Source organism: Halorubrum sp. SD612 (assembly GCF_002135005.1).
Genome location: NZ_NEWI01000002.1, coordinates 1 through 56296, shown reverse-complemented (window position 1 = coordinate 56296; position 56296 = coordinate 1). Strand labels below are relative to the sequence as shown.

Below are 56296 nucleotides of genomic sequence, written 5' to 3'. Positions count from 1 at the left end.
GGCGGCCGCGCCGAAAGCCGTTCCGGGTCCCGGACGCTTTGTGGACGGGGCGCGAAAGACCGCCGATGACCGACGAGTCCGAGACGGTCCGGCTCACCGGCGCCGACGGGGACGAGCGCGTCGAACTCGACGTCGAGCGGGGCCGCAACCTCCGGCGGCTCCTGCTCGACGCCGGGCTGTCGCCGTACGCGCCCGCGACCCGCCGGCTCAACTGCGGCGGTCGCGGGCTCTGTGCCACCTGCGGCGTTCGGGTTCGCGAGGGTCCCTCCGCCGACCAGTGGCACGACCGCCTCGCCGACCGGTTCGGCTACCCGCGGCTCTCCTGTCAGATCGCGGTCGACCGCCCGATGACGGTCGCGCTCGTCGACAAGCGCGTGTGGGGCGGGCGGCGGTCGAGCGGCGACGGGTAGCGGCCGCGACCGCGCCGGGCCACACCGCGTTTCCGGTGAAACGGCGAACGGTAGCGCGTGGCACGCGACCGCGCGGGGAAAGCGTGACGACACCGCTCGCGGCACAAAAGCCAAGTCCGCGGGCCCGAACGGTCCGGTATGCAACCCTCCAAGGAGCGCGAGTCGTCCGACGACCCGATGGACGACCTCGACGACCTCCTCGACGACGACCTCGCGGGCGGCGAGGGAGAGTCAGAGGCCGACGCCGGCGGGGCCGCGAGCGCCGAGCCGACGGCGGGGAGCGAGGCCGGCTCCGGGGACGCCGGCCGCGTCGGCGTCTCGGGGCGGTGGTTCTCGGCGAAGGCGTTCGGTCTCGCGCTCGTCGCGGTCGCGGTCGGCGTGTTCGTCGGCGGCCTGATCCCGCTCATCGGCGGGACGGTCGGGACCGCGGGCGGCGTGTTCGTCGCCGCGTTCCTGCTCGGCCTTGTGCTATCGGCGCGCCGCTACGTCGAGACCGGGACCGCCGGCGCCGCCGCGGGCGCGGCGAGCGCGGTGACGAGCGTCCTCGGCGTCGGCTTCCTCCCGATCGGGATCGACTACCTCTCGCAGTGGGGGCTCCCGCTCGTCGCGGTCGGCGGGGGCGTCGGGCTGGTGCTCGCGCTGCTCGGCCACTACTTCGGCCGCGACCTCCGCGCGGGGCTGAGCCGAGACGTGGAGGGGTGAGTCGCCGAAATCCGCGAGGGGTGAACGACCGGAACCCGCGAGAGGCGTCTCCGTGAGCCGCTACTCTCGCAACCGGTCGACGCCGACGTAGTCGGCGATCTCGCGGCGCTCTAAGACGAGGAAGCCGGCGAGGATCGCGACGAACCCGATCAGCGCCTCGGCGTCGACGAGGTGACCGAGCAGGGCCCAGCTACCGACCGCGGCGACGACGGGCTCGGCGTAGCCGACGAGGTGGAGCTGCGACGGGCCGACCGCGTCGAGCAGCGCGAAGTACAGGAGGAACGCGACCACGCCGGAGAGCAGCGTCAGATACGCGAGCGAGGCGATCGCCGTCTGGTTCCAGGCGATCGCGGCGGGCGACTCGCCGATCGCGGCGGCCGCGACGAGCAGCTGCCCGGCTCCGATCACCATCGCCCAGCCCTGAAGCGCGGCGATCGGGAGGTCGGTGCGGAGCGGGCGCAGCAGGACGGCGCCCAGAGAGAAGGCGGCCGCGCCGGCGAACGCGAGCGCGACGCCGACGACCGCCGCGCTGCCCAGCCCGGCCGCGGCCGGGTCGGCGATCACGGCCACGCCGATGACGCCGAGCGCGAACCCGCCGATTTCGACGGGGCCGAGGCGTTCGTTCGGGAGGAGCGCGGCCGCGAAGACGGCAGTCAACACCGGCGAGAGGCTCACGACGACCGCGGCGACCGCGCCGGAGATCCGGATCTCGCCGAGGTAGAGGAACCCGTGATACGCCGCGATCACGAACGTGCCCGCGACGGCGACGCCGAGCCACTCGTCGCGGCCCCGCGGGATCCACCGGTCCGCGGCGACCGCGGCGTAGCCCAGCACGACCGCGCCGGCGACGACGTACCTGACGCCGGCGAACAACAGCGGCGGGAAGTAGTGGAGGCCGGCCTCGATCGCGACGAAGGACGTGCCCCAGAGCGTTGCGAGCAGCAGGAACGCGGCGACGACCGCTTCCGGAGTAGAGAGGAGGTTTCTGAGATTCACTGGTTATGAATTCGAAAGACGCAGACGTAGTTAAACTATTCTCTCGGATAGTGCGTTATTCGAAACGAAGAATCAGACATACGAATTAGATCCGATTCGAGCCCCGAACGGCGCCGACATCTTGGAGTATCCTCCAACCCTGTCGGTCGACATATACAACCGGTCGGGGGTCGATCCGGGGGTATGGACGAGCGCGACGTGCGGCTGTTGAAGGCGATATCCGATCTCGGTACCGGGAGCCCGGAGCGGCTCCACGAGGAGACCGGGATTCCGGTGTCGACGATCCACTACCGACTGAACAACCTCCGGGAGGACGGCGTCATCGAGAACGACCTGTACGACCTCGACCACGAGGCGCTCGGGCTCGGCGTCACCGTCATCGTCGAGGTGCTCGCGAGCTACGAGGGTCCGTACGAGGAGTTCGCGGACGAGCTGCTGGCGGTGGAGGGCGTCACGGAGGCGTTCTTCACGATGGGCGAGACTGACTTCGTCGTCCTCGCGCGACTCTCCTCGTCGGACACCGTCGAGCGGCTCATCAGCGACTTCGAGGCGATCCCCGAGGTCGAGCGCACGAACTCGACGTTCACCATCGCGGCGCTGCGCGACGAGCCGCGCGCGCCGGCGACGTACGACCTCGACACGTTGATCGAGGAGCTGACCGAGTGACGGCGGCTCACTCGGGCGTCAGCGAGGCGCCGACAGAGCGCTCGACGTACAACAGCAGCACGAGCCCGAGCATTACGGTCCCGTAGGAGACGGCGGCGAACAGCGCGTCCTGCGTCGAGGGGTACTCGGTGGTGCGGAAGATGATCACCTTCCGGACCATCGCGATGACGCCGGTGTAGATCACCAGCCTGACGATCCGCCTGGTGTCGCTCTGTTCGATGTACGCGACGACCGTCTGGTACACCTCGACGATGATGAGCAGCAGGAGGCCCGTCTCGATGAAGCCGATGACCACTTCCGGGTTCGTGATCTCTCCCGTCGGGACGGACTCAACGATCTGGATCGCGAGGTCGACGACGCCGATACCGAACAGGAGCGCGAACAGCGCCGCGGCGGCGAGTTCGACGGCGTGAACGAAGCGGTTCGTCACCTCCGAGACGCGGCCGCTGACCGTCTGCGTCTCGGCCGGGTCGGGCGCGCGGTCCGACGCGGACGAATCGTCCGACTGGTCGACCACAGGCGAGTCTGCCATCAGATGACCCTCAATTCCGATAACGGACTCGCGCCACGTAAAGAGGGGGCCTAACCGGTGTGGGACGCGCGGAACGCGTTACGAGCGCTTGCCGATCTCCTCGCGAAGCACGTCGGAGACGACCTCCCCGTCGGCCTTCCCGCGGAGCGCGCCCATCGCCTCGCCCATCAGCCCGGAGAACGCCCCCATCCCCTCGGCCTCGATCTGGTCCGCATTGCGCTCGACGACCTCGACGACCGCCTCGCGGACCTCCGCCTCGCTCACGCCCGAGAGGCCCGCCGCCTCGACGGCCTCGCTCGCCGTCAGATCGGGGTCCTCGGCGAGCGTCGTCAGCACCTCGGGGACGCCCTCCTTCGCGAGGTCGCCCGACTCGACGAGGTCGAACAGCGCGAGGAAGTGGTCGTCGGTGAGGTGCTCGACGGGCGCGCCGTCGCGCCGGATCTCCGTCGTCGTCGACTCCAGCGTCGTCGCAGCGAAGGTGGGGTCGACGCCGCGGTCGACCGCCGCCTCGAACAGCGGGAACCGCTGGCCGAACGCGACCTGCTCGGCGAGCCCGGCGTCGAGGCCGAACTCGTCGGCGTACCGTTCGGCCTTCTCGTCGAGGAGTTCCGGCGTCTCCACGTCCGAGGGGTCCGGTTCCACCGGCGGCACGTCCGTCTCGGGGTACATCCGCGCGGCGCCCGGGAGCGGGCGGAGGTAGCGGGTCGTGCCGTCGTCGTTCGCGCCGCGGGTCTCCTCGGGGACGCCCTCCATCGCGGCCTCGGCGCGCTCCGCGGCCGCCTCGATCGCGAGGTCGGCGGTCTCCGGGTCGGCCGCGACGATGGCGACCGCGTCCGCCTCGCCCGCGCCGACCGCATCGCGTAGCGCGTCGACCTCCGCCTCGGTGACGCCGTACGCCGGCAGTTCGTCGGTGTGGAAGATGCCGCCCGCGCCGTGGCGCTTCGCGTGGTCCGACAGCTCCGTGCCGAGCCGGCGGTCGGGCTGGAGTTCCCGGCCAACGAGGCCGTCGAACCCGAACAGCGGGACCGCGGTGACCTTCCCGCCAGAGTCGAGCGCGCCGCGGATGACGCCCGACTCGGTGTCGGCGAAGACGTCGGTCGCGTCCGTCACGTCGCCGACGCTCGCGTCGCGTTCGCGGAGTTCGTCGCGGATTTCGAGCAGCTCCGCCTGTCGGCCCACCTCGCCGCGGACGATGTCCTCGATCCCTTGGAGGTCCTGAACGCCCTTCACCTCGACGCGCGCGCCGTCGGCGATGGAGACGTTCACGTCCTGCCGGATGGTGCCGAGTCCGCGCTTGACCGCGCCCGTCGAGCGAAGCAGCATCCCGATGCGCTCGGCGGCCTGCCGCGCGCCCTCCGGGCTGCGGATGTCCGGGCCCGTCCCGATCTCGACGAGGGGGACGCCGAGCCGGTCGAGCGAGTAGACGACGCCGTCGTCCGTCTCTTCGACGCGCTTCGCGGACTCCTCTTCGAGCATGAGGTCGACGACCGACACCGACCCGGACTCCGTCTCGATCTCGCCGTCCTGCCCGAGGAGGATCGAGCGCTGGAAGCCGGAGGTGTTCGAGCCGTCGATGACGAGCTTCCGCATGACGTGCGCCTGGTCGACGACCGAGAGGTCGAGCAGGTCGGCGATCTGGAGCGCCACGGAGAGCGCCTCGCCGTCGACGCGGCGGGGCGGTTCGTCGTCCTCCTCGACGAGGCAGGTCGTGTCGTACGCGAGATAGGTGAACTCGCGGTCGACGCGGCTCTCTTCCATCGCGGCGTCGTCCAGCTCGCCCAGTTCGCTCTTCGTCGGGTGGAGCTGTCGGGTGATCGACCGGTCGGACTCGTCGGGGTCGCGCTCGACGGTCGGGGAGTCGCAGAACAGCTTGGTCTCGGTGTCGAGCTGCTGGTGGATCTCCAGCCCGGCGACGAGCCCCAGTTCCTCGTAGTCGTACTCGGGGGTCGCGTCCGTACTCATTACGCCACACTCCGACGGCGCGCGACTGAAAGGGTGGCAGTTCGCGCGGGCGAGGCGACAATCAGCAACAAACAGCCGATGCGGTGGCGCGTGCCTGCGATCGACCGCCCCCGGCGGCCGCGAAGCCAGCACGCGCGAGGGAGTCGGTGGTCCTCCGCTTCGCTCCGGACCACCGACAGGGCGAGAGCCCCGCTCTCGCTTACAACCAGAGGTCGTCCGGTGACGAGGCTGGGGAGGCGTGAGGCGCGGTGCTGTGCTGGGCGGGACTCGAAGGGGCAGTCGCGAGGGCGGCGCAGGCGACGTAAGCACCGTAGTGAGTGAGCGAAGCGAACGAACGAGGAGCGCAGCGAGCGTGCGCCGCCCTCGCGACTGGGGCTTTGGAGGTGGTCGCCGCCGGTCCACGAGTAACGATTTATAACCGAGCGGCCGGGGCTTTGGGGCAGTTCACCACCGTAGCATTCCGATCGTAGTCGTCACTTCTCACGTAGCATCGAAAGGAATTGTGCGTGGGTGCTGTCGTAGAGACAACACCGGCATCGGTGGGGGTGTGCCCCGAGCGATGCGTGGGACCGGATTTGAACCGGCGGACCTCTACAGGACAGCGCCCTCAACGCTGCGCCGTTGGCCTGGCTTGGCTACCCACGCTCGCGGTGTTCTGTCGCGTCTCCACGTACCCTGTCCCCAATTAAAAGCCCTTCCATTCGAGGGAGCCGTGCCGGGGTTTCGCAGACCGGCGGGCGGCGCGCCGCCGTCCCGATCCGGCGACCGCGACCGGAACGCGTCGACCGCAACCGGCACGCGTTTGGGGGTCGCGTCCCTCCGTCCTGGCATGTCCGACTGGGCCCGCGAGAACGTCTCCGTGTTGACCGCCGTCGCCTCCGGCGTCGCGCTCGCGCTCGTCTTCGGCGCGGTGGGCGGCGTGATCCCGAGTTCGCTGCTCCCGCGCGCGAGCGACGCCGTCCTCGCCGCGATCCCGCACTTCAACGCCGCCGTCTCCGCGACGGCGATCGCAACGATCCTGCTCGGCTGGCGGGCGATCTCCCGCGGGAACGTGACGCGTCATCGGAACTTCATGGTGACCTCGTTCGCGCTGTTCGCCGCGTTCCTCGGGGCGTACCTCTACCGACTGATCCACGTCGGCACCACCGAGTTCCCCGGGCCGGAGCTCGTCTACTCGTACGTGTACCTCCCCTTCCTCGCGATCCACATCCTGCTCGCGATCGTCTGCGTCCCCTTCGTCTTCCACGCGCTGTTCCTCGCGGCGACGCGCCCGTACGCGGACCTCTATCAGACGCGGCACTCGCAGGTCGGGTTCGTCGGCGCCGTCCTCTGGCTGATCTCCTTCACGATGGGGATCGGCGTGTACCTGCTGCTGTACCACATCTACTGAGGAAAGACGCGAGAAGAGGACTACGCGTTCCGCTCTGCCTTCTTGTGTGCCGCGTAGAACAGCGGGACGAGCAGCGCGCCGGCGAAGCCGAACCCGAGCGCCAGCGTTCCGATGTCGCTCGCGGAGAGACCGCCGTCGGACCCGCCCGAGTCGCCGCTCCCGGAGCCACCGTCGCCGCCGTCGCCGCCAGAGCCACCGCCGCTGCCGGAGCCGCCCTCGGCCTGCGGGTCGACGAGGTCGTCGTCGACGGACCCGACAGCCACGACGCCCTTCATTCCGACCGCCCGGTGGGGTTCACAGAGGTAATTGAACGTGTCACCGTCGCTCGCGTCCTCGAAGGTGTACTCGAAGGTCGTGCCCTCCTCCGAGACGGGCGAGCCGCTGTCGAACGCGCCATCGTCCGCGACGACGTTGTGACCGCCGCCCTGTCCGGTCCACTCCCAGACGACGGTCGCGCCCGGGTCGATGAGGATGGCGGCGGGGCCGAAGCGGAGCCCGTTCTCGCCCGCGCCGACCGAGACGGTGACCTCGTCCTGCCCGCGGTAGTCGTGAGTACCGTCGTAGTTGCTGACGCCCTCGAGCCACCCGTCGTACTGGGCGGCGGCGGTCCCGCTTCCGGCCGCGACCCCCGCCGCGACCGCCGCTCCGGCGGCCCCGGCGCGGAAGAATCCGCGGCGGCTCATCGACGCGGCGTCGCCCTCGGCGGCGTCGGTGTTCCCTGTCATGCTCGCACCTCTGACCGTGATCGTATTTAAGCCCCCGATACGTTCCGAACGGTCGGACCGGCGGCGAACGTGTGCGGGGTCGCGGCCGCGGCTACCGGCTCAGTCGTCCGCGGGCGTCGGGTCAGAGACCGGCGCGTCGACGTCGCGGTCGGTCGCCTCGCCCTCGACGTCGAACGGGTACTCGCCGGTGACGCAGCCGAGGCAGAGGTCGGCCCGGCTCTCGCCGAGCGCCTCCGCGACCGCGTCGATCGAGAGGTACGACAGCGAGTCCGCGCCGACCTCCTCGCGGATCTCCTCGGTCGAGGCGTCGGCCGCGATCAGCTCCTCGCGCGTGGCCATGTCGATGCCGAAGTAGCAGGGGGCGAGGATCGGCGGCGCGCCGATCCGGAGGTGGACCTCCTCCGCGCCCGCCTCGCGCACGAGCTCGACGAGCTGGGTCGAGGTCGTCCCGCGGACGATGGAGTCGTCGATGATGGTGACCGACTTCCCCTCCACCGTCGAGCGGATCGGGTTCAGCTTCAGCCGGACCGCGCGCTCGCGCTCGTCCTGGGTCGGCATGATGAACGTCCGGCCCACGTACCGGTTCTTCATCAGCCCCTCGGCGAACTCGACGCCGCCGTCGTCGGCCGCCCGCGGTTCGCCGTCGGCCGTGGTCTCCCCGGCCGCGTCCGCGTAGCCGGAGGCGAAGGCGCGCCCGGAGTCGGGGACGGGCATCACCACGTCGGACTCGACGCCGGACTCCTCCCAGAGCTTCCGGCCGAGCTTCCGGCGCACCTCGTACACGAGGCTCTCGTCGATGACGGAGTCGGGGCGCGCGAAGTAGACGTGTTCGAAGAAACAGTGGGCGGTCGCGTCGCGCTCAACCAACTGATACGTGTCGTAGCCGGTGCCGTCGGGGTCGAGGACGACGAGCTCGCCGGGTCGGACGTCGCGGATCAGCTCCCCGTCGAGCGTGTCGATGGCGGCCGACTCGCTGGCGAGGACGTAGCCGCCGTCGATCTTCCCGAGACACAGCGGGCGGTTGCCAAGCGGGTCGCGGACGCCCAGCACGGTGTCGTCGTGGGTGATCGCCAGCGAGTAGGAGCCGTGGATGCGGTTCATCGTGTGTTTGACCGCCCGCACGAGGTCCTCTTCGAGGAGGTTCCGCGCGAGGTCGTGGGCGATCACCTCGGTGTCGCCGTCGGAGGTGAACGCGTGGCCCGCGGCCGCGAGCTCCTCGCGCACTTCGTCGGCGTTGACGAGGTTCCCGTTGTGGGAGAGCCCGAGCGAGCCGGACTTGAACGACACCGAGAAGGGCTGCGCGCAGCTCTTGTCAAGGCTCCCGGCGGTCGGGTAGCGGACGTGGCCGATGCCCGTGCCGCCCGACAGCGACGCGAGGTCCCCCTCATCGAAGGCGTCGCCGACGAGGCCGCGCTCGACGTGGCTGTGCTGCTGGAACCCGTCGTGCGTGACGATGCCGGCCGACTCCTGGCCGCGGTGTTGGAGCGCGTACAGCGCGTAGTACAGCGGTCGCGCGGCCTCCCGGTCCTCGAGCGAGACGCCGACGACGCCGCACTTCTCTCGCGGTTCGTCGCCGCCGTAGTCCCCACCGGCGTTCATGTACGCGAGGGTGAGGCGGGCGGCGATAAAAATCCTCGTGTTCGTGGCGTATCGCTCCGCTAATCGTACGATAATATACGCGATCGTGGATAAAGCTCGGCTCGCCGGCGCGTCGTTACGCCCCCTCTTCAGCACCGACGAACTCGTCGAGGCGCGCGAAGTACGCCTCGCGGGGCACCTGATACGCGTCCCGGTAATCGATCTCGCCCCCGACGAACCGTTCCGCGACATCGACCGCGCCGGCCGCGCCCGCCTCGCGGCTCTCGTGCGTCTCCGCGACCGCCTCGATTTCGGGCTCCAAGAAGAGGACGACGTGCCACTCGTCAGTCGCGTACTGGCCCGAGCCGGGCCGCGCGTTGCGGGAGCCGTTCGTCAGGTAGATCGTCGGGAGACACTCGTCCGGGAGGTCGCCGCTCCCGAAGACATCGGGTCGGTAGACGAGGATCGCCCGGCCGCTGGGCTCCTCGTTCCACACCCGCCACCCCTCCGGCAGCGATTCGAAGGTCATAGCCTCGCCTCGGTCGCGGAGGCTTGAAAACGTCGCGCTCGGGGAGAAGAATCGTTCCGCGGTCGACGGGGGGCCTCAGTCGACGATGTCCGACCCGCCCGGCGGGAGGAACTCCTGTAGCTGGTCCGCGCTCGCGACCTTCCGCACGAACGACTGGTCCGCGAACCGCTCTTTCAGATTCCGGTACGCCATCATCGCGGCGTCGTTCTGCGCGTACATCCCCGGTTCGAAGGTGAGGTGCGCGGCCGCGCGGTCGACGACGGCCGACGGCGGGCCGCCGATGGCGCGGGTGACCGGCTCGCACTGGACGCCGACGGCGATCCGGCAGGGGACGTCCTCGAAGTACGTCCGGTCGCCGCGGATCACGAAGCTCCCCTTCTCGATGTACTCGCCGCTCTCGGGGGTCTTCGACACCTGGTCGGGGTCGACCATGTACGCGTCGCCCGCGCCGCGGCCATCCTTCCAGTCAGACGAGTAGGAGACGGCGAACTGCGCGGCCTCCCGCAGGGTCTCCTCCGAGAAGTCGACCGGATCGGCCGACTCCGACGGGCCCGAGGCCTTGAGGATCGTCACCGGCCCCCCGTGCGCCTGCGTGTGGAAGAACCGATCGTGTTTACCCATGTACTTCTTCACCAACTCCTCGTTCTGGTCGGCGTTGCGCCCGCCGATGACGAGGTAGCCGGTCGAGGTGCGGAACCAGCGGAACCGCTCGAACCAGTCGTCCGGGCTGCGGATCGGGATCGAAGAGCGGGAGAGCCAGTCGGTCTCGTACGCCTCGTCGTCGTCCTCGTCGTCGCCCTCTTCCTCGCCGCCGTCGTCGGCCGCCTGCTGTTCCTCCCACTCCGCCTTCCGTTCCTTGACCGCCTCCAGCTCCTCGCGGGTGGACTCGATCGCCGCCATCGCCCCCTCCTTCTTCTCCTCGACGCGTTTCGCCTCCCGGTAGAGGCGGTCGGCGTTGACCTCGACGCCCTCGCTCGCGTCAACCTCGACGCGGACGGGGTCGCCGTCATCGTCCTCGAGTTCCACCGTTACCGTCCCCTCGCCGCCGTCGACGTCGACGACGGCCTCCGCGGCCGGAATTCCCCGCTCCGCGCCGGCGTCGAGCGTCTCCGCGATCTCGTCCCACGGCACCTCGTTCTCGCGGGCCTCCCGCACCGTCGAGATCACCTCGTCAACGAGGTCGTAGTTCGCGTACAGCAGCTCCGCGCGCTCGCGCTCCGCCTGCGCCTGTTCCTCGAACCCCTCGATCGCGCCGCGCTGCTGTTCGATGATCCGCTCCTGTTTGGCGATCTCCTCCTCGAAGTCCGGGCGGGAGGCGCTCGCGTCGGCGGGCGCCTCGCCGTCGCCGGTCTCCTCGCTCCCCAGCCGGTGGAAGTACTCGTCGACGGCGGCGTTGAAGGAGTCGAACCCCACGCTCGGCAGGTCCTCGTGCTCCGCGAGCGGGAAGGGGGTCACGTCGACCACGCGGGGGTCGGCGTCACCGGCGCCGCCGTCGCTCCCGTCGCCGTCGATCGATTCCTCGTACACTCGGGGGTCGATGTCGCCCGAGCGGAGCCGTTCGTCGATCCGGGAGAGGGCGTCGTGGAGCGCCCCGAGTTGGTCGTCCGTCGCCTCCTCGATGGGCGTCTCCTTCGGCACGCCGGCGCGGGTACACACCTCCTCGGCGTAGAGGCCGCCGAGGTTCAACTGGGTGGCGAGGGTGCGCACCACGTCGCTGTCCGACTCGCGCATGTGCCGGTCGAACCCGCCGCGGCTCACGTCGAGGGGGTTGAGCCGCGAGGCGGGGTACTCGTACTGCGAGCCGGGCGCCACCGTCCGGGACTTCAGCCGGACCGTCGACAGCGCCCCGATCACCTCGCCCGTCTCGTCGAGCGCGGCGACGTTGCCCTGCCCGAACAGCTCGGCGACGAGCGTCGTGTTCTGGTCCTCGCGCTCAAACTCGAAGGTGAGGATGCGGTCGAACTCGTACTGCTCGACGCCCGCGAAGTCCGCGCCGGACAGCCGGTTCCGGAGCATCTTCGCGAAGTTCGGCGGGCGGCCCGGCGCGTCCGCGACGTGGTCCGGGTCGGCGGCGTGCGCGCGTTTGATGTCTCCGACCTCGATCATGAGCTCGACGCGGCCGCGGTCGAAGTCGCGCAGCTTCAGCCGGAGCAGGTCGTCGTCGTAGAGGTACGCCTTGTCGACCTTCGCGCCCTCGTACCGATTCAGCTCGGTGACGAGGGCCGCGAGGTCGATGCTCGACAGCTCCCGCTTCTGGTCCATACGTGATAGAGACCGCCGGGGCGGAAAAAGGCGTGTCGTTGTGGGATTCAGCGCGACGGTCGGCTCCCCGCGCGTCAGTTACCGTTGCCTTTCCCCTTGCCGCTGCCGAGACGCTCGACGGTGTTGAGCGCGTTGATGATCCCGGCACCGAACTCCGAGTCGCTCTTGCCGTTCGCCCCCTCGGCGCCCTTCTGGATCGCCTGCTCGATCCGGCTCGCATTCGCGTTCGGTTCGAGTTCGCGGACGAGTGCAGCGAGGCCGGCGACCTGCGGGGCTGCCATGGAAGTGCCGGCCTTGTACCCGTACGCTCCCTGTTCGACGGGGATTGTCGACAGCACGAGGTTCGTCGGGAATGGCCACTCGACGGCGTCGGGGTCTTCGACCAGCGTCTTCTCCAGCGTTTCGTACCCACCGCCCGGCGCGGCGATGTCGATGTCGCTCGTGCCGAAGTTCGAGTAGAAGGAGAGCGTGTCCGCGGGCGAGGTCGCACTGACGGTGAACGCCGCCGGGACGCTGTTCGGCAGGGTGAAGCCGCTCCCCTGAAGGCTCCCCGAGTCGTTGCCGGCGCTCCCCGTGATCACGGTCCCGCGCCGGACCGCGCTCTGGAACACGGTCTGGACCTCCGCCTTGAGCTTGTTCAGCTCCGATCCCGGCTGCTGAACGCCCGGGATTCCGAGGCTGAAGTTCGCCGCGTCGGCGCCGATCTCTGCCGCGTAGTCGATGCCAGCGAGGATGTCACCGAACGTCGCGCCGCCCTCTGCGGGGAACACGCGAACCGGGATCAGCTCCGTGTCCGGGGCGGTACCGACGACGCCGGATTCGCCCGTGGCGCCGACGGTTCCGGCGACGTGCGTGCCGTGAGATCCAGAGTCGTCGGGCCCGATCTCCGGTACGTCGTCGTCGGCGACGAAGGCTTGGCCGAGCTCCTCGTTGACGTTTCCGAGGTCCGGGTGGTTCAGGTCAATCCCGGTGTCGACGATCGCGACGCGCGTTCCCTCCCCGGTCGCGTACTCGTGGGCCTCGAAGACGTCGGTGATCTCCTTGTCCCACTGGAGGTCGGACAGCGCGGCGCCCTCGCTCGGCGGGGTCTCGTCGGCCGCCTCGGTGTTGACTTCCGGCTCGTCGAGTTCGAGCTTCAGGTCCGGATTCGCCGCCTTGACGCCCTTGACCGACTCGATGTCGGCGGCTGCGTCGCTCGGACCGACCGCGACCAGCACGTCACCGTCGGCGAGCTCGTGACGGACCTCGAACCCCGCGTCCGTGACGGCGTCGGCGACGCCGTTCCCGTTCGCACCGACGATATACTGCGTCTGTCCGTCCGCGGCCGACGCAGTTCCTGTGATCGTCGCCGTCGCGGCGAGCCCGGCAACCCCCTTCACGAAAGTTCGTCGTTCGAAATTCATGTGAGTAGTCCTCGTGTGACGGGGTACCGATATTGTATCCTGATAGAGTATAAATGTTCATCAATGAATGACTCTGTACTAATCCAAATCCAAGTAAACAGAAAGGCGGTGGTCGCCAGAAACGTCAGTCGACGACGGTACGCGACGGGGGAGCGACTCCCGGCGGAAGCGGGCGTGGGTTCGGTCGGCCGAGGGCCTACAGCCGCTTCGACACGTACGGCCCGTCCTGCCGGTAACCGAGCTTGTTGCGGTAGTACTCGCGGGCGCCGATGCCGGAGATGACCGCGACCTTGTCGTACCCCGCCTCGCGAGACAGTTCCTCGGCGCGTTCGAGCAGCTTCGTCCCGTACCCCTGGTGCTGCCAGTCGCCGTCGCCGCCGATGCCGACCTCGTTGCCGTACACGTGGAGCTCGCGGACCAGCGCGGCGTCTTCGAGCTCCGGCCGGATCGGGTCGCTCTCGGTTCCCGGCGCGCCCGGCTGGTCGGGGGCGAACGAGGGGAACCGAAGCCGACAGAAGCCGACGAGCAGGTCGCGCACGGGGTCCTCGAAGGCGATAAAGTGTTCCGTGCCGCCGCCGGCCTCGTAGGTGGTGACCGAGAGTTCCACGTCGTCCGGGTCGGGGTCGGCGTCGTTGTGGCCCACTTCGCGGGCGCGGATGTCGCGCTGGACGATCCCCTTCTCCTCGGCGCGCTGGGCGGCGAGCTGTCGGAGGTTCGACTTCTGGACGCCCGCGTCGATGAAGTCGGCCGGGATGTCGCGCTGGACGCGCTGGAGCCGCGTGTACTTCGGGATGAGGTCCATCACGTCGGCGACGAGGTCGGCCGCCTCCTCGCTCGTGAGCGGGTCGAAGTCGTCGCGCCGCCACCGGTCGTACACCCGCGTCCCCTCGACGACGAGCGTGGGGTAGATCTTCAGGTAGTCGGGGCGCCAGTCGGGGTTCTCGAACAGCTGCCGGAAGTCCTCCAGACACATCTCGCGGGTCATCCCGGGCTGGCCCGGCATCATGTGGAAGCCGACCTTGAACGCCGCGTCGCGCAGGCGGCGGTTGGCGTTCCGGCTCGCCTCGTTGCCGTGGCCGCGGTGCATCTCGCGGTTGATCCGCTCGTAGGTGGTCTGGACGCCGACCTCGACCTTCGTGCCGCCGAGGTCGAGCATCCGGTCGATCTGCTCCGGGTCGCACCAGTCGGGCTTCGTCTCGAAGGTGGTGCCGATGTTGCGGATCGGATTCGTCTCGTTCTCGGCGATCACGTCTTCGAGGTACTCGAACTCGGTCTCCTCGGGCGCGGGCGCGAACGACTCGCCCTCCGCGGGCTCCGGCTCCTTGTCGAGGTCGTAGTCGTTCATCGCCTGGAGCGCGCGCTTGACGAACCACTCCTGGTAGTCGTGCGAGCGCGCGGTCATCGTCCCGCCCATGAGGATGAGCTCCACCTTGTCGACGGGGTGGCCGATCTTGCGGAGCTGTTCGAGCCGGAGCGTGACCTGCCCGTACGGGTCGTAGTCGTTCTGCTCGCCGCGGGCCGCCGCGGGCTCGTGGCCCGTGTACGACTGCGCGGAGGAGAACTCTGAGGCCGGGCCGCCCGGGCAGTAGAGGCACTTCCCGTGCGGGCACAGTTCGGGGGAAGTCATGATCGCCACGGGGGAGACCCCGGACGCGGTCCGGACGGGCTTGCGCTGGACCACCTCGATCACGTCGTCGCGGTGCTCCGTCGGTGCGTGGTCGAGGATCTCGGTGTTCTTCGGCACCTTGGGGGAGCCGAACTCCGAGCAGGCGTCGAGCTTGGCGCGTTCGAGGTCGTTGCGCTCGATCTCGCCGTCGAGGATCCTGTCGACGAGGTGTTCGCAGGTGCGGACGAACGCCTCGGAGTCGCTGGGGTCCCCGGAAGCGGCGTCGTCGGACTCGGCGTCGCCCGCCGCGTCGGTACTCATTACTCTCCGATCCGCGAGTTTCGGGGTTAAGCGTGTCGCACCCGGGCGCCGACTCGGTGCGCCGAGCCGTTTACCACAGAATATATTAGTTAGTGGTATTACCGAGTGATTATGCCAGCGACACAGATGGAGCGGGCGCGACGCGGCGAGGTCACCTCCGCGATCGAACGCGCGGCGGCGCGCGAGAACCGCGACCCGGAGTTCGTTCGCGAGGCGGTCGCCGAGGGGCGCGCGGTGATTCCGAACAACCACGCGCACGACGCGCTCGACCCGATGGTCATCGGCCGGGCGTTCGCCACGAAAGTCAACGCGAACATCGGGAACAGCGAGACGACGAGCGGCCGGGAGGAGGAGCTCGAAAAGCTCCACGCGGCGGTCCACTACGGCGCCGACACGGTGATGGACCTCTCGACGGGCGACGAGCTGGACGCGACCCGCGAGGCCAACGTCGCGCACTCGCCGGTGCCGGTCGGGACGGTCCCGATCTACGAGGCGGTCAAGCGGGCCGAGTCCGCCGAGGCGATCACCCGCGAGCTCCTGCTCGACGTCATCGAGAAACAGGCGCGGCAGGGCGTCGACTACATGACGGTCCACGCGGGGATACTGATGGGACACCTCCCGCTGACCGACGGCCGGAAGACGGGGATCGTCTCGCGAGGGGGGTCGATCCTCGCGCAGTGGATGGAGGAGAACGGGTCGCAGAACCCGCTGTACGCGAATTTCGAGGCGATATGTGAGATATTCGCCGAACACGACGTGACGGTCTCGCTCGGGGACGGCCTCCGGCCGGGCTGTGTGGCCGACGCGAGCGACGAGGCGCAGTTCGCCGAGCTCGACACCCTCGGAGACCTCACGCGGACCGCGTGGGACCACGGCGTCCAGGTAATGGTGGAGGGCCCCGGCCACGTCCCGCTGGACGATATCGCGGAGAACGTCGAGCGGCAGCAGGCGGTGTGCGACGGAGCGCCGTTCTACGTCCTCGGCCCGCTGGTGACGGACGTGGCGCCGGGGTACGACCACATCACGAGCGCGATCGGCGCGACCGAGGCCGCGCGGGCCGGCGCGGCCATGCTGTGCTATGTGACGCCGAAGGAGCACCTCGGACTGCCGGAGCCCGAGGACGTGCGGGACGGTCTCGCCGCGTATCGGATCGCGGCGCACGCGGCCGACGTGGCGAACGACCTCCCCGGCGCGCGCGACTGGGACGACGCGCTCTCTGAGGCGCGGTACGAGTTCGACTGGCGGCGCCAGTTCGACCTCGCGCTCGACCCCGAGCGCGCGCGGTCGTACCACGACCAGACGCTTCCGGGAGACAACTACAAGGAGGCCCGCTTCTGCTCGATGTGCGGCGCGGAGTTCTGCTCGATGCGGATCGATCAGGACGCCCGAGACGCGGACGGCGAGATGGCGTCGATAGCGGGATCGGAGGGGACGGACCTCGACGCGTCGCCGGCCGCGAGCGTGAACCTCCCGCCGGTCGGGACCCACGACACGAGCCGCGTGCCGGAGCGGATCGAGGTCGAGGGAGTGACGTTCACCCCGGAGACCACGGACGACGACTGATGCGGGCGGAGGGGCCGATGCGGGCGAGCCGCGGCCGGAAGCGCGCGTCGGCGCGGGAGCGTCGAACCCGGCCGGTTTTAGGCCGCCACGCCCGTAGCCGCCGCCGTGCTACGGAAGGACCTCCTGCGCGTCTCCCGGGCGGGCGGCGGCTACCGCCCGCAGTTCACCGGGCGGGAACATCGGCCGCTCGCGGCGCGCGTGCTCGGGGCGTTCGAGTCGCACGTCGGCGAGCGCCGCGGCGACCTCGACGACGCGCTGGCGGACTTGGAGGCCGACGCGGCCGCGCGGAACGGCGACTTCAAGCTCGTCCGCGGGCTGGCGGCGCTCGTCGAGCGCGAGTGCGAGTTCGAGACGCGCGCGGCCGTCCCGCCGCGTCGCGTCCGGCGGGCCGCGTTCGAGGCCGCGGAGGCGGTCGGCGTCGCGAGCGAGGCGGAGCGAGAGACCGCGGTCGACCGCGCGGCCGACGCGCTTGGGATCGACTCGAGGGACGTGTCGGCGTCGCTGTACGCCGACCGCGACGTGAATCGGGTACTCGTCGACGCCGACGTGCGCTGGGACCCCGACACGCTGCTGGAGCAGTACGACCTCTCTCTGGCCCAGACTACGCTGTTCGACGCCACCGAGGTCAGAGTGCGGTCGAACGACCCGAAGCGGCTCGTCTCGGCGGTGAAGCGCCTGCGGCTGATGTACGAACTGGAGCAGACTCCCGAGGGCCGGGAGCTCGTCGTCACCGGGCCTGACGCGCTGTTCTCGCGCACCCGACGGTACGGGACCGCCTTCGCGAGACTGCTCCGGACCGCCGCGGAGTCCGCCGAGTGGTCGCTGGAGGCGACGATCGACGACCGCGGCCGCGAGCGAACGATGCGGCTCTCGGACGGCGACGTGACCGTGCCCGACGTGGAGCCGGTGGCGGAGCCCGACTTCGACAGCGGGGTCGAAGCGGACTTCGCCGGTCGGTTCCGCGGGCTCGACCTCGACTGGACCCTCGTCCGCGAGCCGGAACCCCTCGAAACCGGCGCGAGCGTCATGATCCCGGACTTCGCGTTCGACTACGACCACGCCGACTTCCGGCTGTTCTTCGAGGTCATGGGCTTCTGGACCCCCGAGTACGTCGAGAAGAAGCTCGGCCAACTCGCTGACGTGGAGGACGTGGACCTGCTCGTCGCGGTCGACGAGAGCCTTGGCGTCGGCGAGGAGGTAGCCGCACGCGACCACCGCGTCGTCACCTACTCGGGCGCGGTCCGCGTGAAGGACGTGGTCGACGTGCTCCGCGAGTACGAGGCCGAGTTCGTCGCGGACGCCGCCGCCGTCCTCCCGGACGCCTTCGAACCGGCGGACGACGTGCTCCCCCTGCGGGACCTCGCCGACCGACACGGCGTGAGCGAGGCGGCGGTGGAGGGCGGGCCGTTCCCCGCCCACGAGCTTGTCGGCCGCACGCTGGTCAGACCGGCGGTGTTGGAGCGAATCGACGACGATATCGACGACGGGGCGGCGCTGTCCACGGTGGAGGCGACGCTGGACGAGTACGGCGTCGACGACGCGAGCGCAACCCTCTCGACGCTCGGCTACCGAGTTGAGTGGGAGGGGCTCGGCGGCGGAACGGTGAGACGGAAGGAGTAGTCCGCGGTTCGCGAATTACTCGTCGGTGACATTGGAGATAGGTTTATATATCCTAACCGAACATTTTCGCAACCGAGGTTACGCATGGTCACGAACATCCAAACGCAGCTGCTGGGCAGAGACGTATCGTTCCCGGTCGAGGAGTCGCGCTTCGCCTACTGGCTCGTCGTCTTGCGTCTGATCGTCGGGTGGTGGTTCCTCCACGCGGGACTCGACAAGTTCCTCGCGTGGCCGTTCGACGCGAGCTGGTTCGTTGGCGGCGCGGCGGCGCAGACGAGCCTCGGCCCGGTGGTCACGCTGTTCTCCGACGGGATCCTGTTGTCGTTCACGAACATCATGGTCCCCTTGGGACAGACGCTGATCGGGTTGGGGCTGATCGTCGGCGCGCTGACGCGGCTGGCGGCGTTCTTCGGCGCGTTCCTGATGACGTTCTTCTACTTCATCAACGGCGAGACCGGCGGCTGGGCCCACGGCGTGATCACCGGCGACCTGCTCGGGCTGCTGATCTTCGCGATGATCGCCACGCTCGGGGCCGGGCGCGTGCTCGGCGTCGACGCCTGCCTCGCGAAGACGTCGTTCGTCAGGGACCACCCGCGGCTGCGGTACTTAATCGGCTAACGAGGTGACGACGCATGAGCCAACTCACTACCATGGAACGAGTCGGACTGTACGGCGGCGGCGCGCTCATCCTGATCGGCACGGTCGGGATGGGGCTGCTCGAGATAATCGCGGGAGCGCCGCACCCGGTGTCGGGAGAGGGACAGGTCGTCCACGAGACGCTGATAAGCCTCAGCGTCCGGTCGTACACCATCCTGCTGGGGCTGCTGCTACTGGCGGCGTACGGAATCACCAACCTCGCCACCAAGCCGCCGGAGGACACGTCGATCTGACCCGCACGACCCGCTGGAGCGCCGTCGAACCGCGGCGCTCCGACGACTGACTTTTTACCGAACGCCGGGAGGACCGCTCACTCCACGACCGGCAGGTCCGCCCGGCTCCCCTTCGGGACCACGGAGCGCAGCTCGTCGTAGAGGTACAGCCCAACCCCGATCGGGACCGACTCGCCCGCGACCTCGTGGGTCGCGATCAGGTAGCCCCAGTCGCCGTCCCACTCGGGGAGGTCTTGGTCGTCACCCGCCGCGAACCGGGACGCCTGCGCCGGGTCCAGTTCGATCGCGTTCTTGGTCGCGAGGCGACCGAACCGCGAGACCGCCCGGCCGGTCGGCTTCCAGTGGTCCTGTCGCGTGCGCAGGAAGGTCATCCCGATCGCCTCGACCTCGCTGGGGTCGGTCGCCTCGCCGTTGAAGATCCAGATCTTCCCCGCGCCCTTCTCCCAGAAGGAGTACTCCGCGAACACCTCGGGGTCGATCCCGAACCGCTCCTCCCACCAGTCGAGGACCTCCGCGCGGCTCGCACGGCCCTCGACCTCGCGGTCCGCAGGGGTCGCGGGGAGCCGGTCGAACCGCTGGCCGTCGTTGGTGGGGGCGTCGCCCGCCTCTCCGCCGGTCTCGTCGCTCACGCGTCCACCACCCCGTCGGCGGCGGCCGCGCTATCGGTCTCATCGCCCGCCGCGCCGCCGACTCGAAGCTTCGCGCAGAAGAAGCCGCCCGTGTCGTTGCGGTGGGGGTAGATCCGTTGCGCGCGCGTCACCGACTCGTCGTACGTCTCCCCCTCCCACTCGGTCACGCCGGGGTCGGCGTCGAGCGGCAGGTCGAACTCGACCAGTTCGCAGTCCTCGTTCGCGAGGACGTGGTCGAGGACGGCCTCGTTCTCCTCGGGCGCGAACGTACACGTGGAGTAGACGACGACGCCGCCGGGGCGGGTCGCCTGGACGGCCCTCGTCAGGACGCCCTTCTGGATGCCGGCGACCGCGTGGACGTGGTCGAGCGTCCACTGGTCGAGGACGTCCGGGTTCTTCCGGCACGTGCCCTCACAGGAGCAGGGCGCGTCGACCAACGCGCGGTCGAACTCGTCGAACGCCAGCGGCTTCGTCGAGAAGTTGCGGGCGTCCTGGTTCGTGACGATCGCGTTCGTGATCCCGAGGCGCTCGGCGTTGTGCCGGAGCGCGGAGAGGCGCCCGAGGTTGTTGTCGTTGGCGACGACGGTCCCCTCGTCGTCCATCGCGTCGGCGATCTGGGTGGTCTTGCTGCCGGGCGCCGCGCAGGCGTCCCAGACGCGCTCGCCGGGTCGCGGGTCGAGGGCGAGCGTCGGCAGCACGGACACCTCCTCCTGCCCGTGAGTCCAGCCGTGGACGTACGGCCAGTTGCCGCCGGGGTTGCCGTCTGGGAGCCGGAAGAGGCCGTCGTGCCAGTCGACGGGCTCGTAAGCGACGCCCGACTCGTCGAACACCTCGCGGACGCGGGCCGGCGTCGCCGCGATCCCGTTCGTGCGCACGACCGAGGGGAGGGGCCGGTCGCACGCCGCCCGGAACGCGTCGACGTCGTCGACGAGCGACTCGTATCGGTCGAGCGGATTCATGGCCCCCCTTTCGCGTCGGGCCGTTAGACCGTTTCGGGACGCGCGAGGTGCCTCCCGCCGCCGCACCTTTAGGTCGACCCCGGGCGTACGGCCGCACATGGCACGCATCTCCGTCCTCGACGACGGCGTCTCGCTGGACGAGCCGACGCTGATAGAGGGGTTCCCCGGCGTCGGGCTCGTCGGGAAAATCGCGACGGACCACCTGATCGACGCCCACGGGATGACCCACTACGCGAACGTCCACTGCGACGGGCTCCCGCCGGTGACCGTCTACCGCGAGTCCGAGACGGCCGCGACGACCCCGGTCCGGCTGTACGCCGACTCCGAGCTGGATCTCGTCGCGCTGCGCAGCGACGTCCCCGTGAACCCGGGGGCGGCGACGGAGGTCGCGGCCTGCCTCGGCTCGTGGTTCGACGAGATCGACCTGTTCCCGGTGTTCCTCTCCGGCCTCGGCCGCGAGAAGGACGAGGAGCCCCCGGAGCTGTACGGGATCGCGACCGGGAACGGCGCCGAGGCGCTGGACCGCGCCGAGGTGTCGGAGCCGTCGGAGTCCGGGCTCGTCTCCGGGCCAACGGGCGCGATGCTGGCGGCCGCGCTGGAGGACGACCGCGACGCGGTCGGGCTCGTCGTCGAGTCCGACCCGCAGTTCCCCGACCCCGAGGCGGCGCGGGCGCTCATCGTCGACGGCATCGACCCGATCGCGGGGATCGAGACGCCGACCGACGGGCTCGTGGAGCAGGCGACAGAGATCCGGAACGCGAAGCGCCAGCTCGCAGAGCAGATGCGACAGGCGACCGAGGAAAGCACGCAGGCCGAGCCGCTGAAGATGTTTCAGTAGGCGGGGTCAATCCGCTGCGTCGCCCTCCAGCTCGTCGAGGATCGGCCGGTACTTCAGCTGGACCTCGTCCCACTCGCGGTCGGGATCGGAGTCGGAGACGACGCCGACGCCGGCGAACAGCGTGGCTCGACGGCGGGTTCCGACCGCGGACCGGATCGCGACCGCGAACGCGCCGTTGCCGGCGGCGTCGATCCAGCCCACCGGCGCGGCGTACCAGCCGCGGTCGAACGGCTCCGTCTCGCGGATCGTCGCCAGCGCGCGGTCCGGCGGGAGCCCGCCGACCGCCGGGGTGGGGTGGAGCGCCTCAACGAGTTCGAGGACGTGTCGGTCCGCGTCGAGCTCGGCGGTGATCGGCGTGTGGAGGTGTTGGACGGTCGCGAGTCGTCGAACCCGACGCTCGCCCGCGGAGACCGACGCGGCGAACGGCTCAAGCTGGTCGCGGACCGTCTCCGCGACCAGCTCGTGCTCGTGGACGTTCTTCTCGTCGTCGAGGAGCTCGCGCGCGAGCCACTCGTCCTCGCTCGGCGTCTCGCCGCGGCCGGTCGTCCCGGCGAGCGCGTCGGTCTCGACGGTCCGCCCCCGCAGCGAGACGAGTCGCTCCGGCGTGGCGCCGAAGAAGGCTCTCTCCCCCGCGGCGGGCTCGAACCAGTAGCGGTGGCAGTCGGGGTACTTCTCGGCGAGGCGTTCGAGGGTGGCCGCCCGCGGGAAGTCGGCCGCGAGGTCGGCCTCCAGCGCCTGCGCCAACACCACCTTCTGAAGGTCGCCGTCGGCGATCCTGTCGACCGCGGCGCCGACGCTCTCGCGCCACGCGTCGCGGCTCGTCGTCCGGCGGCTCTCGCGGATCCCCGGGCGAGGGGGCCGGGAGCCGACGGCCGCGGTCGGCGACCCGGCGTCGACGGCGTCGAGGGCGGCGAACCGGTCGACCTCGCGGGCGAGCCGGTCCTCGACGGCGTCGACGCCGGCGTCCGGCCCGACCGCGTTGACTGTGAGCCACGCGCCGTTGTCGGCGTAGGTCAGCTGGACCCGCGGCAGGACGAACCGGGCCTCCGGAAACGGCGCCCACGGCTCGCCGTCGCAGGCGCCCTCGTGGAAGGCGAACCCGCCGAACACGCGGGGGCGGGCCGCCTCGGTGCCGGCGTGGACGTCGCCGGACTCGAACAGCTCCGTCGCCGACTCGCGGATCGCCGCGAACCGGTCGCCCCCGGACGCGGTCAGCGTCGCGGCCTCGCCGCCGCCGATCACCAGCGCGTCGTCCGGCGCGCTCCACGTCGTGCGCGGGGTGGGAAGCGCCCCGAACGCCGCCGCGAACGCCGGCTCGACGACCTCGGTGGTCCGGCTGACCAGCGGCGACGACGACCGCGAACGCGCCTGTTCCATGCGTATCGAGTCGGGGACGTGGACCCTTTATCCTGACTATCGGGGCGGAGGACCGGGGGAACTCGGACGACGACGCGGACGGGCCGAGCGCGACCCCGGGGGGCGCTCAGCTGTAGCGCTCCTCGTTCCAAGGGTTCGCCGTGTCGCTGTACCCCCGCTTCTCCCAGTAGCCGAGTTCGGGCTCGGTGAGGAACTCGACGCCCGAGACCCACTTCGCGCCCTTGTACGCGTACTTGTGCGGCGTGACGACGCGGATGGGGCCGCCGTGGTCGGCCGGGAGGTCGTCGCCGTCGTAGCCGTAGGTGAGCTGGACGCCCGGCTTCGTACACTCGTCGAGCGGGAGGTCGGTCGTGTAGCCGTCGAGCGCGTGGAACATGACGTGTTCGGCGTCGTCGCGGACGCCGGCGCGCTCGGCGAGGTCGGCGAAGGAGACGCCCGTGAACTCGCAGTCGAACTTACTCCAGCCGGTCACGCAGTGGAAGTCCTGTCGCTGGGTGACCGACGGGAGGTCGCGGAACTCGTCGAGCGAGAGGGAGAGCGGCTCCTCGACTGCGCCCCACACCTCGAACTCGAACGTCTCCGGGTCCCACGAGGGCGTCCCGCTCTTCGAGAGGACCGGGAAGCCGTCCGTCTCGCGCTGGCCCGGAGGGAGTCTGTCGTCGCCGTACTCGCGGTAGAGGTCGGTGAGGTCCTCGGCCGCGTCGACGCCGGAATCGGTCATGAACCGCCGTTCGGCCCGGACCGACGTATGAATGTCGCTCTCAGAGGACGCGCTGGGGACCCGCGAGTGTCGCCCTCGAACGGCACGGACGCCCGGCGGCGAGACACCGGTACCGCTCGGCGGGGGATTCGCACAAACCTAACCGACCTTCAGAAGATAAAAAATGAAATTTCGAGTCTCTGCTTTGAGTTTTCATATCTCCGGATCTGCGACGCCAATTTTATATACGCCATGCCACAAGACCCGGACAGCAAATGCCACAAGTGAAGATAACCGTGCCGGAGCATCTGGAGATGCAGATTGCCCAGATGGTCGAGGAAGGAGAGTTCCTCAACCGCGAGGAGGCGGTCGAGGAGCTGTTGTCGACCGGCATCAAGGCGTACAAGACGAGCGGCCCGCGAGACGACGACGACTCCAACGGGTTCGAGGACGAGGGGATGATGGGCCACGAAGACGAGTACGTCTTCTGACCGCGCGGCTCCCTCGGTCAAGGTCTCCGCGGCGCAGAACCGTGCGTACCGCCCTCAACAACGCTTAAAGGGCCTACGACCCGTATCCGTGGGTATGCACAAGGACGAGCTGCTTGAGCTTCACGAACAGATGGTGACGATCATGGAGCACTTCCGCGCGCAGGAGACGGTCGACGGGTCGCTGTTCGACCCCTACGACGAGCTCGAAGTCGACCCCTCCCACGTCCACAAATCGAAGAGCGAACACAAACACGCCGTGTTCGTCCTCGGTAACGCCTTAGCGAACGCGATGAGCGAAGACGAGTTCTCGCCCGCCGGCCGCGTCGGCAAGCGGATGGAGGAGCTGGCCGACGACGCCGAGAACAAGATCTGACCCGTCGGACGCTTTCGCCCGCCCGCTCGACCTCGCATTACGCCCGACCCCGTACCGCGTTCGACCCCCGTTATTGATGTGTGCGCGGCCCCGTCGAACCTGACATGGTCGCGGACGCGCTGGCGTCGGACGCCGCCCACCTCGCCGCCGGCGGCGTCGCCGTCGCCGTCGCGCTCGCCGCGGTGTTCCTCGCGGATCGACGAGGGACCGACTGGACGCGGACGCTCCGCTCGCGGCTCCTGCTCGGTGTCCCGTGGGGGACGCTCCTCGTTGTCGCCGGCGTGATCGGAGTGTACCTGTTCGTCCAGTCCGGAATCGACGACCCGAACCGACCGGTCGTGATCCCGTTCCGGTCGTGGTCGTACTTCTACCCGGAGGGGCTCGTCTGGTCCAGCTTCGCGCACGCGGACCGCGGACACATCACCGGGAACCTCCTCTCCGCGCTCGTCGCGGGGAGCCTCGCGGAGTACGCGTACGGCCACTTCCCCGAGGGACGCGAGGTCGGCGGCCGGGAGCGGGCCGCCGTCCGGTCCCGGCGACTCCCGGATCGCCTGCGAGGTCTCCCGGGTCGAGTCCGTGAGATGCCGAGTCGAGCCCGACGGCTGCCGAGCCGGATCCGCGCCGTCGAATCCCCCGACGAGAACCCCTACGTCCGTGCGTTCCTGATCGTCCCCGGCGCGGCGGTCGCGTTCGGCCTCATCTCCGCGCTGTTCGCGTTGGGGCCCGTGATCGGCTTCTCCGTCGTCGTGTTCGCGTACTGGGGGTTCGCGCTCGTCACGCGTCCCGTCGCCGCGGTCGTCGCCACGACGGGAACGGCGCTCGTCGGCGTCGTCTACGACGCCCTCCGGACGCCGGTGGCGTTCGCCGAGGCGTCCCCATCCTACGGCGCCCCGGGGTGGGCGAACGTCGCGATCCAAGGGCATGCGCTCGGGCTCATCGGCGGCGCCCTCGTCGCCGTCGTACTCCTGCGGCGGCGGACTCGAGGGCGGGACGACGGAAAACGCAGCGAGGACCGCGACGCGGGCGCGACCCCCGGTCGGTGGCGGTTCCATCCGAATGCCGCGCCGGACCACGACGGGTCGCGCGCGGATGCGTCGGAGCGCACCGCGCTCGTCGTCTTCGGGGCGCTCCTGCTGTTCGGCGCCTCGCGTCGGCTGTGGGCGGTGTACTGGTACCTCGGCAACGAGCGGTACGAGCTGTACCGCGCGGTCGGCGTTGGGCTGCTCGCCCTGCTGGCCGCGATCGTCGCCGTCGCGGCCGCCTCGCGCGACGACCCGCTCTGGCCGTCCCGAGCGGTGCCGAAGCCCGAGACGCTCAGAGACGGGATCCGGTCGTCGACGCCGGCGGCGGTCGGACTGGTCCTGCTCACGGCGGCGCTGGCGGCCGTCGCGGGGCCGGCCGTCGTGCCGAACCTCGTCACGGTCGAGGACGGCGACCTCCCGGGCGACCCGATCGAGGTCGAGGGGTATCAGGTGACCTACGCGGAGAACGTCGAGGACCGACTCGTGGGCGTCGTCGACGTGGAAGCGTTCGGGCGCTCGACGTCGGTCAACACGTCGGGGGTGATCGTCAGCGACCCCGACCGCGAGATATGGACGACCGCCGTCTCGAAGGGGAACCTCGCGTTCTGGGGGTACCGCGCGGTCGACGTGGGGGGCACCGGCTGGCGGGAGACCGTCTGGGTTCAGCGGGTCGGCTGGGTCGCCGCGAACGGCGGTCCGGCGTACCGGGTCGACGCGGTCAGGAACGAGACGAGACGGACGCTGTTCACGAGCGACCCCGCCCGGGCTGAGCCCCGGATCGACGGGCGGAACGTCGTCATCGCGGCCACGCCCGACGGGTTCGAACTGACGGTTGCCGGCGGCAGCGGGAACAACGTCACGGCGCCGCTCCCGGCCGCGAACGAGACCGAGACCGTCCGCGGGATCACGTTCGTTCGCGAGGGCAACGCCGTGTTCGCGCAGCGCGGCGAGACGCGAGTGCGGATCGCACAGCGGGAGCGGTACGAGGGACGACGGTAGCCCGCGCCGGCGGGCCGGGAAGAGAACGTCCGGCCCCCTACGACCACTCGATCCGGTACACTTCGGTGTCGATGTCGCGCGCCTCGTCGGTGTGGTGATCAAACTGTGCGTCGATCCGGAACTCGGCCGCGAACGCGTGCGTCACCTCGCCGCCCTCGTCGGCGGCGAACGCCTCGACGAACTTCCGGCTACCGGCGTTGTGGACCGAGTAAGAGACTTCGGCGAGGTCGCTCGCGACCGCGAGGAACTCCCGATCGGCGTTGCGGTTTCCGTCCTGTGCGCCGAACGGCGGGTTCATGACGACGGTCGCGGGCTCGGAGACCGCGAGCGGCGGGCGGGTCGCGTCGCCGCGAACCCAGTGGACCGGCGCGCTGGCGGCGACGCGGCGCTCGTTCCCTCGGGCGGTCGCGAGCGCGCCCCCGTCGAGTTCGAGGCCGACGACGCGGGCGGGGCCGCGAAGCGCCGCCGCCAGCGCGAGCATCCCCGTGCCGGCGCCGAGGTCGAGCACGGTCCGCCCCTCGACGTCGCCGTGGAGGTCCGCCAGGTGGACGACGTGGGCGGCCAGCTCCGGCGGCGTCGGGTACTGTTCGAGGGCGGCGTCGGGGCGCTCGAAGCCGGCGACGACGCCGAGCTTGGTCGCGAGCGAGCGCTTCGTCGCCATCGGTCAGGCGCCGCCGGCGTCCGCGCCCACCCGGACGAGTTCGACGCCCTCGCGGTCGGCCCGCTCGGCGAGCGCCGCGAGCGCCGTGCGGGCCTCTTCGCGAACTTCGCCGGTGACGCTGACCTCGATCCGGCCGGCGCCGAGGAACGCCGCGGCGCGGAGGAGCCCGCGCAGTCGGTCGACCTCGCGCTGTCGCTCGAGGGTGCTCTCGGCGTCGAACTCGGCTTCGGCGGCGACCGCGGCGGGCTGGTAGCCGCGGGCCGCGAGCCCCCGCTTGAGGTCGCGGAGGTGCTCGGGCGCGGTGCTGTCGAGGTCCGCCGCGTCGATGACGACGGGATCGACGTCGGCCGGGCGACAGCCGCGAAGCGTGCGTTCGACGCCGGGCGGGGAAGTCGTACTCATACACGCCTATTGGTATAGGTTATACAAAAATCTTCTTGAATGTTTAGGAGTAATAAACTTGGGCACCGGGGGTAAGACCGACGGAGCTGGCGAGAGGTGGGCGTCAAACGACGCCCGAGGCTCGACCGGGGCTCCGTCCACGGTCACGTTTCGTGCGTCTCGGTGCGGGTGGCCGGGCGACGGTAGGGCAGCCAACGATGTGTATTCTGTTCGCTAATCTGCTATTGGTCCCTCTCTAACGTCCGAAAACGCGATTTCACGTTGGTTCGAGAACCGTCAGGATCGATGATAGGGGTGGACAAGGCTTAAATGCGCGACTGACCAGAAACCTTTTAATGGAACGTCCGAGTCGCCAGCGGCAACAGGAGCGGGACACGGAGCAGGAAACGGACGAATCGACGGTCTCCTGTCCGGAGTGTGACTCGGAGAACATCGTCACCGACGCCGATCAAGAGCTCGTCTGCGAGGACTGCGGGCTCGTCTTGGACGAGCGGAACATCGACCGCGGGCCGGAGTGGCGCGCGTTCAACCACAACGAGCGGCAGTCGAAGTCCCGGGTCGGCGCGCCGATCACGGAGACGATGCACGATAAGGGGCTGACGACGACGATCGACTGGAAGGACAAGGACGCGTACGGGCGGTCGCTCTCCTCCGAGAAGCGCTCGCAGATGCACCGACTGCGGAAGTGGCAGGAGCGGATCCGGACCAAGGACGCGGGCGAGCGCAACCTCCAGTTCGCGCTCTCTGAGATCGACCGCATGGCGAGCGCGCTCGGCGTTCCCCGATCGGTACGGGAGGTCGCCTCGGTCATCTATCGACGCGCGCTCAACGAGGACCTCATCCGCGGCCGCTCCATCGAGGGCGTCTCCACCGCCGCCCTCTACGCCGCCTGCCGGCAGGAGGGGATTCCCCGGAGCCTCGACGAGGTCGCAGACGTGTCGCGGGTTCCGCAGAAGGAGATCGGCCGGACGTACCGCTACATCTCCCAGGAGCTCGGCCTAGAGCTGAAGCCGGTCGATCCCAAACAGTTCGTCCCCCGGTTCGCGTCCGCGCTCCAGCTCTCCGAGGAGGTCCAGTCGAAGGCGACCGAGATCATCGATGTCTCAGCCGAGCAGGGGCTGCTCTCCGGGAAGTCCCCCACCGGTTTCGCGGCCGCCGCCATCTACGCCGCCTCGCTGCTCTGTAACGAGAAGAAGACCCAGCGCGAGGTCGCCGACGTGGCGCAGGTCACCGAGGTCACCATCCGGAACCGGTACCAAGAGCAGATCGAAGCGATGGGCTTCCGTTAGGCGGTCGGCCGGTCGAGACCCCGGAGTTCGTCCCGTCTCGGGATCTGAACAGTTGGATCGGGTTTTTAATCGCTACCCGCTGTAGCGGGGAGTGTGATGTACTCGGATGTCCTCGTTCCGACCGACGGCAGCCCGGCGTCGGACGCCGCGATCGAACACGCGATCGACCTCGCAGATCGGTACGACGCTCGCCTCCACGCGCTGTACGTCGTCGACGGCGCGGCGTACTCCAGCCTGGAAGCGGGCGCGGAGATCGTCGTCGAGGCGCTCGAATCGGAGGGCGAGGAGGCGACGGGACGCGTGGCGGACGCCGCCGCGGACGCGGGCGTGGAGTGCGTCACCACCGTCGCGTCCGGCACCGCCTACCAGTCGATCCACGACTACGTCGACGAGAACGACATCGACGTGGTGGTGATGGGGACCCACGGCCGGAAGGGGCTCGACCGTTACCTGCTCGGGAGCGTCACCGAGCGGGTCGTCCGCACCTCGGACGTTCCGGTGTTGACCGTGCGACAACCGGCGGATGAGTAGCCGCACGGCCTCGGGCGAACGGGGGTGACACCGATGCGCGACTGGCTCTCTCACCGCGTGGTCTCGTCGCCGGACGGGACCGCCCTCGTCCGCGCCGAGGACGGCGAGGCGTGGAGCTACACAGACCTCGACCGGCTCGTCGCCGAGACGGCGGGGCGACTCGTCGCGCACGGACTGGGCGAGGGCGACCGGGTCGGCGTGCTCACGCCCCCGTACGTGGGCACCGTCGGCCTCGTCCACGCGACGATGCGGATCGGCGCCACGTTCGTCCCGCTCGGCGAGGAGCTGACCGCCCGCGAGATCGCCGCGCGGATCGACCGGACCGACCTCGACGCCGTCGTCTGCGCCGAGCCGACCGAATCGACCGCGACCGCCGCGGTGTCCGAGATCGAGGGCGTCCCCGTTTACTCCGTGGACGACCCGGCGGACGCGGACGTAACTGGGATCCACGACGTCGATCCGGCGTCGCTCGATCCCCCGGAGTGGTCGTTCGAGGACCCGCTCTGCGTGCTGTTCACCTCGGGGACCACCGGCGAACCCAAGCCCGTCCCGCTGACCGCGGGCAACGTGTACAGCTCCGCGGTCGCCTCCGCGTTCCGCCTCGGGGTCGAGGCCGACGACCGCTGGCTGGTGTCGCTATCGCTCCACCACATGGGCGGGCTCGCGCCGGTGTACCGGTCGGTGCTGTACGGGACGACCCTCGTGTTACGCGAGGGGTTCGACGCGGGCGGCACCGCCGACGACATCGACGCCTACGACGTGACCGGCGTCTCGCTCGTCCCGACGATGCTCCGGCGGATGCTCAACCGGCGGGGGACGCTGTCGGACTCGCTTCGGGTGGTCCTGCTCGGGGGCGCGCCAGCGCCGGCGGAGCTGTTGGAACGGTGCCGCGACTACTCGATCCCCGTTTACCCGACGTACGGAATGACGGAGGCCGCGTCGCAGATCACGACCGCGACGCCCAGACAGACCAGAGACCGGATCGGCACGGTGGGAAAACCCCTGTTCGGCACCGACGTGACCGTCGTCGACGGCGGCGACCCGGTCGACCCCGGCGAGACCGGCGAGATCGTCGTCAGCGGGCCGACGATCACTCCGGGGTACCTCGTCGAGGACGGCGGCGACCCGGACGCGGTCGACGGTGCGGGCGCGTCGACCGCCGATGCGGTCGAGGGGGGCGACGCGTCCTCCATCGGGTCGGTCGGCGTGAACGGGATCGAAACAGCGGACCTCGACCGCTCCGATTTCGGCCCGTACGGACTCCGAACCGGCGACGTCGGGCGGTTCGACGAGGACGGCTACCTCCACGTGCTCAACCGCGTCGACGACCGGATCATCAGCGGCGGCGAGAACGTCGAACCCGGGGAGGTCGCGGACGTGCTCCGGGAGTACGACGACGTCGACGACGTGGCGGTGGTCGGGCTCGACGACGAGGTGTGGGGCGAGCGCGTCGCCGCGCTCGTCGCCGTCGGCGACCAGTTCCGGTCGGCGGCCGCCGACCCGGCCGTCGACGACGCGGTCCCAGAGATCGATCCCTCGGTGACCGACGGGGAAGGCGACGGCGCGGACGGGGGCGACGCGGAGAGCGAGGCCGCGATGTCGGCCACCGGGGCCGGATCCGTCGGTCCTGCGCCGATCGACGAGGCGGCGTTCGTCGAGTTCGCCCGCGAGCGGCTGGCGCGGTTCAAGATCCCCAAGACGATCGCGTACACTGCGGAGCTGCCGCGGACGGTCTCGGGGACGGTCGACAGGGAGGCGACGCGCGCGCTCCTCCGCGAACACGGGGCGGACCCGCGCGGGAACCCCGACCTCGAGACCGCGGGGTTCGAGCCAGCCGACCCCGCGGAACCGCCCGCGGAGTCGGACGCGGCGGGGAACGAGTCGGACGCCGCGGAGCCTGACTCGGACGACCGGCCAGCGGGGGGCGGCGAGGCGGACGACGCTGCGGGAGGAGCGAACGACGCGGGCGCGCTCGAAGGCGGCACGGTGGGCGACGGAGAGCCTTCGTCGGATGCGACCGAGGGAGACGAGGTCGCGGCCGGATCGGAGGGAGTCACGCGACGCGACGCGGAGGTGGGCGGCGACGAGGACGGCGACGTGGAGACAAGCGGCGACGAGGACGGCGACGCGAGGGCGGGCGCTGACGGAGAACGCAGCGACACGGACGCGGTCGACGACGCGTGAACTCGCCCGGAGTTCTTCGTTGTTCCACGAAGGTTTTGTCCACGGGGTCCACAGGGTCGGTATGGAGTTGCTCGACGACAGCATCGTGCCGGAGCGCGCGCGAGACGTCAAACAGGAGGCCCGCGAGTTCGCCGACGAGTACATCGCACCGAACGCCGAGTCGTACTACGACACCGGCGAGTACCCGTGGGAGGTGCTCGAAGCCGGGATGGACGCCGGGCTCGTCGCGCAGGACATCGGCGAGGAGTACGGCGGGAAAGGGTTCGACCTCGCGCAGGTGCTCGCCATCGCGGAGGAGTTCTACCGCGCGGACGCGGGCATCGCGCTCACCCTCCAGCTCGCCAGCTTCGGCGCGGAGATGGTCGAGGACTACGGCACGGAGGAGCAGAAGGAGAAGTACCTCCGGCCGGTGGCCGAGAACGAACAGCTCTCGGGGCTCGCGGTGTCGGAGCCGCAGACCGGCTCCGACCTGGCGGGCATGACGACGAAGGCCGAGAAGGTCGAGGGGGGCTACGAGCTCACCGGCGAGAAGTACTGGGTCGGCAACGCGGTCGAGGCCGACTGGCTCACCGTCTACGCCAAGACCGGCGAGAGCGACGACCGTTACTCGAACTACACGCTGTTCATCGTCGAGACGGACTCCGACGGCTACGAGGCCGAGCACATCCCCGAGAAGATGGGGATGCGCGCGTCGAAGCAGGGTCACATCGTCTTCGAGGACTGCTTCGTCCCCGAGGAGAACGTCGTCGGCAGCGAGGGCGGCGGGTTCTACGCCCTCGCGGACTTCTTCAACCACGGCCGCGTCATCGTCGGGGGCCACGGACTGGGCCTCGCGGCCGCGGCCATCGAGGAGGCCGAGGCGTTCATCGACGAGCGCGAGGCGTTCGGCCGCACCATCGACGACTTCCAGGCCGTCCAGCACACGGTCTCGGACATGCGGATCGGCTTCGAGTCGGCGCGCGCGCTCAACTGGCGGGCCTGCGAGAAGGTCGCGAACAGCGAGGACGCCGGCTACTGGGCCGCGCTGGCGAAGACCAAGTCCACCGAGGTCGCCACCGACTGCGCCGAGAAGGGGATGAAGCTCCACGGCGGCCGGTCGAACCTCACCGAGCGCCGGATCGCCCGCGTCTACCGCGACGTGCGCATCCCGGTGATCTACGAGGGCGCCAACGACATCCAGCGCAACCTCATCTACCGGCAGTCGCGCTAGGCGGCGTTCAGAGCGTCGCCGCCAGCCGGCGCAGCGCCTCGTCGCCCCCCGAGGCGAGCGGGTCGCCGTGCCCGACGCAGGCGACGTCGAACGCGGGGGCGCGCTCCGCGAGCGACCGGACGCTCGCCGCGACCGCGCCCGTGTCGTAGCTTATCACCCAACCGGACTCCGTCAACTCGCCGTCGGACTCCGAAACGAGGTCGCCGAGCAGCGCGACGCCCAGTTCCTCGCTGACGTAGGCGACGTGGCCGGGCGTGTGGCCCGGCGTGTGGTACGCCGTGAACGAGCCGATCGCGTCGCCGTCGCGGACGCCGACGATTTCGAGTTCCGGGAGGTCGGTGACGAGTCCGCCGAGCCGCTGTATCAGCCCTTTATGATTCCCGAGCGGGGGGGTCCGATAGCCCCGCAGCAGTTGCGCGTCGAAGCCGTAGGCGTGGACCGGCGCGTCGAGTTCCGGCGTCAGCGCCGCCAGCGTCCCGACGTGATCGAGGTCGTAGTGGGTGAGGAGGACGCGCCCGATCGCCGAGAGATCGACGCCGGCGTCGCTGAGGCCCTCTCGGATCGCGCCCTCGTCCCACGGCGTCCCGGCGTCGACGAGCGTCGGCACGTCGTCGAAGACGAGGTACGCGTTGACTCCGCCGCAGTCGAGTCGCCAGACGCCGTCCGCGATCTCCGTGGCCATGGCCGCGAGTAGGAGTCAGCGCGGTATGAACGCTGCCGTGGCGGAACCGACGGCGAGGGGACGGAACTCGCGCCGACGCTCTCGCGGGGTCGCCGTCGGCGACGCGAGCGACGAAAGCGCCAAGATGCCGGGGCCACACCACGGGGTATGCGACTCCAGGACTACTGGGGGATCGGGCCGAAGACGAGGGAGCGGCTCGCCGAGGCCCTCGGGACCGAGCGGGCGGTCGAGGCGATCGAGTCGGCCGACGTCCGCGCGCTCGTCGACGCCGGGCTCCACCGCGGCCGCGCGACCCGCATCCTCCGCCGGGCGAACGGGGAGGCCGGGATGGACGTGCTCGCGACTGGCGACGCGCGCTCGGTGTACGACGACCTCCTCGGGCTCGCGGCCGACGCGGCGCTGACCGCGCACGCGGCGGACCGCATTCGGGTGTTGACCCCGCTCCTCGACCGCGACGCCGTCGAGGCACGACTAGACCGGGTCGTCGCCGCCCGCGACGCGTGGACCGACCTCGACGAGGCGGACCGGGAGGCGGTCGCGGACGCGTTCGACGCGTACGACGAGGCCGCCGGCTCCGACCTGGCCGCGGTCGAGACCGCCGTCGCGCTCCGCGAGGCGGGGTTGACGGCGGGACCGTTCGCCGACATCGGCGCGCTGGACGGGGACCGCCTGCGCGACGCGGCCGACGCGCTCGCCGACGTCCGGGGGTCGATCGACCCCGCCGGCGGGCTCGACGGTGACGATATCGAGATCGCGGCGGGCGCGGACGCGGAGCTGGACCGGCTCCGCGAGCAGCTGTCCGCGGCGCGCGACCTCGCCGACTCCGCGTTCGACGTGCTGGAATCGGTCCGCGACGGGAGCCTCCGCGACTTCGAGGCGCTGGAGGCGGCGACGATCGACCACGTTACGAGCGAGACGGGCGTCGAGCCCGCGACGGTCCGGGCCGCGTCGCCCGACGAGGCGCTCGACGCCGCCGACTTCGTCTCCGGGACGCTGCGGGACCTCGTCGTCGAACTCGAAGCGGCCGTCGAGGAGCGTGAGGCCGCCGTCGCGGCCGACATCCGCGAGCGGCTGGGCGACGAGTCCGCGGGGAGAGACGACGCGACCGCCGGCGGCGGCGACGGAGCGGACGACGGCGGCGACACCGCCGTCGCCCGCGCCGCGTCCGCCGTGTCGGACGTCGCCTTCCTGCTGTCGCTCGGGCGGTTCGCGGCGGAGAACGGGCACGTCCGCCCGACGCTCGTCGACGACGGCATCGCCGTGCGCGGCGCGCGGAACCCGTTCCTCGGGGGCGACGTCCAGCCGGTCTCGTACGGCGTCGGCTCGCACTCGCTCGCTGACGCGTCGGGCGTCGCAAGCGCCGACGCGCCGCCGACCGGCGACCGCGTGAGCGTCCTCACCGGGGCGAACTCCGGCGGGAAGACGACCCTCCTCGAAACGCTGTGCGCGGTGGCGCTGCTCGCATCGATGGGGCTGCCCGTGCCCGCCGACGCGGCCGAGGTCGGGACGTTCGACCGGATCGTCTTCCACCGCCGACACGCGTCGTTCAACGCCGGCGTGCTGGAGTCGACGTTGAAGTCGGTCGTGCCGCCGCTGGTCGCGGACGGCCGGACGCTCATGCTCGTCGACGAGTTCGAGGCGATCACGGAGCCGGGCCGGGCCGCCGACCTGCTGAACGGGCTGGTGACGCTCACCGTCGACCGCGGCGCGCTCGGCGTCTACGTCACGCACCTCGCCGAGGACCTGAGTCCGCTGCCCGAGGCCGCACGGATCGACGGCATCTTCGCGGAGGGGCTGACGAACGACCTGGAGCTCCGCGTCGACTACCAGCCGCGGTTCGAGACGGTCGGGAAGTCCACGCCGGAGTTCATCGTCTCGCGGCTGGTCGCGAACGCGGGCGACCGCGGCGTCCGCGCCGGCTTCGAGCACCTCGCGGGCGCGGTCGGCGAAGAGGCCGTCCAGCGAACGCTCTCGGACGCCGAGTGGGCGGCGAACGATGACTGAAGAGTCGGCGGACGACGCGGCCGGTCCCGACCGGATCCGGTCGATCGCGGTTCACCGCGAGGACGTGGCGAACGCGCTCGAGGCCACGCTCCGGAGCGACCGCGAGGTCGTCCTCCGCGCGACGCCGCCGTTCTCCGGGCGGATGCGCGCACGGCTCCACGCGCTCGACGCCGGCGGGAATGGAGGCCATAACGGGAACGGTGGTTCCGACGACGCACCCGCGCCGCTCTACATCGACCCCAGGGACCTCGTCGCGGACGTGCCCCCGTACCCCGAAGTCGACGACACGGCCGCCGAACTCCCTGACGCCGACCTCGAAACGCGTCGCGAGCGACACGCCGAGAGCGTCGAGGCGTGGCGCGAGACCGTGCGCGAGCGCGTCGGTTCGACGGTCGAGATCGAGGTCGACGGCGGGGTCCGCAGCGTCGACGTGAACGCGCTCGGGTAAGCCGAGCCGGAGACCGGAACCGCCCGACCTAGAGCCGAAGCCGTTCCACCGACGTGCCGGCCGCCTCGAACGCCTCGTCCGTCGCGGCCGCGACCACGACGGTGTCCGCGTCGGTCGCGGCGTCGAGGTCGACCTCGAAGGCACCGTCGTCGTCGGGCGTCACGAGCCGCGAGGTCTTTCGGGTGTGGACGGCGACGGACTCGGCGTCCGTCTCGCCCGCGACGACGACCGCGTCCTCGACGAACTCGGCCGTGGCGGTCAGGTCGGGGCCTGCGGGGCGGTCGCGCTCGACGTACCGATCCCGGACGACCGCCGGCGTCTCGACCGGTTCGTCCGCGTCGACGCCGTGCGCCAACCGGACGAAGCCGGCCATCGACCACGCGAGGGGGGTCGCCCCCCCGGTGCCCTCGCCGAACTCCCAGCCGTACTTCGTCGGGTGTTCGCGGTCCCACACCTGCTCGGGGAGCATCAGCCCGGAGTTGCCGAACCCGGCCATCGTCTCGAGCAGGGCCTCGGGTTCGAGCGCATCCTCGTCGGTCCCGCCGAAGGCGTCGGGGCCGTCGGCGCGGGCGCGCAGCTCGTACTCGCCGCGCTCGCCGGTGAAGATCGGCCAGAGACGCCCGCGGCCGTCGCCGGTCCCGGCCCACGGCGCGCCGGGGTCACCGACCGCGATCTCGCCGTACGCGTCGCCGACGTAGCGGTACCAGGCGGCGCCGTGCGGCGTGTCCACCCGGATCGAGTCGTCGACGACCGAGACGGAGTTGCGGACGACCGGGTCGTCGGCGGGCTTGATCCCCAGCCGGACGAGTTCGAGGAAGCCGCCGTCGATTATCTCCCGCTCGTCGTACGTCGGCCCGTCGTTGGCGATGGTGCGCGGTCGGCCGGAGTCGGGGTTCCCGTCGGCCGTGATCCGGATGTAGTACGGGGTCCGATCGTGGCGGTCGGTCCCCGTCGAGGTCGCGCACCACTCCTCGACGCGCGCGGTCCAGTCGTCGGCGAGCGCGAGCCACGCCAGCGCGTCCGCACGGAAGGAGTCGGGCGATTCGGCGCCGTCGCCGTCCGCCTCCTCGCGCCGGTCGGCCTCGGCGAGCGCGAGTGCCGCGCCGCAGACGAGGCCCGCTATCTCGGCCGCGATGCTCGACGGCGAGTAGCCGGCCTCCTCCTCCCAGCGCTCCTGTGCCGTCTCGGGGCCGTTCTCGGCGATGTAATCGAGCGAGCGGGCGACCTGGTCGTACGTGTAGCCGGCGTCGTCGAGCGTCACGCCGCGCTCGTACAGCTGCCACGCCATCACCGAGGGGAACCCGATGTTGTCCATCTGCTCGCCGCCCCACCGGGTCCGGCCGTCGATGTAGGTGTTCTGCGGGAGGAACCCGTCGTCGTCCTGCTGGGTGTTGTAGAGGTAGGCCAAGGCGTCCGCGCCGCGTTCGAGCTCGTCCATCTCGATCAGGGCCGTGAACACCTGATAGAGGTCGCGCGACCAGACGAAGTTGTAGCCGTAGCCGCGGTTCTCGGCGGCGTACTCGGTCTCGCCCCACGGCACCGACGGGCTGGCGATCCCCGCGCCGTCGTGGGCCTTGTCCTCGACGGCCGCCAGCGTCATCAGCGCGAACCGATACTGCGCCGCGAGGCCGGGGTCGCCGGCGACCGAGTCGGGAAGCTCACGGTCGGCGAACCACGCGCGCCACGTCTGCGCGTACGCCGCCGCGGCGTCGTCGAACCCGCGAGCGAGCGCGCCCTCCGCCTCGCCGAGCGCGCCCGCCGTGTCCGAGTCCTCGGCGAACCCGAGCGCGACCGTGTCTCGCAGCGACTCGCCGCTGCCGACGAGACCGGCGAGCACGACGTTGCCGACCGCCTCGGGCGATTCCTCGACGCGCTCGCCGTCGCCGAACAGCGCGTCGGTGGCGTCGCCGTCGGCCGCGAGCGCGCTCGCCCAGTCGAACCCGTCGCCGCTCGCCAGCGCGAGCGCGGGGGCGAACGGCTCGCCCTCGTCGTCGACGAGCTTCCCGGGGTCGCGGTCCGGGTCGTCCTTGCGCGCGAGGAGGTGCGCCCCCGCGTCGCCCGCGACCCGCTCGGCGCGGTCGTCGGTGCCGACGTTCGCGATGGTGGCGTCGACGAGAGCGTACACGTCGTACTCGCGGGACCCCTCGAACCGGACGTCGGCGAGGATCGCGGTGCCGTCGGTGTCGACCGCGTACTCGACGGTGAGCGTCCAGCCGTGGCCGTGGCCGTCGCCGGTCTCGCGGATCGTCTGGACGTACGCCAGCGCGTCGTCGGCCGCCGGCTCGGTCGTCCGCTCGATCGTCTCCGTCGCCGAGACGTGGCCCGTCTCGGCGAAGGTCCGTATCGCGTACTCGGAGTCGGGATCGGCCACGAGGAAGTCGAACGTCCGGACGTTCATCACGTCGATCCGGGGGAACCGCGCCTCGGTGAGGGCCCCCTCGGTGAGCGTGAACCACACCGGGACCGGGTCGTCGGCGTCGTAGTCGGCGGGCGTACCGACGCCGAACTTGCGGCCCGTGGTCCAGTGCGGCGCCGCCTCCGGGCCGGTCTCGCGGTCGTGCGGGACCGGGAGTTCGCCGCGGCTCGCCAGCGTCACCGTGGCGTCGATGCGGAGGGCGTGGGACCACGCGATCGGCGTCGCGCTGTCGAGGTCCCCGTCGTCGAACACCTGCTCCGCGAACAGCCCGGCCTCGTTGACGAAGGGACCGTCCGGCTCGCAGAGGGCGTAGAGGTCGCGCGCGTCGGCGAACAGCGGCTCCGCGGTCCCGCCGCGGTCCTCGACGACGCCCGCGAGCGTCGCCGCCGCGGTCGCGCCCCACAGCGTCGCGATCGACCACACCTTCGCGGCGCCCTGCTCGGCGGTGCGCCAGTCGTCGCCGGTGAACCGCACGAGCCCCTCCACGGCGGACGTCTCGCGCCGGAGCGCGTCGATCGACTGCCGGACGTGGGTGTTGACGCGGTCGAGGAAGCGGTCGAACTCGCTCGCCGCGACAGTGTCGACCGAGCCGGAGCCGTCGGTGGCCGCGGCGTCGTCGGGCGCGTCGTCGTCGGCCGCCGGCGTCTCGTCGAGCAGGGCGGCGTACTCGGCGGCCGCGGTCGCGAGCGCGAAGGTGCTGGCGTCGGCGCGGCTGTCTTGGTCCTCCTCGCTCGCGCGCTGGAGGAACCGCTCCGTGTCGGGGTGCCAGCGCGCGTCGAGCCCGGAGAGCGCGGTGTCAGCGGCGTCGGCCGCGTCGGCCCGGAGTGCCTCGTCGACCGGCGCGCGCGCCACCGCGGCGAACGCCCGGAGGTACTCGGCGCCGGTGTGGGTGAACCGGCCGAGCGCGTTCTCCCAGCAGTTCTGACAGCGGCGGGGGAGCCCGTCGTCCTCGGTCGTCTCGAAGAGGAAGTCGACGGCGTCGGCGATCGTCTCGTCGATCCGGTCGCGCCACTCTTCGGGGAGGTCGGCCTCGCGGCGGAGGGTCGCGAGGAACGCGACGACCGTGGCGGGCTGGTCGAGCTGATCGTTCGGGCCGGGGGTCGCGTTCGCGCCCTCGATCCGGGCGTTCGCCCAGCCGGGGGCCACCTTCCCGGAGTCGGCCCACACGCGGTGGGGCCACGAGCCGTCGGCGTCCTGCGTCCGACAGAAGAAGCTCGCGGCCGCGAGCAGCTCCTCGTCGGCGTCGAGGCCGAGCTCCTCGCTCGCGTCGAGCAGCGCGGTCGAGACGGTCGCCTCGTCGCGGAACCACGTGTAGCCGTAGCCGCCGGAGGTGGAGTAAAACGGGTCGAACTCGGGGGCGGCGATCCGGCCCCCGGACTCCGCGGTGAGCAGGTCGAGCGCGCGGAGGTCGCTCGCGATCACCGACCGTCGCGGGGCGTCGGCGGGCACGTCCGGTCCGCGCCCGTCCGCGGCCTCGCGGAGGTCGTCCGCGTCGGGGTACGCGGTGGCGATGTTCGAGACCGTCTCGATGCGGCGCTGGCGGTCGACCCCGTCGGTGAGCGCGTCCTTCGCGTCGTCACCGGTGTCGCGGGCGGCCCGGCGGTCGACGACCGCTCGCCCGGCGAGCGTGACGCGCTCCGTGCGGCCGTCGCGCTCGAAGGGGGCGCGGACGACCACGTCGGGAGTGAGCCGCGAGTCCTCTCGTCGGTCGATCTCGCCGCGGTGCGGGAAGCCGTCGTCGGCCTCGCCGAGCAGCTCCGGAATCGTCCGCAGGCGCTGGCCGTGAGCGTTCGAGAGCCCGGTCGAGGCGGTGAGGAAGTCGTGCTCGGTGCGGTGGTACACCTCGACGACGCCGCCGTCCTCGGGGCCGGCCCCGTCGTGGACCATGTTACCGACGCGGCCCTCGACCATGTCCGGCGAGAACGCGTAGGCGGCGACGATCTCGGCGTCGGCGGGCGGTGATCCCCGGAGTTCGACGTGCGTGAGGTGCGTGTCGCTCACGACGAGGTCGAACTGGTGGATGGTGTAGCGGCCGGCGTCGTACTCCGTCTCGACGAGCGGCGTGTCGCCGTCGTAGTGCTGGCGGGTCGTCTCAAGGTCGTCGAACCAGCGGACCCCGCGCCCGGCGGTGATCCCCATCCGCAGGCGGTCGGCCCCGCCGACCTCGGAGAGGGAGTACGAACAGTCGTGGACGGTCCCGTCCGGTCCGACGTGGACCAGTCGGCCGTCGTCGCCGGTGAACGCGCCGGCGGTCATCGAGTGTTCCGCCGGGTAGCGCTCCCCGCGCCGACGTTCGTGCTCCGTAAGGGCGGTACGCAGTCGCATACCCGCTCTGCGACTGCCGGAGTAAAAGCCTTGACGACCGCGGCCGGTATCCGAACGGACGCTGCGCGGCGCAGATCTCACCGAAACAAGAGCAACACCGAAGGCCCCGGGCGTTAATTGGCGTCACATGCACCACCCCGGACCCCCGCGCTTCCTCGCGACCGGCGAGCAGACCGAACTGGCTCCGCGAGACCCGAACCCCGACGCGACGTACGCCTGGCGCGTCGCCGACGCCCCGCCCGGCAGCGAGGCGACCGTCGGCGACGACGCCGTAACGGCGTTCACGCCCGACGTTCCGGGCCGTTACCTGCTCGGGCTTGACGCGCCGGACGGCGACCACCTGCTCACGGTCCGCGCGTTCCCCGCGAGCTACGAGGGCGTCGACGTCGCCGGCGGCAGCGGGACCGCGATACGGGACCGCGACGCGGACGACGCGCCGGTGGACTACGCCGCGCGGGAGCGGCACGAGGGCGTGGGTCGGCCGCGGGTCAGGGTGGACGCGAGCGTCGCGTTCGGCGGCGACGCCGAGTCGACCGGCGGCGAGACCGGAGGGGAGGAGGCACGCGCGGGCGCCGGAGAGGCGGTGTTCACCGCGACGCCGACGCCGAACCCGGAGTCCGCGTTCGACGCCGACGACCTCTCGGTGACCTTCGTCGTCGACGACCGGGACGTCGAGACCGCGGTGGCCGACGGCCGCACGAGCCCGCGAGACGCGCTCCGGGTGAGCGACGGCGGCCGCGAACTCCGCGTCCCCCTCGACGCGGTTCCTGACCGCCTCCGCGTTCACGCCGTCGCGGTCGCGCGGGACTCGGGAGAGGATCCGCGCGTGAGCGTCGCCGACGCGGCCGCGGTCGAGCGCGCCGGGGACGGTCCGCCGGGAGCGACCGACGCCGGCGGCGAGGCCGTGCTGACCCCTGACGCGCCCGACTTCGAGACGCTCCGACTCAACGACCCGCCGGTGTGGACTCGCAGCGCCTCCGTCTACGAGGTGTTCGTCCGCACCTTCGCGGACGCCGATGAGGGCGCGGCGTTCGACGCCATCGCGGAGCGGATCCCCCGGATCGCGGAGCTCGGCGCCGACACGCTCTGGCTCACGCCGGTCCTCGGGCACGACGGGAAGCCACACGGCTACAACATCGTCGACTTCTTCGACACCGCCGACGACCTCGGCGAGCGCGAGGACTTCGAAGCGCTCGTCGAGACGGCCCACGACCACGGGATGCGCGTGCTGTTCGACTTCGTCGCCAACCACACGGCCCGCGACCACGAGTGGTTCCGCGACGCCTACCAGAATCCGGAGTCGCCGTACCGCGACCGCTACGAGTGGCAGGAGTCCGGCGAGCCGGGGACCTACTTCGACTGGGAGCTTATCGCGAACCTGAACCACGCGAACCTCGACGTGCGGCGGTTCCTCCTCGACGTGATCGACGAGTGGGCCCCGCTGGTCGACGGGTTCCGCTGCGACATGGCGTGGGCGGTCCCGGACTCGTTCTGGCGCGAACTCCGCGACCGCGTGAAGGACATCGACCGCGAGTTCCTCCTGATGGACGAGACGATCCCGTACATCCCCGGCTTCCACGAGGGGATGTTCGACGTCCACTTCGACGCGACGCTGTACTTCCAGCTCCGCCAGGTCGGTCGCGGCGCGGAACCCGCTTCGAGCGTCCTCGACGCGGTCGACCAGCGCGCGGAGATCGGGTTCCCGGACCACGCCGAGTTCCTCCAGTACATCGAGAACCACGACGAGACGCGCTACCGCGTCGAGTGCGGCGATGCCGCCGCGGCGGCCGCGGGCGCGGCGATCATGACGCTGCCCGGCGTCCCAATGGTGTACGCCGGCCAGGAGATCGGTCAGCGCGGCCGGCGCGACGCGATCGCGTGGGACCACGCGCGCGAGGAGGTCCGCGACCGCTACGAGCGACTGCTCGCGACCCGACGGGACCACCCGGCGCTCGGGCCGGAGGGCGACGTGTCGCGCGTCGGCTACCACGTCGCGAGCGGCGACCTCTCCGAGCGGCCGATCGTCGCGAGCGGCGACGTCCACCCGGACGACGTGGTCGCGTTCCGCCGGCACGACGGCGACGAGGACCTGATCGTCGTTCTCAACTTCGCGCCCGCGGACGCGAGCGTCGCGATCGATGTCGCTCACGGCGAGCGCGACCTGGTCACGGGCGAGCGGTGCGTGGTCGAAGACGGCGAGGGCACCGAGCGGGTCCGCGTCGATGACGTGGCGGTGGTGCCGGTCGCAGAGGAGTGAACGGCGGGCCGGAGAGTGGCCGTCCGGTCGCGGACGAGTGAGCGGCCAGTCGTGACGATCTCCGCCGCCGCGACGCGATCCCCGGACGCAACGTTTGAAGTCAGTGGGGGGCGCAGGGTGGCCTATGCGATTCGACCGCTCCGACGGCGTCTTCTGTCACGTCACCTCGCTACCGGGGGCGTACGGGATCGGCGACCTCGGCGAGGGCGCGCGCGACTTCCTCTCGTTCCTCGGCGACGCCGACGTCGACCACTGGCAGATCTGTCCGATCGGGCCGACGCTCTCCGTGGCCGGGGAGTCGCCGTACCAGTCGCCGTCCGCGTTCGCCGGCAACCCGCTGTTCGTCGACCCCGAGGGGCTCGTCGACGACGGCTGGCTCGACGAGGGGGACCTGCGGCCGGTCCCCGACTTCCCGACCGACCGCGTCGACTACGACGCGGTCCGCGAGTACAAGCTCCCGCTGTTGCGGACCGCGTTCGAGCAGTTCGAGGAGCGGGCGACCGAGGAGGACCGCGCCGCGCTGGGCGCGTTTCGTGAGCGCGAGCCGTGGCTGGCCGACTACGCGCTGTTCAGGGCGCTCTCCGACGCCCGCCCTGAGGACGTGTGGACGGAGTGGCCCGCGCCGCTGCGCACGCGAGACCCGGACGCGCTGGCCGAGGCGCGCGAGGAATACGCCGCGGAGGTCCGGTTCCGCGCGTTCGTCCAGTGGACGTTCGACCGCCAGTGGCACGACCTGCGCGCGGTCGCCGCCGATGAGGGCGTATCGATCGTCGGCGACGTGCCCATCTACGTCGCGCTCGACTCCGCCGACGTGTGGGCGAGCCCGGAAGCGTTCCGGCTCGACGAGGGGAACCGTCCGACTGCGGTCGCGGGCGTGCCGCCGAACGCCGGCGATTCCGGCCAACGGTGGGGGAACCCGCTGTACGACTGGGAGCGGCTCGCCGAGTCGGGGTACGACTGGTGGCTCGACCGGTTCCGTCGGCTGTTCGACCTCGCGGACGTGGCGCGGCTCGACCACTTCCTCGGCTTCGTGAAGTACTGGGCGATCCCCGCCGACAGCGACGACCCCGCGGACGGCGAGTGGCGCGACGGGCCGGGCCGCGACCTGTTCGAGGCCGTCGAGCGCGAGCTCGGCGCGGCCCCGTTCATCGCCGAGGACCTCGGCTTCGAGGACCCGGCGATGGACGAGCTGATGGCCGAGTTCGGCTTCCCGGGGATGCGCGTCTCGCAGTACGCCGACTGGTGCGCGGAGGGGAACGAGTACCAGCCGATGCACTACGGCGAGGGGGTCGTCGGCTACACCTCGACGCACGACACCGACACGTGGGCCGGCTACTTCGAGGACCTCCCCGCCGAGCAGCGCGACTGCTTCCGGTACAACGTCGGGAGCGACCCCGACGAGCCGCCCGAGTGGGCGATCATCGACGAGGTGTGGAGTTCGGACGCGATCCTCGCCGTGGCGACGATTCAGGACCTGCTCGGGCTCGGCAGTGAGTCCCGGTTCAACGAGCCCGGGACGCTGGACGGCAACTGGGAGTGGCGCGTCGCCCGCGACGACCTCGACGACGCGATCGCGGACCGGCTGTGGGAGCTGGCCGAGAAGCACGTGCGCTAGCGCCGTGACGGGCGCCCTCCCCGACTCGCCACTCGTCCACGTCCTCGTGATCGCCGCGGCGACCGCGTTCATCTGGCTCGGGAGCGGCTGGTTGGAGGAGGCCGCCGAGACGCTGTCCGGGTACTACGGGCTCCCGGAGGTGGTTCAAGGGTCGATCGTCGTCGCGGTCGGATCGAGCTTCCCGGAGCTCGTGAGCGTGCTGGTCACCGCTCTCACCGGCGTCTTCGACATGGGCGTGGGCGCGCTCGTCGGGTCGGCCATCTTCAACGTTCTCGTGATTCCCGCGGCCGCCGGACTCGGAGGCGAGGACGAGCTGGAAGCCAACCGGGCGATCGTGTACAAGGAGGCGCAGTTCTACATGCTGGCGGTCTCCGCGCTGGTCGTGACGTTCGCGCTCGCGGTCATCTACTTCCCGGTGTCGACGGACCCGATCGTCGGGACGTTGCCGCGCTCGCTCGCGGTCATCCCGCTCGCGCTGTACGGTCTCTACCTCTTCATCCAGTATCAGGACGTCGACGACGCGGCGATAGACCGCGTCCGTGAGGGGATCGACATTCGGCGCGAGTGGGCGAAGCTCGGCGGCGGGCTCGCGGTCATCGTCGTCACCGTCGAGCGGCTCGTGGCGTCGGTGGAGTCGCTCGGCGTCACTTTCGGAGTCCCGGAGTTCCTCGCCGGCGTCACGGTCGTCGCGGCAGCGACGAGCCTCCCGGACACGCTGGTCAGCGTCCGGACGGCGCGCGAGAACCGGGGGACGACGAGCCTCGCAAACGTCCTCGGATCGAACACGTTCGACCTGCTCGTCGCTATCCCGCTCGGCGTGCTGATCGTCGGCGAGGTCGCCGTCAACTTCTCGACGGCGGTGCCGATGCTCGGCGTGTTGACGGTCGCGACCGTCCTGCTGTTCGTGACGCTCCGGACGAGCCTCGCGCTCAACGAGCGCGAGTCGTACGCGCTGCTCGCGGCCTACGGGCTGTTCGTCGCGTGGGTCGTCACCGAGAGCGTCGGCGTGACGAGCGTGCTCAAGGGCGTGTGAGTCCTCCGGCGGGATCGGCGCCGGGAACCACTCGTCGGCGCCGGTGCGCGAGACGGCGGCTCAGTAGGAGTCCCGCCCGATGATGAGGTACAGCAGGATCCCGAGCAGCGGCGCGAAGAACACGACGAGCGCCCACAGGATCGGCGGGTGCTCGCTGCGGCTCTGCGCGTCAGAGTACGTCCACACGATCATCGCGAGGTGGACGACGAGGAACCCGAGACTGACTAAGAGGGCGATACCGGCCGCCGCGCCTTGGAGGAGCAACGGGGACATGTCGGCTGACACCACAACGCCGCGCGCAAAGTGTCTTCGGGATCAGAAGGCGCTCCCGGCGAAACGGCTATGAGTGACGGATGTGAACGGTACGCATGGTTGGTGTCGTGCGCGCAGCGGGTGCCACGACCGAGCTCTGCTGCGGCCTCGCGCTGCTCGCGCTGTCGCGGACCGACACCGAGGGGGTTCCGGCGGCACCGTTCGCGACCGGCTTCGCGGTCGGCTACCTCTACCGTCACGCGCGGGCGACCGCGGGCTGTCGGCGGTTCCGCGGCGGCCCGGCACGAAGCCTCGGGATCGCGCTGGCGTGGGCGGCGCTCGGCGTCGCCGCCGAGCGGTCGATCGACGGGAAGGCGGCGAGCCGCGTGTTCGCGGCCGGACTCGGGCTGGGCTCGGCCGGCTACTGGCTCGCGCGGCGCGGGGAGTGAAGGCCACTCGGGAGGTGACCGCCCGGACACCCGCCTCGACGCGACCGCCGGAGCCCGAACCGTTTTGATTGCGGAGCGCCCGGCTCAGGTATGACGCTCCCAGTCGACGCGGACCGGCTCCGCGCGGACATCGAGGCGAATGCGGCGTTCGGCCGCGTCGAAACGGGCGATCCGGACGCGCACGCGCGAACGAATCGCACTGGATCCGAGGCGAACCGTCGCGCCAGGGACCGGCTGGTCGAACGGCTTCGAGCCGCCGGTCTTGACGTCGCGGTCGACGCGGTCGGAAACGTCCTCGGGACGTGGGTCCCGGCGAGCGCCGATCCCGAGGCGGCTCCGGTCGTTTCGGGGAGCCACCTCGACAGCGTGCCGGAGGGCGGGATCTTCGACGGCCCGCTCGGGGTGTACGCCGCGTTGGAGGCGGTCCGCGCGATGCGCGACGCAGGGGCCGAGCCGGACCGACCGGTTGCCGTCGTCAGCTTCACCGAGGAGGAGGGAGGCAGCTTCGGCAACGGGCTCCTCGGTTCGTCGGTCGCGACCAGCGAGACGGCGCTCGACGACGCGCTCGCGCTGTCGAACGCTGGCGGAGAGACGCTCGGCGAGGCGCTCGACCGGATCGGCTACCGCGGGGGCGACGCCGTCGACGCCGCCACGCCGACCGACGACGACGGCGACCCGACGACGCTCGATCCCGCGTCGTGGGCGGCGTTCTACGAGATCCACATCGAGCAGGACACGACGCTGGAGGAAGCGGGCGCGGCGGTCGGCGTCGTGACGACGATCACCGGGATCACCCACTGCGAAGCGACGATCGAAGGCGAGGCGAACCACGCGGGCGCGACTCCGATGGACGAGCGGACCGACGCGCTCGCGGCCGCGAGCGAGTTCGTGTTAGACGTCGAGGCCGCCGCGAACGAGGTCGTGGCGTCCTCGTCGCCCTCGGCGGTCGGCACCGTCGGGTCGCTGTCGGTCGCGCCGAACGCGACGAACGTGGTTCCCGGCCGCGTCGAGGCCGGCGTGGATATCCGCGACGTCGAGGCCGGATCCATGGAGGCGATCGTCGAGGCCGCGCGCGACTCGCTCGCGCGGCTGGAGCGCGAGCGGGGCGTCGAGACCGCGTTCGAGCGACCGTTCGACGTTGCGCCCACGCCGATGAGCGACCGGCTCCGCGGGGCCGCACACGGCGCCGCCGACGCCGCCGGGCGGGAGGCGATCGACCTCCACTCGGGCGCGGCGCACGACACGATGCGGGTCGCGCGCGTCACGGACGCGTCGCTGCTGTTCGCTCCGTCCCGCGACGGGATTTCGCACAACCCCCGAGAGTGGACCGACTGGGACGACTGCGCCGCGGCGACCGAGGTGCTGGCGGGCGCGCTCGCGCGCGCCGCGGTCGACGAGCGGTGACGGTCGACGGTGCGAGCGAGGTCGACGCTGTACCCGGTGGCCTCTCAGGCACACGGACCTCGGGTGGGGCGCCGACCGGCCCCTTGAGTCGAGGACCGGCCTCGCTGCGTGGGGGCGGTCACTGAGAGTGAAGTATAAATACGGTCGCACGACTCCGCTCCGGGACATCACCGATCGCGGATAGGACGAGGTCGAGGTCACATATCCGCGTACACCGACGTATGAAGCCGCTTCCGGTCGCAACGCCGCGCTCAATTATAGATATATTTATATACTTTTGCGACTAACTATACGTTAACGAGCTGGCGATTCGCGGACCTCGCTGTATTTTCGTCGGGGGATCGTCGGAACACACCCATGACAGAGACACATACCTACAGCGACGGCGGCACGGAACGGGAAGGACGGGCGGACTCCGCGGACGCGTCCGCGGGCGGCGAGCGCACGCGAACGAGGGCGTCGGAGTCGGCGGCCGTCGCGGAGCCGACGGAGAGCGAGCGCGAGCGCACCACGACCTGCCCCGAGTGCGGCGGTCGGCTCGCGACCGACACGGAGCACGGCGAGACGGTGTGTGACGACTGCGGGCTCGTCGTCGAGGCGGACTCGGTCGACCGCGGGCCGGAGTGGCGCGCGTTCAACTCGAACGAGCGGGACAGCAAGTCGCGGGTCGGCGCTCCGACGACGAACATGATGCACGACAAGGGGCTCTCGACGAACATCGGCTGGCAGGATAAGGACGCCTACGGCAAGTCGCTCTCGGGCCGACAGCGACGCCGCATGCAACGGCTGCGGACGTGGAACGAGCGGTTCCGCACCCGCGACTCCAAGGAGCGCAACCTCAAGCAGGCGCTCGGCGAGATCGACCGCATGGCCAGCGCCCTCGGCCTCCCCGACAACGTCCGCGAGACCGCGAGCGTCATCTACCGCCGCGCGCTCGACGAGGACCTGCTTCCCGGCCGGTCCATCGAGGGCGTCGCGACGGCCTCGCTGTACGCCGCAGCCCGGCAGGTGGGGAACCCGCGGAGCCTCGACGAGTTCACGACGGTCTCCCGCGTCGAGAAGATGGAGCTCACGCGGACGTACCGGTACGTCATCCGCGAGCTCGGACTGCGCGTCCAGCCGGCGGACCCGACGAGCTACGTCCCGCGGTTCGTCTCGCGGCTCGGCCTCTCGGAGGAGACGGAGCGGCGCGCACGCGAACTGCTCGACGACGCCGCGAACGCCGGGATCACGAGCGGTAAGTCGCCGGTCGGACTGGCCGCCGCCGCCGTCTACGCCGCCGCGCTCCTGTCGAACGAGAAGGTGACGCAGAGTCAGGTCTCGGAGGTCGCCGACATCAGCGAGGTCACCATCCGGAATCGATACAAGGAGCTCCTCGACGCGAGCGGCGCCGCGAGCGCCTGAGGCGCCGTCAGGAACTCGGTTCGATGTCGGTCTCGTCGGGCTCGACACTCGACCCCCGATCGCCACCCACGTTTTTAACGCGGCCGACTGTACAGGGTGACATGGTTGATGCGTTCGTCAGACTCGTCTGTCCGGAGTGCGGCAAGGAGTGGCAGGACAACCCGGCCGAGCTTCAGGACCTGCGGTCTAACTTCAGTTGTCCGGCGTGTCACGCGACGCGGCGCCTGACCGAGTTCATGCGAACCGAGCGCGACCTCGAAGCCGTCAGACAGTTCCAGTAGCGCCGTGCCGGGTCGGGGGCTCGACCACCCCTGAGACCGGAGCCCCGACCGCACACGGTCGGCGTCTCGCGAACGACTTTTTGATCGTCGTCGACCTCGGGTAGCGACGGATCGCGGGAAACGATCCTGAACGATCTATCGAGAACCCACTTCTCCGCGTTGCTACTCGCGAAATACGCGGATAGTGTGGTAACGTTACTCAAGATAATAATATAAACCTCCGGTAGCAAAGGACTGGTACTCATGAAGAAGCAGGAACTCATCCATCTTCACGGTCTCCTCGCGGAGGTACGAAAACAGTGCGAGTTCTGGGACGACGACGTTGACCTCGAAGCCTACGAGGAACTGGGCGTGAAACCGACGTCGATCCACAAATCCAAGACCGACCACAAGGCGGCCGTTTTCAAGCTGACAGAGGGAATCACTGAGCCGATGGAGTCGTCCGAATCGGAGCCGCTGGCCCCGACGGCCGACTGAAACGTTTACCGCGTACCGCTCCTCGCCGACCGCACCAAACGCCGACCAGCGTCGCGGCCGCTCCCGTCGAGAGCCGGCAGCACGGAGGCGACCGGCTCAGAACTCCTCGTGCTTCTCGCCGCCGCTGAGTGCCGATCCGTCGCTGCGGCTCGACTCCTCGTCGCCCGACGCTGACTTTCCTGTCGCGGTCGACGCGTCGTCGGCGCGGTCGCTCTCTTCGGGACCGATCTCGGTGACGGTAAGGACCTTCAGCGGGATGTTGCGGAGTCGCTTCCCGATCTCCTTTCGCGCGACGCGGCTGGCGTGTTCGCCGCGGTCGACGTTGAACACGTCCATCCGGAGCTCCAAGGCGACGAGCGCCTCGTCGGCCGCGACGAACGCCGGATCGAGCGGTTCGCCGCTCGGCGACGTCCGGGTCCCGGTGTCGATCTCGACGTAGTTGAGGTCCGGGTTGAGCATCTCACCGGTCTTCGAGATGGCGATCCGGACCGCCTCGTCGGCGGTCTCCACGTCGTACACCGGGACCGCGGCCTCGACGACGACTCGACAGTCCATCACGTTTGTGCGTACCACGCGAACGAGTATCAAACTTCGGCCGCGCCGGACTCCGGGCGCCGCGCCGGTCACTCGCCGCCGGCGCGGAGGTAGTAGAACACGTACGTCTGGGCGTAGCCGGCGAACTCGCCCCCGAAGCGCTCGCGGATCGCGCGGGAGGTCGCGGCGTAGCGCCCGCGGTCGCAGTCGGGGTAATACTCCTCGATGGTGGTGCGGATCCACGTGTCCAACGGCACCGCCTCCAGGAATCCCAGCGAGAACAGCAGTACGCAGTCGGCGACCTTGTCACCGACGCCGACGAACCGCGTGAGCGACTCGCGGGCCTCTTCGTAGGGGAGATCGGCCGCTTCCGAGAGGTCGGCCTCGCCCGTCGCGACCATCTCCGCGGTCCGCTGGACGTACGGCGCGCGGTAGCCCAAGGAGAGATCACGGAGTTCGTCCTCCGTCCGCGCCGCCAGCTGCTCGGGCGTCGGGAACGCCCGATACGTCTCGTCGTCGAGTCGAACTGCGTCCCCGTACGTCTCTCGGAGCCGGCGCTGCATCCCGTGGATCCGGGCAACCCGCATCTGGGCCGAACAGATGAACGAGATCAGACACGGGAAGACCGGGTCGCGGGTCAGTCGCATTCCCTCGTAGGCGTCGTACGCGCGCTCCAGCAGGGGCAGATCTGGCGTGGCGTCGAGGATCGCGTCGAGGTCGTCGTCGAGCCGGAGCAGGTGCGTCAACAGCGGCTCAACGTCCGTCGACGCCTCCCAGCGGAGGGTGCCGTCGTGGACGCCTCCCTCCTGTCGGACCCGCACCGCGACGCGCTCGTCAGTCACCCCGGGGATCGGATCGACGACGGTCTCGTACCACGCGTCGCCGCCGTGCGCGTGAAGTTCGTCATACGTGTCGCCGTCGGACCGGTTCCAGAGGTAACTCTGGCCGCTTTCGAGGGTCGCCTGAAGGTCGAACGGTCCAGCCAGATCGCCGACGTCGATCGCCCCGCGTTCCATCGTATTCGATCAGCGCGCGCGCAGGCATGCGAGTTTCGGTCGCGGCCCGCCGTGGACGGCTTTTTGTCCGACCGCACCGTACCGGACGTATGCCGACGTACAGGCGGACGATTCGGGTGCCCGCTCCGGTCGAAGACGTGTGGGCATTCCACTCCACGGTCGACGGACTGCGCGAACTCACCCCCGACTGGATGCGCCTCCACATCGACGGCGTGGAGGGACCGGACGGCGAGTCCGATCCGGGGGTTCTCGTCGCCGGATCGGCGATCGAGATGTCGGTCCGACCGTTCGGAGCGGGCCCGCGTCAGCGGTGGACTTCGCGCATCGTCGAGCGCGACCCCGACGGGGAGACCCCGCCCGAGCGCTCCGCGCGGTTCGTCGACGAGATGGAGGACGGACCGTTCCGACGGTGGCAGCACACCCACGCGTTCTACGCCGACGGGGACGAGACCCTGCTCGTCGATACGGTCGCGTATCGACTGCCGCTCGGCCCGCTCGGCGACTTCGTCGGACCCGCGGCGAAAATCGGGTTCGAGGGCATGTTCCGAGACCGTCACCGGCGCACCGTCGACCGGTTCTCCGACGCATAACGGCGTCACGGAGCCGCCGCCGACACCGAGCGAATCCGCTACGCCGACGCGACCTGCGTCGCGCTCGCGCCGAACGTGAGCTCGAAGACCGCGCCGTCGTCGTTTCGGGCCTCGATGTCCCACTCGTGGGCCTCCACGATCCGGTCGACGATCGCCAGCCCGATCCCTGAGCTGTCGGCGGACGAGACGCCGGAGTCGAAGACCGTGTCGGCGAGTTCGACCGGTATCCCCGGACCGTCGTCCGCGACGTACATCCCGCGGCGGCCGTCCTCCGTGGTGAGCGGGCCGATCTCTATCGCCACATCCCGGCCCGCGTGATCGATCGCGTTCCGGAAGAGGTTCTCCAGCGCCTGCCGGAGTCGTCCCGGGTCGGCCTCGACCTGACCGACCTCATCCGCGATAGTGAGCGTCGCCTCGGGCGACCGGACGGACGCCCACGCGTCTTTCGCGACGGCCTCGATCGGAACCGACTCCGTCTCGCCGATCGCCTCCCCGCGCCGCGCGAGCATGAGCAGATCGTCGATCAGCGTTTCCATGCGGTCGACCGCGCCGCTCATGGCATCGTATCGCGACGGCGTCAGCTCGTCCTCGGAGAGCGACAGGTACCCCGAGAGCACGTTTAGCGGATTCCGGAGATCGTGTGAGACGACCGCACTGAACTGCTCGAGCTGTTCCGCCTGTCGGCGGAGCGCCGCCCGACGGTCGTTGCGCGCGATCGTGTGCGCGACCAGATCCCCGAGAGTACGGTACAGGTCGACCTCGTCGTCGGTCCACGTCCGGTAGTCGTCGGACTCGAAAGCGACGATTCCGCTCAGCTCCCAGTCGACGACGAGCGGTACGTGAACCGTCGCCGGCGGACCCGCCTCGTCAGTGTCAGCGGTCGAGACGTCTTCACCGCGCGGAGGAGCCGCCCCCCGAGCGACGTTGCCGAACGTCGACAGCTGGTCGGGGTCTGGGAAGTCATCGAACCGCCTCGGGGCGGGGTCGAAGCCGTCGGGACACCAGCTGTACGCCGGCACGAACTGCCCGTCCTCCTCTCGATAACAGATTATCCGGTTGAGCTCGGCGTGCTCGCCGACGTTCTCCATCGTCCACTCGATCTTCGTTCCGACCTCGTCGGTGCGGGTGCTCATCAGCGTCGTCCCGGCGTCGAGCAAGACCTCAGAGAGGCGAGCGACATCGTCGGTTCCGAGCTGGACGCGGTCGGGCTCTAACAGTCCCGCGAGGCGTTCGGCGAGCGACCGGACGGCGTCGCTCTCGTCGGGGGACAGCGCCCAGTCGTCGACGGTGACCACGTCGTCGACGCCGGCCGCCAGCAGGGCGCGGATCGTCTCCGTCGTCGCGTCCTCGACGAGCGCGATCACCGGCACGTTCGACGGGAGCGCCGCGAGCCGCTCCGTTACCGCGTCGTCGGCCGCCGCCGCGGCGGTGACGACGACACCGCAGGTGTCGTTCAGCGGGCCCCCGTCGTCGCGTTCCTCACCCAGATCGGCCGGGGCGAACGTCCGAACCGTCGGTCCGTCGGGCCCCTTCCAAGCGGCGTCGACTGCGCGCGTTACGCGGTCGCTCGCGCGGGCATTGTCTCCTACAAACGCGACGACCGTTCGCCGGTCCATATCTTAATCAACCGGCCAGACGGTTTCAACGTTTACCCCAAAATATCGACGCTGAAAACGCTGTCACCGGTCAGCGGCCGCCGTGACGTATATCCCCAAGAGAACGACGCACCCGCCGACGACCGTCGCCGGCGTCGGAGTCTCCGACAGGAACGCGACGGCGAGCAGCGTCGCCCCGACCGGTTCGCCGAGCAGCGAGACGGAGACGACGCTCGACTCGAGGTGTGCGAGCGCCCAGTTGAGAACGGTGTGGCCGAGTAGCCCCGGACCGGCCGCGAGGCCGACGAACAGGAGCCATTCCCGAGGCGGGTATCCCGTAAGCGGATGTCCCGCCGCGAGGACGAACGAGAGCAAGACGAGCACGCAGACGCCGTACACGACCGTGACGTAGGGGACGAGCGAGATGCGTTGCCGCAGCGACCGCCCGGCCAACACGTAGCCCGCGGCGGCGACCGCCCCGGTCAACGCCAGCGCGTTTCCGTACAGCGGACGGGGGCCGACCGCCACGCCGCTGAGGAAGTCACCGAACGACATCGACACCATCCCGCCCACCGCGACGGCGATACCCGCCGCCATGCGGCGGGTAACGCGCTCGCGCAACAGCAGCCAGGCGCCGAGCGCGACGAACACCGGTTGCGCCTGAACGAGGGTCACGCTCGCGGCGACGCTCGTCCACCGGAGGCTCTCGAACCACGCGGCGAAGTGAACCGCGAGCGCGACCCCGGACAGGGCCGCGAACGCGAGATCGCGGGGCCGGATCCGCGCGAGATCCGCTCGATACCGCCACGCAGCGACCGCCCCCAGCGGCACCGTCGTGAACAACACCCGATAGAACGCGGCGACCGAACTCGGCGCCTCGCTCAGACGGACGAGGATGGCGCCCGCGCTCACGGCCGCGACCGCCGTCGCCAGCGCCGCCTTGGGTGACACCGCCGGGTTCGAGGTCATCGGGTTTCACGACGCTTCGAACGGCGACTGCTTACGGCTTTCGAGAGCCGATCGACCGACGCGACGCAGATACTCCCGTGCTCCTCGGTCAGCGACCGACGCCGACGGTGATTTCACTCCGCGACGCGAACCGGCACACATGTGTGCGGACACGTTCGGCGTCGGCATCCGCGTCACCGAAACGGAACTGCGCGTCGTCGTCGGTGTTCCCTCAGATATCGACGCCGGATGGACCGACCCAGAGGCGTTCCAGTCGCTCATCGCGGAGGCCGTGTGGGAGCGGCTCGACCGACAAGCGACGCTGGAGGCCGTCGCCGCGCGGTACGACACGGGCGAGACCGCATCGCTCGGGAGCGTGACGCTGGAGCCGAACGGGACTGTGGTGAATGCCGACCTCGAACGCGTCGCGGAGGCGGACGCTCGGGACGGATCAAAAGAGTAGCGCGTCTACTGCGGTACGACCCCGCCTTCAGTCGTCTGAGACGCCCGTCGCGATCGCCGCACCGAGCGCCCACGTCCGTTTCGGCCGGTACGCGGTGAGATCGTACCGGGTCGGGCCGACGGTGTCTCCCCACGTTTCGAGCGCGCCGAGCGTGACCATCCCCGACAGCGTCGCCCCCAGCGTTCGCGGCGTCGTCTCCGGGTCCGCCAGCGCGGCGTGTACCTGCTTCGACTGCGGGTAGTTTCGGTCGCACATCTCGATGCCGCGTTTGGCCTCCACCCAGTGGCGACGGACGTACCCGAACGTCGTGGGATCCTCGCGGGAGAGCCGTTCGACCGCCGTCACCGCCTCCGCGTCGGGCCCGACGACGACATCGGCGCGGGCGCCGACTCGTGACAGCAACTCCACGGGGATCTCGAACGAGCACCCCATCGAAATCCGACCCACTCTCCCCACAAACCGCTCGAGGAGACGGTCCACGAACGCGACTGCCGAGTCGACGCCTTCCCGGGCGGCGACGGGCGCGAGGTCGTCGACCACCACATCGATCGCGCCATCGGGGACGCCGTCGAAGTGGTCGGCGACGGCGTCGAAAACCCGTTCGCTTTCCACGGTCCGGCCGAGGACCGTGTAAGCGAGGCCGTTGTTCGGTACGACCTGCGTCGACGCGGCGGTCCCGCTCCGAGCGATGTCGTTCACGTCCACTACTGCCTCTCTGTCGGGCGGTCTCGCTCGCGCTCGATCCCAGCCGCTCCGCCACCTTTCCACGTCGGTCCCAAACAGGACGGACACGACACGGTCCGAGTCGACTCCGTCGCGGACCGACGGCTGCTCGCCACAGAACAGCCGTACCGTGCCGTTCGGTCCGCCCATTACACTTGGGTTCAGCGACAGAACTGATAAACTTACTGACGAAACTATTAGTACTGATAGGACTCGCGCCGAGACGATCACTGTCCGCGCATTCGGTGCGGCGGGCCGACGACCCGCTGCTGTCGATCGGATACCGGTACGAAGCGACCTCTCGCGCTGTCCGGCAGGCGATATCGGCGGTTTCTCGGACTGATCCGGAGCTGTCGCTGTGGAGCGTTTAAGCCTAGCGGTCGCGCGTCAACGCCCTCGCTGCTCGCTATACGTCGAAAAAGCCCACGGACGTTAATGAGTTAGATCAGCTCTGTAAACGAGCGCAGAGATCTAGCGATAGACAGCTTCTACCCTCACTTTACAGATAGTGTGAAACCATCCAACCGTCGTTTATATACTCATCACGAAAACCGTCTTTC

The 56296-nt window shown here is 70.4% G+C and carries 51 protein-coding genes and 1 tRNA gene; 28 read left to right on the top strand and 24 right to left on the bottom strand.

Going from position 1 to position 56296, the window contains the following annotated elements; genetic code table 11:
• The first annotated feature begins 65 nt into the window (after nucleotides 1–65).
• Both B9G38_RS00665 and B9G38_RS00660 read left to right on the top strand, forming a co-directional pair.
• The gene (locus B9G38_RS00665; RefSeq protein ID WP_086219142.1) at nucleotides 66–410 is read left to right on the top strand and encodes a 2Fe-2S iron-sulfur cluster-binding protein; all 345 of its coding nucleotides are present in this window, start codon (nucleotides 66–68) and stop codon (nucleotides 408–410) included.
• A gap of 138 nt (nucleotides 411–548) precedes the next feature.
• Nucleotides 549–1112: a hypothetical protein gene (locus B9G38_RS00660; RefSeq protein WP_049929357.1), complete on the top strand. Its 564-nt coding sequence runs from the start codon at nucleotides 549–551 to the stop codon at nucleotides 1110–1112.
• A 60-nt stretch (nucleotides 1113–1172) separates the two neighbouring features.
• On the opposite strand, the gene B9G38_RS00655 is transcribed toward B9G38_RS00660, so the two are convergent.
• On the bottom strand, nucleotides 1173–2108 hold the full coding sequence (locus B9G38_RS00655) for a DMT family transporter (protein ID WP_049929356.1): 936 nt from the start codon (nucleotides 2106–2108) through the stop codon (nucleotides 1173–1175).
• A 183-nt stretch (nucleotides 2109–2291) separates the two neighbouring features.
• Here B9G38_RS00655 and B9G38_RS00650 point away from each other — a divergent pair, with 183 nt between their 5' ends.
• On the top strand, nucleotides 2292–2774 hold the full coding sequence (locus B9G38_RS00650; RefSeq protein WP_049929354.1) for an Lrp/AsnC family transcriptional regulator: 483 nt from the start codon (nucleotides 2292–2294) through the stop codon (nucleotides 2772–2774).
• 7 nt (nucleotides 2775–2781) lie between these two features.
• Here B9G38_RS00650 and B9G38_RS00645 read toward each other — a convergent pair whose 3' ends face one another.
• The 3 genes from B9G38_RS00645 to B9G38_RS00635 all read right to left on the bottom strand — a co-directional run bounded on the left by B9G38_RS00645 (nucleotide 2782) and on the right by B9G38_RS00635 (nucleotide 5913).
• Nucleotides 2782–3306, bottom strand: coding sequence for a phosphate-starvation-inducible PsiE family protein (locus tag B9G38_RS00645; protein ID WP_049929353.1), 525 nt, complete (start codon nucleotides 3304–3306; stop codon nucleotides 2782–2784).
• 78 nt (nucleotides 3307–3384) lie between these two features.
• Entirely contained in the window at nucleotides 3385–5268 is a 1884-nt protein-coding gene (gatE, locus tag B9G38_RS00640) for a Glu-tRNA(Gln) amidotransferase subunit GatE (RefSeq protein WP_049929352.1), read from the bottom strand.
• A 560-nt stretch (nucleotides 5269–5828) separates the two neighbouring features.
• Nucleotides 5829–5913 (bottom strand) — tRNA-Leu (locus B9G38_RS00635).
• Between the two features lie 184 nt (nucleotides 5914–6097).
• Between B9G38_RS00635 and B9G38_RS00630 the strand changes: the two genes are divergently transcribed.
• The gene (locus tag B9G38_RS00630; RefSeq protein ID WP_086215564.1) at nucleotides 6098–6658 is read left to right on the top strand and encodes a DUF420 domain-containing protein; all 561 of its coding nucleotides are present in this window, start codon (nucleotides 6098–6100) and stop codon (nucleotides 6656–6658) included.
• Nucleotides 6659–6678: 20 nt separating this feature from the next.
• Here the strand turns inward: B9G38_RS00630 and B9G38_RS00625 are convergent, their stop codons facing one another.
• The 6 genes from B9G38_RS00625 to B9G38_RS00600 form a co-directional block, all read right to left on the bottom strand.
• The gene (locus tag B9G38_RS00625) at nucleotides 6679–7383 is read right to left on the bottom strand and encodes a halocyanin domain-containing protein (RefSeq protein WP_086219141.1); all 705 of its coding nucleotides are present in this window, start codon (nucleotides 7381–7383) and stop codon (nucleotides 6679–6681) included.
• Between the two features lie 99 nt (nucleotides 7384–7482).
• Nucleotides 7483–8982, bottom strand: coding sequence for an amidophosphoribosyltransferase (gene purF, locus B9G38_RS00620; RefSeq protein ID WP_086219140.1), 1500 nt, complete (start codon nucleotides 8980–8982; stop codon nucleotides 7483–7485).
• Nucleotides 8983–9097: 115 nt separating this feature from the next.
• On the bottom strand, nucleotides 9098–9490 hold the full coding sequence (locus B9G38_RS00615; RefSeq protein ID WP_086219139.1) for a DUF5820 family protein: 393 nt from the start codon (nucleotides 9488–9490) through the stop codon (nucleotides 9098–9100).
• A gap of 75 nt (nucleotides 9491–9565) precedes the next feature.
• On the bottom strand, nucleotides 9566–11752 hold the full coding sequence (gene rqcH, locus B9G38_RS00610) for a ribosome rescue protein RqcH (RefSeq protein WP_086219138.1): 2187 nt from the start codon (nucleotides 11750–11752) through the stop codon (nucleotides 9566–9568).
• Between the two features lie 74 nt (nucleotides 11753–11826).
• On the bottom strand, nucleotides 11827–13155 hold the full coding sequence (locus B9G38_RS00605) for a S8 family serine peptidase (RefSeq protein WP_086219137.1): 1329 nt from the start codon (nucleotides 13153–13155) through the stop codon (nucleotides 11827–11829).
• A 196-nt stretch (nucleotides 13156–13351) separates the two neighbouring features.
• Nucleotides 13352–15082, bottom strand: a complete 1731-nt coding sequence (locus B9G38_RS00600) for a tRNA uridine(34) 5-carboxymethylaminomethyl modification radical SAM/GNAT enzyme Elp3 (protein WP_086219136.1) — start codon at nucleotides 15080–15082, stop codon at nucleotides 13352–13354.
• A 126-nt stretch (nucleotides 15083–15208) separates the two neighbouring features.
• Here B9G38_RS00600 and thiC point away from each other — a divergent pair, with 126 nt between their 5' ends.
• The 4 genes from thiC (at nucleotide 15209) to B9G38_RS00580 (ending at nucleotide 19155) form a co-directional block, all read left to right on the top strand.
• Nucleotides 15209–16645, top strand: coding sequence for a phosphomethylpyrimidine synthase ThiC (gene thiC, locus B9G38_RS00595; RefSeq protein ID WP_086219135.1), 1437 nt, complete (start codon nucleotides 15209–15211; stop codon nucleotides 16643–16645).
• 105 nt (nucleotides 16646–16750) lie between these two features.
• On the top strand, nucleotides 16751–18265 hold the full coding sequence (locus B9G38_RS00590; RefSeq protein WP_086219134.1) for a DUF790 family protein: 1515 nt from the start codon (nucleotides 16751–16753) through the stop codon (nucleotides 18263–18265).
• Between the two features lie 84 nt (nucleotides 18266–18349).
• Nucleotides 18350–18883, top strand: a complete 534-nt coding sequence (locus B9G38_RS00585) for a DoxX family protein (protein WP_086219133.1) — start codon at nucleotides 18350–18352, stop codon at nucleotides 18881–18883.
• 14 nt (nucleotides 18884–18897) lie between these two features.
• Nucleotides 18898–19155: a hypothetical protein gene (locus B9G38_RS00580; RefSeq protein ID WP_233125157.1), complete on the top strand. Its 258-nt coding sequence runs from the start codon at nucleotides 18898–18900 to the stop codon at nucleotides 19153–19155.
• Nucleotides 19156–19232: 77 nt separating this feature from the next.
• Here B9G38_RS00580 and B9G38_RS00575 read toward each other — a convergent pair whose 3' ends face one another.
• Nucleotides 19233–19784 carry a hypothetical protein gene (locus B9G38_RS00575; protein ID WP_049929338.1) on the bottom strand — a complete coding sequence of 184 codons (552 nt, stop codon included), beginning with the start codon at nucleotides 19782–19784 and terminating at the stop codon, nucleotides 19233–19235.
• Entirely contained in the window at nucleotides 19781–20743 is a 963-nt protein-coding gene (locus B9G38_RS00570; RefSeq protein ID WP_086219132.1) for an RsmB/NOP family class I SAM-dependent RNA methyltransferase, read from the bottom strand. The genes B9G38_RS00575 and B9G38_RS00570 overlap by 4 nt, the downstream gene beginning before the upstream one ends.
• Before the next feature lie 97 nt (nucleotides 20744–20840).
• On the opposite strand from B9G38_RS00570, the gene B9G38_RS00565 reads away from it, so the two are divergent.
• On the top strand, nucleotides 20841–21581 hold the full coding sequence (locus B9G38_RS00565) for a proteasome assembly chaperone family protein (RefSeq protein ID WP_086219131.1): 741 nt from the start codon (nucleotides 20841–20843) through the stop codon (nucleotides 21579–21581).
• Between the two features lie 6 nt (nucleotides 21582–21587).
• Here the strand turns inward: B9G38_RS00565 and B9G38_RS00560 are convergent, their stop codons facing one another.
• Both B9G38_RS00560 and B9G38_RS00555 read right to left on the bottom strand, forming a co-directional pair.
• A complete protein-coding gene (locus B9G38_RS00560) occupies nucleotides 21588–22958 on the bottom strand; it encodes an isochorismate synthase MenF (RefSeq protein ID WP_086219130.1) in 1371 nt (456 codons plus the stop codon).
• Between the two features lie 106 nt (nucleotides 22959–23064).
• Nucleotides 23065–23679, bottom strand: coding sequence for a sulfite oxidase-like oxidoreductase (locus tag B9G38_RS00555; RefSeq protein WP_049929334.1), 615 nt, complete (start codon nucleotides 23677–23679; stop codon nucleotides 23065–23067).
• Between the two features lie 254 nt (nucleotides 23680–23933).
• Here B9G38_RS00555 and B9G38_RS00550 point away from each other — a divergent pair, with 254 nt between their 5' ends.
• The 3 genes from B9G38_RS00550 to B9G38_RS00540 all read left to right on the top strand — a co-directional run bounded on the left by B9G38_RS00550 (nucleotide 23934) and on the right by B9G38_RS00540 (nucleotide 26543).
• Nucleotides 23934–24149, top strand: a complete 216-nt coding sequence (locus B9G38_RS00550) for a cell surface protein (RefSeq protein WP_049929331.1) — start codon at nucleotides 23934–23936, stop codon at nucleotides 24147–24149.
• A gap of 94 nt (nucleotides 24150–24243) precedes the next feature.
• Nucleotides 24244–24522, top strand: a complete 279-nt coding sequence (locus B9G38_RS00545; protein WP_008442749.1) for a UPF0058 family protein — start codon at nucleotides 24244–24246, stop codon at nucleotides 24520–24522.
• Between the two features lie 104 nt (nucleotides 24523–24626).
• On the top strand, nucleotides 24627–26543 hold the full coding sequence (locus B9G38_RS00540; protein ID WP_086219129.1) for a rhomboid family intramembrane serine protease: 1917 nt from the start codon (nucleotides 24627–24629) through the stop codon (nucleotides 26541–26543).
• Between the two features lie 37 nt (nucleotides 26544–26580).
• Here the strand turns inward: B9G38_RS00540 and B9G38_RS00535 are convergent, their stop codons facing one another.
• Nucleotides 26581–27204 carry an METTL5 family protein gene (locus tag B9G38_RS00535; RefSeq protein ID WP_049929329.1) on the bottom strand — a complete coding sequence of 208 codons (624 nt, stop codon included), beginning with the start codon at nucleotides 27202–27204 and terminating at the stop codon, nucleotides 26581–26583.
• Between the two features lie 3 nt (nucleotides 27205–27207).
• On the bottom strand, nucleotides 27208–27606 hold the full coding sequence (locus tag B9G38_RS00530) for a hypothetical protein (RefSeq protein ID WP_086219128.1): 399 nt from the start codon (nucleotides 27604–27606) through the stop codon (nucleotides 27208–27210).
• A gap of 335 nt (nucleotides 27607–27941) precedes the next feature.
• Between B9G38_RS00530 and B9G38_RS00525 the strand changes: the two genes are divergently transcribed.
• From B9G38_RS00525 to B9G38_RS00510, 4 genes are all read left to right on the top strand, one after another.
• Nucleotides 27942–28895, top strand: a complete 954-nt coding sequence (locus B9G38_RS00525) for a transcription initiation factor IIB family protein (protein WP_006113981.1) — start codon at nucleotides 27942–27944, stop codon at nucleotides 28893–28895.
• A 96-nt stretch (nucleotides 28896–28991) separates the two neighbouring features.
• Entirely contained in the window at nucleotides 28992–29426 is a 435-nt protein-coding gene (locus B9G38_RS00520; protein WP_049930070.1) for a universal stress protein, read from the top strand.
• A gap of 33 nt (nucleotides 29427–29459) precedes the next feature.
• Nucleotides 29460–31610: an AMP-binding protein gene (locus B9G38_RS00515; RefSeq protein ID WP_086219127.1), complete on the top strand. Its 2151-nt coding sequence runs from the start codon at nucleotides 29460–29462 to the stop codon at nucleotides 31608–31610.
• A gap of 61 nt (nucleotides 31611–31671) precedes the next feature.
• Nucleotides 31672–32820 (top strand): acyl-CoA dehydrogenase family protein, encoded by a 1149-nt coding sequence (locus tag B9G38_RS00510; protein ID WP_049929326.1) that lies wholly within the window; start codon nucleotides 31672–31674, stop codon nucleotides 32818–32820.
• Nucleotides 32821–32827: 7 nt separating this feature from the next.
• Here B9G38_RS00510 and B9G38_RS00505 read toward each other — a convergent pair whose 3' ends face one another.
• Nucleotides 32828–33502, bottom strand: coding sequence for an MBL fold metallo-hydrolase (locus tag B9G38_RS00505; protein WP_086219126.1), 675 nt, complete (start codon nucleotides 33500–33502; stop codon nucleotides 32828–32830).
• A 147-nt stretch (nucleotides 33503–33649) separates the two neighbouring features.
• Between B9G38_RS00505 and B9G38_RS00500 the strand changes: the two genes are divergently transcribed.
• Nucleotides 33650–35506 (top strand): DNA mismatch repair protein, encoded by a 1857-nt coding sequence (locus tag B9G38_RS00500; protein WP_086219125.1) that lies wholly within the window; start codon nucleotides 33650–33652, stop codon nucleotides 35504–35506.
• On the top strand, nucleotides 35499–35954 hold the full coding sequence (locus B9G38_RS00495) for a hypothetical protein (RefSeq protein ID WP_086219124.1): 456 nt from the start codon (nucleotides 35499–35501) through the stop codon (nucleotides 35952–35954). The genes B9G38_RS00500 and B9G38_RS00495 overlap by 8 nt, the downstream gene beginning before the upstream one ends.
• A 28-nt stretch (nucleotides 35955–35982) precedes the next feature.
• Here B9G38_RS00495 and B9G38_RS00490 read toward each other — a convergent pair whose 3' ends face one another.
• Nucleotides 35983–40695, bottom strand: a complete 4713-nt coding sequence (locus B9G38_RS00490; RefSeq protein ID WP_198945643.1) for a glycoside hydrolase family 15 protein — start codon at nucleotides 40693–40695, stop codon at nucleotides 35983–35985.
• A 127-nt stretch (nucleotides 40696–40822) separates the two neighbouring features.
• Between B9G38_RS00490 and malA the strand changes: the two genes are divergently transcribed.
• The 3 genes from malA (at nucleotide 40823) to B9G38_RS00475 (ending at nucleotide 45600) form a co-directional block, all read left to right on the top strand.
• Complete coding sequence (gene malA / locus B9G38_RS00485) at nucleotides 40823–42952, top strand: alpha-amylase MalA (RefSeq protein WP_086219123.1); 2130 nt, start codon at nucleotides 40823–40825, stop codon at nucleotides 42950–42952.
• Nucleotides 42953–43076: 124 nt separating this feature from the next.
• Nucleotides 43077–44567: a 4-alpha-glucanotransferase gene (gene malQ / locus B9G38_RS00480; protein ID WP_086219122.1), complete on the top strand. Its 1491-nt coding sequence runs from the start codon at nucleotides 43077–43079 to the stop codon at nucleotides 44565–44567.
• 4 nt (nucleotides 44568–44571) lie between these two features.
• Nucleotides 44572–45600, top strand: a complete 1029-nt coding sequence (locus tag B9G38_RS00475) for a sodium:calcium antiporter (RefSeq protein WP_086219121.1) — start codon at nucleotides 44572–44574, stop codon at nucleotides 45598–45600.
• A 60-nt stretch (nucleotides 45601–45660) separates the two neighbouring features.
• Here B9G38_RS00475 and B9G38_RS00470 read toward each other — a convergent pair whose 3' ends face one another.
• A complete protein-coding gene (locus tag B9G38_RS00470) occupies nucleotides 45661–45873 on the bottom strand; it encodes a PLDc N-terminal domain-containing protein (RefSeq protein WP_049929318.1) in 213 nt (70 codons plus the stop codon).
• Between the two features lie 95 nt (nucleotides 45874–45968).
• Between B9G38_RS00470 and B9G38_RS00465 the strand changes: the two genes are divergently transcribed.
• The 5 genes from B9G38_RS00465 (at nucleotide 45969) to B9G38_RS00445 (ending at nucleotide 49867) form a co-directional block, all read left to right on the top strand.
• Nucleotides 45969–46301, top strand: a complete 333-nt coding sequence (locus tag B9G38_RS00465; protein WP_086216561.1) for a hypothetical protein — start codon at nucleotides 45969–45971, stop codon at nucleotides 46299–46301.
• Between the two features lie 90 nt (nucleotides 46302–46391).
• Nucleotides 46392–47705 (top strand): Zn-dependent hydrolase, encoded by a 1314-nt coding sequence (locus tag B9G38_RS00460; protein WP_086219120.1) that lies wholly within the window; start codon nucleotides 46392–46394, stop codon nucleotides 47703–47705.
• A gap of 357 nt (nucleotides 47706–48062) precedes the next feature.
• Nucleotides 48063–49109 carry a transcription initiation factor IIB family protein gene (locus B9G38_RS00455; protein ID WP_049929315.1) on the top strand — a complete coding sequence of 349 codons (1047 nt, stop codon included), beginning with the start codon at nucleotides 48063–48065 and terminating at the stop codon, nucleotides 49107–49109.
• 101 nt (nucleotides 49110–49210) lie between these two features.
• Nucleotides 49211–49390, top strand: a complete 180-nt coding sequence (locus B9G38_RS00450; RefSeq protein WP_049929314.1) for a hypothetical protein — start codon at nucleotides 49211–49213, stop codon at nucleotides 49388–49390.
• 243 nt (nucleotides 49391–49633) lie between these two features.
• A complete protein-coding gene (locus B9G38_RS00445; RefSeq protein WP_004598519.1) occupies nucleotides 49634–49867 on the top strand; it encodes a UPF0058 family protein in 234 nt (77 codons plus the stop codon).
• 96 nt (nucleotides 49868–49963) lie between these two features.
• Here the strand turns inward: B9G38_RS00445 and B9G38_RS00440 are convergent, their stop codons facing one another.
• Nucleotides 49964–50422 (bottom strand): DUF555 domain-containing protein, encoded by a 459-nt coding sequence (locus B9G38_RS00440; RefSeq protein WP_086219119.1) that lies wholly within the window; start codon nucleotides 50420–50422, stop codon nucleotides 49964–49966.
• Nucleotides 50423–50490: 68 nt separating this feature from the next.
• Nucleotides 50491–51417 carry a DNA-3-methyladenine glycosylase gene (locus tag B9G38_RS00435; RefSeq protein WP_086219118.1) on the bottom strand — a complete coding sequence of 309 codons (927 nt, stop codon included), beginning with the start codon at nucleotides 51415–51417 and terminating at the stop codon, nucleotides 50491–50493.
• 89 nt (nucleotides 51418–51506) lie between these two features.
• Here B9G38_RS00435 and B9G38_RS00430 point away from each other — a divergent pair, with 89 nt between their 5' ends.
• Nucleotides 51507–52007: an SRPBCC family protein gene (locus tag B9G38_RS00430; protein ID WP_049929311.1), complete on the top strand. Its 501-nt coding sequence runs from the start codon at nucleotides 51507–51509 to the stop codon at nucleotides 52005–52007.
• Between the two features lie 38 nt (nucleotides 52008–52045).
• On the opposite strand, the gene B9G38_RS00425 is transcribed toward B9G38_RS00430, so the two are convergent.
• Complete coding sequence (locus tag B9G38_RS00425) at nucleotides 52046–53623, bottom strand: HAMP domain-containing sensor histidine kinase (protein ID WP_086219117.1); 1578 nt, start codon at nucleotides 53621–53623, stop codon at nucleotides 52046–52048.
• Nucleotides 53624–53686: 63 nt separating this feature from the next.
• Nucleotides 53687–54571, bottom strand: coding sequence for a DMT family transporter (locus tag B9G38_RS00420; RefSeq protein ID WP_086219116.1), 885 nt, complete (start codon nucleotides 54569–54571; stop codon nucleotides 53687–53689).
• A 139-nt stretch (nucleotides 54572–54710) separates the two neighbouring features.
• On the opposite strand from B9G38_RS00420, the gene B9G38_RS00415 reads away from it, so the two are divergent.
• A complete protein-coding gene (locus B9G38_RS00415) occupies nucleotides 54711–55013 on the top strand; it encodes a hypothetical protein (RefSeq protein WP_049929308.1) in 303 nt (100 codons plus the stop codon).
• Nucleotides 55014–55040: 27 nt separating this feature from the next.
• On the opposite strand, the gene B9G38_RS00410 is transcribed toward B9G38_RS00415, so the two are convergent.
• Nucleotides 55041–55967, bottom strand: coding sequence for a hypothetical protein (locus B9G38_RS00410; RefSeq protein WP_321166649.1), 927 nt, complete (start codon nucleotides 55965–55967; stop codon nucleotides 55041–55043).
• Nucleotides 55968–56296: the final 329 nt, after the last annotated feature.

Coding starts and splice junctions, on each gene's coding strand:
- B9G38_RS00665 (WP_086219142.1), top strand. CDS start 66: ATGACCGACGAGTCCGAGACGGTCCGGCTCACCGGCGCCGACGGGGAC.
- B9G38_RS00660 (WP_049929357.1), top strand. CDS start 549: ATGCAACCCTCCAAGGAGCGCGAGTCGTCCGACGACCCGATGGACGAC.
- B9G38_RS00650 (WP_049929354.1), top strand. CDS start 2,292: ATGGACGAGCGCGACGTGCGGCTGTTGAAGGCGATATCCGATCTCGGT.
- B9G38_RS00645 (WP_049929353.1), bottom strand. CDS start 3,306: ATGGCAGACTCGCCTGTGGTCGACCAGTCGGACGATTCGTCCGCGTCG.
- gatE (WP_049929352.1), bottom strand. CDS start 5,268: ATGAGTACGGACGCGACCCCCGAGTACGACTACGAGGAACTGGGGCTC.
- B9G38_RS00630 (WP_086215564.1), top strand. CDS start 6,098: ATGTCCGACTGGGCCCGCGAGAACGTCTCCGTGTTGACCGCCGTCGCC.
- B9G38_RS00625 (WP_086219141.1), bottom strand. CDS start 7,383: ATGACAGGGAACACCGACGCCGCCGAGGGCGACGCCGCGTCGATGAGC.
- purF (WP_086219140.1), bottom strand. CDS start 8,982: ATGAACGCCGGTGGGGACTACGGCGGCGACGAACCGCGAGAGAAGTGC.
- B9G38_RS00615 (WP_086219139.1), bottom strand. CDS start 9,490: ATGACCTTCGAATCGCTGCCGGAGGGGTGGCGGGTGTGGAACGAGGAG.
- rqcH (WP_086219138.1), bottom strand. CDS start 11,752: ATGGACCAGAAGCGGGAGCTGTCGAGCATCGACCTCGCGGCCCTCGTC.
- B9G38_RS00605 (WP_086219137.1), bottom strand. CDS start 13,155: ATGAATTTCGAACGACGAACTTTCGTGAAGGGGGTTGCCGGGCTCGCC.
- B9G38_RS00600 (WP_086219136.1), bottom strand. CDS start 15,082: ATGAGTACCGACGCGGCGGGCGACGCCGAGTCCGACGACGCCGCTTCC.
- thiC (WP_086219135.1), top strand. CDS start 15,209: ATGGAGCGGGCGCGACGCGGCGAGGTCACCTCCGCGATCGAACGCGCG.
- B9G38_RS00585 (WP_086219133.1), top strand. CDS start 18,350: ATGGTCACGAACATCCAAACGCAGCTGCTGGGCAGAGACGTATCGTTC.
- B9G38_RS00580 (WP_233125157.1), top strand. CDS start 18,898: ATGAGCCAACTCACTACCATGGAACGAGTCGGACTGTACGGCGGCGGC.
- B9G38_RS00570 (WP_086219132.1), bottom strand. CDS start 20,743: ATGAATCCGCTCGACCGATACGAGTCGCTCGTCGACGACGTCGACGCG.
- B9G38_RS00565 (WP_086219131.1), top strand. CDS start 20,841: ATGGCACGCATCTCCGTCCTCGACGACGGCGTCTCGCTGGACGAGCCG.
- B9G38_RS00560 (WP_086219130.1), bottom strand. CDS start 22,958: ATGGAACAGGCGCGTTCGCGGTCGTCGTCGCCGCTGGTCAGCCGGACC.
- B9G38_RS00555 (WP_049929334.1), bottom strand. CDS start 23,679: ATGACCGATTCCGGCGTCGACGCGGCCGAGGACCTCACCGACCTCTAC.
- B9G38_RS00550 (WP_049929331.1), top strand. CDS start 23,934: ATGCCACAAGTGAAGATAACCGTGCCGGAGCATCTGGAGATGCAGATT.
- B9G38_RS00545 (WP_008442749.1), top strand. CDS start 24,244: ATGCACAAGGACGAGCTGCTTGAGCTTCACGAACAGATGGTGACGATC.
- B9G38_RS00540 (WP_086219129.1), top strand. CDS start 24,627: ATGGTCGCGGACGCGCTGGCGTCGGACGCCGCCCACCTCGCCGCCGGC.
- B9G38_RS00535 (WP_049929329.1), bottom strand. CDS start 27,204: ATGGCGACGAAGCGCTCGCTCGCGACCAAGCTCGGCGTCGTCGCCGGC.
- B9G38_RS00530 (WP_086219128.1), bottom strand. CDS start 27,606: ATGAGTACGACTTCCCCGCCCGGCGTCGAACGCACGCTTCGCGGCTGT.
- B9G38_RS00525 (WP_006113981.1), top strand. CDS start 27,942: ATGGAACGTCCGAGTCGCCAGCGGCAACAGGAGCGGGACACGGAGCAG.
- B9G38_RS00520 (WP_049930070.1), top strand. CDS start 28,992: ATGTACTCGGATGTCCTCGTTCCGACCGACGGCAGCCCGGCGTCGGAC.
- B9G38_RS00515 (WP_086219127.1), top strand. CDS start 29,460: ATGCGCGACTGGCTCTCTCACCGCGTGGTCTCGTCGCCGGACGGGACC.
- B9G38_RS00510 (WP_049929326.1), top strand. CDS start 31,672: ATGGAGTTGCTCGACGACAGCATCGTGCCGGAGCGCGCGCGAGACGTC.
- B9G38_RS00505 (WP_086219126.1), bottom strand. CDS start 33,502: ATGGCCACGGAGATCGCGGACGGCGTCTGGCGACTCGACTGCGGCGGA.
- B9G38_RS00500 (WP_086219125.1), top strand. CDS start 33,650: ATGCGACTCCAGGACTACTGGGGGATCGGGCCGAAGACGAGGGAGCGG.
- B9G38_RS00495 (WP_086219124.1), top strand. CDS start 35,499: ATGACTGAAGAGTCGGCGGACGACGCGGCCGGTCCCGACCGGATCCGG.
- B9G38_RS00490 (WP_198945643.1), bottom strand. CDS start 40,695: ATGCGACTGCGTACCGCCCTTACGGAGCACGAACGTCGGCGCGGGGAG.
- malA (WP_086219123.1), top strand. CDS start 40,823: ATGCACCACCCCGGACCCCCGCGCTTCCTCGCGACCGGCGAGCAGACC.
- malQ (WP_086219122.1), top strand. CDS start 43,077: ATGCGATTCGACCGCTCCGACGGCGTCTTCTGTCACGTCACCTCGCTA.
- B9G38_RS00470 (WP_049929318.1), bottom strand. CDS start 45,873: ATGTCCCCGTTGCTCCTCCAAGGCGCGGCGGCCGGTATCGCCCTCTTA.
- B9G38_RS00465 (WP_086216561.1), top strand. CDS start 45,969: ATGGTTGGTGTCGTGCGCGCAGCGGGTGCCACGACCGAGCTCTGCTGC.
- B9G38_RS00460 (WP_086219120.1), top strand. CDS start 46,392: ATGACGCTCCCAGTCGACGCGGACCGGCTCCGCGCGGACATCGAGGCG.
- B9G38_RS00455 (WP_049929315.1), top strand. CDS start 48,063: ATGACAGAGACACATACCTACAGCGACGGCGGCACGGAACGGGAAGGA.
- B9G38_RS00450 (WP_049929314.1), top strand. CDS start 49,211: ATGGTTGATGCGTTCGTCAGACTCGTCTGTCCGGAGTGCGGCAAGGAG.
- B9G38_RS00445 (WP_004598519.1), top strand. CDS start 49,634: ATGAAGAAGCAGGAACTCATCCATCTTCACGGTCTCCTCGCGGAGGTA.
- B9G38_RS00440 (WP_086219119.1), bottom strand. CDS start 50,422: ATGGACTGTCGAGTCGTCGTCGAGGCCGCGGTCCCGGTGTACGACGTG.
- B9G38_RS00435 (WP_086219118.1), bottom strand. CDS start 51,417: ATGGAACGCGGGGCGATCGACGTCGGCGATCTGGCTGGACCGTTCGAC.
- B9G38_RS00430 (WP_049929311.1), top strand. CDS start 51,507: ATGCCGACGTACAGGCGGACGATTCGGGTGCCCGCTCCGGTCGAAGAC.
- B9G38_RS00425 (WP_086219117.1), bottom strand. CDS start 53,623: ATGGACCGGCGAACGGTCGTCGCGTTTGTAGGAGACAATGCCCGCGCG.
- B9G38_RS00420 (WP_086219116.1), bottom strand. CDS start 54,571: ATGACCTCGAACCCGGCGGTGTCACCCAAGGCGGCGCTGGCGACGGCG.
- B9G38_RS00415 (WP_049929308.1), top strand. CDS start 54,711: ATGTGTGCGGACACGTTCGGCGTCGGCATCCGCGTCACCGAAACGGAA.